Raw genomic sequence first — 42,750 nt, 5'->3', positions numbered from 1 at the left:
CCGAAAGCCAAACCCCCTGGCAGGAAATCCAGCGCGCCGTCGTCGGTCAGCTCGAAACCGGCGCCGTCCTCGAACCCGCGGTCAAATACCAGCGCATCGCCCAGACAAAGGGCCTGCCCAGAGATAACCACTAGGACCAACAGGCCGCCGGCTCCGCAAGGGGCCGACGGTTTTCGCATGATCTGCACATGGGCGGTAAAGCGCCTTATTGTACGACAAAATAACGGCTGCTATGCACGCTGCCGGTAGAGGGGCGGAGCCATAGAAGCTTCCGCGCGTAGTGGAGAGGGAATTAGATGGCGATGGCCAAGACGTTTCTAAGCGCGGCGGTGGCGCTGCTGGCGATGGCGGCGAGCGCCCAGGCGGGCGAACTTTCCGCGACGGCGACCCTGAAGGCCGACAAGCCCGGTGCGCCGATCTCGCGCTATATCTACGGCCAATTCTCGGAACATCTGGGCGCGGGCATCTATGATGGCGTCTGGGTCGGCCCCGACTCCAAGATCCCCAACGTCCGCGGCATCCGCACGGACGTCGTCACGGCGCTGAAGGACATCAAGGTCCCGGTGATCCGCTGGCCGGGCGGCTGCTTCGCCGACGAGTACCGCTGGCGCGACGGCATCGGCCCGCGCGACAAGCGGCCCTCGCGCAAGAACAACTGGTGGGGCGGCTCGCCCGAGACCAACGCCTTCGGCACGCACGAATTCATGGACTTCGCCGAGCAGGTAGGCGCGGACCCCTACGTCTCGATCAACATGGGTTCGTCCGACCCGACCGAGATGCGCGAGTGGATCGAGTACATGATTTCGCCGGGCGACGACACCCTGGCGCAAGAGCGCCGCGCCAATGGCCGCGACAAGCCGTTCAAGGTGCCGTTCATCGGCATCGGCAATGAGAGCTGGGGCTGTGGCGGCGAGATGACGCCGGAGTACTACTCCAACGAATACCGCCGCTTCTCGGCCTTCTTCCACAAGAACGCCGACAATCCCGCGATGCGCGTCGCCTCGGGCGCCAACGCCGGCGACACCAACTGGACCGATGTGGTGACCAAGAACGCCGGCCGGTTCATGGACGCCATCTCGCTGCACTACTACACCCTGCCCACCGGCGAGTGGGACAAGAAGGGCGCGGCCACCGGCTTCGACAAGGCCGCCTGGGGGCAGACCTTCTCGCGCACGCTGAAGATGGACGACATCCTTCAGAAGCACATCGCGATCATGGACAAGAACGATCCCAAGAAGCGGATCGGTCTTTATGTCGACGAATGGGGCACCTGGTACGATGTCGAGCCAGGCACCAACCCTGGCCACCTCTATCAGCTGAACACCCTGCGCGACGGCGTTCTGGCGGCGGCCAACTTCAACATCTTCCATCGCTATACGGAGCGCGTGAAGATGACGAACATCGCCCAGACGATCAACGTGCTGCAGGCGATGATCCTGACCAAGGGCGACCAGATCGTTCTGACGCCGACCTATTACGCCTACAAGATGTACGTGCCGTTCCAGGACTCCACGGCGATCCCGCTGGACGTCACCGCGCCCGAGATCGACGTGGCTGGAACCAAGATCCCGGCCTTCAACGCCTCGGCGGCGAAGGGCAAGGACGGCAAGACCTATGTGGCGGTCGCCAACATGTCGCCGGATGACAGCGTCAAGCTCTCGGTGGCGCTGGGCGGCCTGAAGGCCAAGTCGGTGTCGGGCCAGGTAATGACCGCCGACAAGATGGACGCGATGAACGCCTTCGGAGCAAAGCCGACCGTGGCGCCGGTTCCGTTCAAGGGCGGCAAGATCGCCGGCGACACCCTGACGCTGGCCATTCCGGCCAAGTCCGTGGTGGTCGTCGCGCTCGACTAAGGGGCGAAAAGCCCATCTAAAAGAAGGCCGGGCGTGACCTTAAGAAAGGCGCGTCCGGCTTTTCGCGTGTTGGGAGGCTCGCGACATGACCTTGACCCGACGGTCCACGCTCGCGGCCCTGGGCGCCGCGTCCGCCATGGCCGCCACCTCGGCCCGCGCCGGGGCGGTGGCGCCTCTCCGGCTCTGGTATCGCCAACCGGCCAAGACATGGGTCGAGGCCTTGCCGGTCGGCTCGGGCAAGCTGGGCGCGATGGTGTTCGGCGGTGTCTCCGCCGAGCGGCTTCAGCTGAACGAGGACACTCTCTGGGCGGGCGGTCCTTATGTGGCGGACAATCCAGAAGCTCGCGCCGCCTTGCCGGAAATACGCCGGCTGATCGACTCAGGCGACTACGCCAAGGCCGCCCAGATCGCGGATGCCAAGTTCGTCGGTGTTCCGCGCAAGCAGATGTCCTACCAGACGATCGGCGACCTTAAGCTGGACTTTCCGGGACTGGTCGAACCGACTCGCTATGTCCGAGAGCTCGATCTCGATGGCGCCATCGCCATTACGCGCTTCACGGCGGGCGGCGTCGATCATGTTCGCGAAGTCATCGCCAGCGCGCCTGACGGCGTGATCGCCGTACGCCTGGCGGCGAGTGGGCGCGGCGCGATCAACCTCGATCTTAGCTTCGCCTCGCCGCTGCTGTCCAAGCCGGAGGCGGCGGTCGAGGGGCGTAGCCTGGTGCTGTCCGGCGCCAACGACAGCCAGCAAGGCATAGTCGCCAAGCTCAGGTTCGAGTGCCGCGTCGATGTTCGCGCCAAGGGCGGACGGGTGAGCGGGCAGGGCGGGGTCTTGTCGATCCGCGACGCCGACGAGGTCGTTTTGCTGATCGCCGCGGCCACCAGCTACCGCCGCTATGATGACGTCTCGGGCGATCCGACCGCTCTGAACAAGACGACGCTGGCGAAGCTGTCGCGCAAACCTTGGGCGAAGATCCTCGCCGATCACCAGGCCGATCATCGCGGCCTGTTCCGGCGCGTGGACGTCGACTTCGGCCGCACACGCGCCGATCTCCTGCCGACCGACGAGCGGATCAAGGCCTCGCCGACGACCGACGACCCATCGTTGGCGGCGCTGTACTACCAGTACGGCCGCTATCTGCTGATCGCCTGTTCGCGCACCGGAAGCCAGGCCGCGAACCTGCAAGGCGTCTGGAACGACAAGCCTTCCGCGCCGTGGGGCAGCAAGTACACGATCAACATCAACACCCAGATGAACTACTGGCCGGCCGAGCCGGGGAACCTGCCGGAGACGGTCGCGCCGTTGGTCGCTCTGGTGAAGGATCTGTCGGAGACCGGCGCGCGGACCGCCCAGGCGATGTACGGCGCGCGGGGCTGGGTGGCGCACCACAATACCGACCTCTGGCGAGCGACCGCGCCCGTGGATGGCGCGCCGTGGGGCGTCTGGCCGACCGGCGGCGCGTGGTTGTGCAAGCACCTGTGGGACCACTACGACTATGGCCGCGACCGGGCCTATCTGGCGCGCGTCTATCCGCTGATGAAGGGCTCGGCGCGGTTCTTCCTCGACACCCTGGTAGTGGATCCCAAGTTCGGGGTGCTGGTCACCAATCCCTCGCTCTCGCCCGAGAACGACCATGGCCACGGCGCCTCGATCGTGGCGGGCCCGACCATGGACCAGGCGATCATCCGCGACCTGTTCGACAACTGCCTGAGGGCCGAGGCTGTCCTCGGCGCGGATCCCGCCTTCGTCGCCGAACTGAAGGCGGCGCGCGACAAGCTGGCGCCGTACAGGATCGGCAAGGACGGGCAACTCCAGGAGTGGCAGGAGGATTGGGACGCCGACGCGCCCGACATCCACCACCGGCACGTCTCTCATCTCTATGGCCTGTTCCCGTCGGACCAGATCGCGATCGACACGACGCTGAAGCTGGCAGAGGCGGCCAGGAGGACCTTGGTGACGCGGGGCGATCTCTCGACCGGCTGGGCGATCGCCTGGAGGCTGAACCTGTGGGCGCGGCTGGGCGAGGGCGATCACGCCCACGGCATACTGCGGCTGCTGCTGGGACCGGAGCGCACCTATCCCAACATGTTCGACGCCCACCCGCCGTTCCAGATCGACGGCAATTTCGGTGGGACTTCGGGCATGACGGAGATGATCCTGCAGAGCCGCAACGACCGGATCTATCTGCTGCCGGCCCTGCCGTCGGCCTGGCCTACCGGCCATATCAAGGGTCTGCGGGCGCGCGGCGCGGTCGGCGTCGATGTCCGCTGGGCGGGGGGCAAGCTGGCCGAGGCGGTGCTGACGGCCAGTGCGGACGGCCGACACACCGTGGTGCTGGCCGGGTCAAGCCTGAGCCTCGCGCTTCGTAAGGGCCAGACGGCGCGCCTGGTGCTCCGCGATGGCGTTCTGACTCGGGCCGCCTAGCCGAGCGCATGGATGGCGCGGCGGCCGAACTTTAGCTAAGACCCGCCCCATGCTGCGTATTTCGGAACTGAAGCTGCCGCTGGACCATCCGCCGGAGGCCATGGCGCCGGCCATTGTCGCTCGCCTGGGGATCGAGGCCGATGAGCTGGTGAGCTACCAGATCGCCCGCCGCGCCAACGACGCGCGTCGGAAGTCGGCGATTCTGATGGTCTATTCAGTCGATGTCGTGCTGCGGGACGAAGCGGCCGTCCTGCGCCGCTTCGAGGGCGACCACCATGTCCGCGTGACGCCCGACACGAGCTACAGGTTCGTGGCCAAGGCGCCGGAGGGCTTCGACGGTCCGCGTCCCGTTGTCATCGGCGCGGGGCCCTGCGGCCTGTTCGCCGGCCTGATCCTGGCCCAGATGGGCTTGAAGCCGATCATCGTCGATCGCGGCAAGGTCGTGCGCGAGCGGACCAAGGACACCTGGGGTCTCTGGCGGCGCAGTGAGCTGAACCCGGAGTCCAACGTCCAGTTCGGCGAGGGCGGGGCGGGGACCTTCTCGGACGGCAAGCTCTACAGCCAGATCAAGGATCCGCGCTTCCTGGGCCGCAAGGTCCTGGAAGAGTTCGTCAAGGCCGGTGCGCCGGAGGAGATCCTGACCGAGGCCCACCCGCACATCGGCACCTTCCGCCTGGTGCACATGGTCGAGAACATGCGCGCCCTGATCGAGAGCCTGGGCGGCGAATATCGCTGGCAGCACCGGGTCGAGGACTTCGACATCGCGGTCGGCGAGGACGGCGTCCGCCGGATCAGGGGACTGCATATCGCCGGTCACGGCTACCTGCCGGCGCACCACGTGGTCATGGCCCTGGGTCATAGCTCGCGCGACACCTTCCAGGTGCTGTACGATCGCGGCGTCCACATCGAGGCCAAGCCGTTCTCGATCGGCGTGCGGATCGAGCATCCGCAGTCGTGGATCGACCGCGCGCGCTTTGGCGATTGCGCCGGTCACAAGGACCTTGGCGCCGCGGCTTACGCCATCTCGCACCACGCCAAGAACGGGCGGACGGTCTACAGCTTCTGCATGTGCCCGGGCGGCACGGTGGTCGCGGCGACCTCGGAGGCGGGCCGCGTCGTGACCAACGGCATGAGCCAGTATTCGCGCAACGAGCGGAACGCCAATTCCGGCTTCGTCGTCGACATCAATCCCGAGCAGGACTATCCGGGCCATCCGCTGGCCGGGGTCGAGTTCCAGCGCAAGTGGGAGAGCCTGGCGTTCGAGGCTGGCGGCGGGACCTACAAGGCGCCGGGGCAACTGGTCGGGGACTTCCTGGCGGGCCGGCCCTCGACCGAATTCGGAGCGGTGACGCCGTCCTACAAGCCAGGCGTCCACCTGACCGATCTCGCGAGATGCCTGCCGCCGTTCGCCATCGAGGCGATGCGTGAGGCGTTGCCGGTCTTCGGCCGCCAGATCCCGGGCTACGACCATCCGGACGTGGTGCTGACCGGAGTCGAGACCCGGACGTCCTCGCCGGTGCGCATCACGCGCGGCAAGGACTTCCAGAGCCTGAACACCGCCGGCCTCTATCCCGCCGGCGAAGGCGCAGGCTATGCTGGCGGCATCCTTTCGGCGGCGGTCGACGGCATCAAGGTCGCCGAAGCGGTAGCCGGGCAGTATGTGGCTGAGGGGCTGATCCCGGCCGCCTAATCATCGTCCCGGACGCTCGGCCAGCGATCCGGGACGACGGTTTGCCGCTTAGGCGGGCTCGCCTACCTGTTGAAGCGTCGGATAGTCGGTGTAACCGCGCGAGCCGTTCTCGAAGCCGTAAAAGGTGGTCGGATCGGGCGTGTTCAGCGCGGCGCCCGCCTTTAGCCGCTCCACCAGGTCCGGATTGGCGATATAGGCCTTGCCGAAGGCTATGGCGTCTGCCTTTCCGGCTTGGATCGCGGCGTTGGCGCTGGCCAGATCGAACTTCTCGTTGGCGATGTAGACGCCGCCGAAGGCCTTCTTCAGGTCCGGCCCCAGGCTGTCGGCCGCCTCGTATTCACGGGCCGAGACGAAGCCGATCTTGCGCTCGCCCAGGGCCTTGGCGACATAGCCGAAGGTCGCGGCGAGGTTGCTGTCGCCCATCGAGTGGCTGTCGGCGCGCGGCGCCAAGTGCACGCCGACGCGACCGGCGCCGAACACCGAGATCGCCGCGTCCGTGGCTTCCAGCAACAGGCGGGCGCGGTTCTCGATAGAGCCGCCGTACTGGTCGGTGCGCTGGTTGCTGCCGTCCTGCAGGAATTGGTCGAGCAGATAGCCGTTGGCGCCGTGCAGCTGCACGCCGTCGAAGCCGGCGGCCTGGGCGTTCTGCGCGCCCTGGCGGAAGGCCTCGACCACGCCGGCGACCTCCTCGGTCGAAAGGGCGCGCGGGGTGGGGTAGTCGCGCTGCGGGCGCAGCAGGCTGACATGACCCTTGGCGGCGATGGCGCTGGGCGCGACCGGAAGCTCGCCGTTCAGCAGCTCGGGATCGGAGATCCGACCGACGTGCCAGATCTGCATGAAGATGCGGCCGCCCTTGTCGTGCACGGCCTTGGTGACCTGCTTCCAGGCTTCGGTCTGCTCTTTCGACCAGATGCCCGGAACGCCGGCGTAACCCACGCCCTGCGGCGAAACGGGGACGCCCTCGCTGATCAGCAGGCCGGCCGAAGCGCGCTGGGCGTAGTACTCGGCCATCAGGGCGTTGGGGATGTGGGTCGGACCGGCGCGCAGCCGGGTCAGCGGCGCCATGACGGCGCGATTGGGCAGGTTGAGATCGCCGACGCGCAGCGGGTCGAACAGATTGGGCATCCGAGACTGTCCCTTGGATAGGGGCGCCGACCCTCCGTCGGCGTCTGCCAGCTATCTGGGGACGCGCTCACCTATCGCAACCGGAACAGGTTCTATTTCATCTGAAGGCCGGTCGGACAAAATCTGAAGCTATGCGGGCTTGAGCTCTTGCAGCATCGTCGGGATCAGTTCCGACACCGTCGGGTGGATGTGCACCGCCCGCGAGATCACCGTGTACGGCGCCTTGGCGTACATCAGGTCGATCATGCCGTGGATCGCCTCGTCGCCGTTCAGGCCCAGGATCGCCGCGCCCAGGATCTGTTTGGTCTCGGCGTCGACGACCACCTTCATGAAGCCCTTCGTTTCGCCCTTCTCGACCGCGCGCCCCACGCGGGTCATCGGCCGCTTGCCGACCAGCAGCGGGCGACCCGTGGCCCGGGCCTCGGCCTCGGTCATGCCGACCCGGCCCAGCGGCGGATCGATGAACAGGCCGTAGCAGGCGATCCGGTCGCTGACCTTGCGCGGGTCGTCGTCCAGTAGGTTGGCGGCGACGATCTCGAAATCGTTATAGGCGGTGTGGGTGAAGGCGCCCTTGCCGTTGCAGTCGCCCATCGCCCAGATCCCCGGGACGTTGGTCCGCAACTGTTCGTCGACCACGACGTAGCCGCGCTTATCCGTCTGGACCCCGGCGGCGGCCAGGTTCAGGTCGTCGGTGTTCGGCCGGCGTCCGACCGCCAGCAGCACATGCGATCCGGTCACCTGCGGCTCGCCCACCTTGCAGGTGACATGCACGCAGACACCGTCGTCGTGCGGGGAAAAGCGGATGCATTCGGCGTTGAGCCGGACGGTGATCCCCTCGGCCTCCAGGATCTCGCGGATGGCGTCGGAAATCTCCGGATCTTCTCGGCCAATCAGCCGCGGCCCCATCTCGACGACCGTCACCTGACTGCCGAACCGGCGGAACATCTGGGCGAACTCCAACCCGATGTAGCTGCCGCCGACGATCACGAGGTGCTCGGGCAGGGCGTCGACCTGCATCATGCCGACATTGGTGAGATAGGGCACATCGTCGACGCCCGGCATCTCCGGGACGTTGGCGCGGCCGCCGACGTTCAGGAAGATCTTCGGCGCGGCGAGCAGGTCGTCGCCCACGCGGAGGGTGTCGGCGCATTCGAACCGGGCGTGGCCTTGAAACACCGTGCAGCCCGTCATGCCGCGCAGCCAGGTCTCGACCCCGCCGCGCGCGTTCTTGACCACGGCCTGCTGTCGCGCCCAGACGCGTTTCATGTCGACGCCGACGGGGCCCTCAAGCACGACGCCATAGTCCTCGGCGCGACGCGCCAGATGCGCCGCATAGGCGCTGGCGACCAGGGTCTTGGTCGGCATGCAGCCGGTGTTCACGCAGGTGCCGCCGAAGTCCTTGCGCTCGACAACGGCCACGGATTGGCCCGCGGCGGTCAAGCGACCGGCCAGCGATGGGCCGGCCTGGCCGGCGCCGATAATGATGGCGTCGAAGCGCTGCGGCGCGCTCATCGGGCCAAAGCTACAATCGCCAGGGCGCCGCCGATGGCGATGGCGTCTTCGATCAGCGCCGCCGGCCGATCATGGCCGAACCGGGCGGCCAGACGTGCGCGGACCTCGGCCCCGCCCAGGGTCCCGATCACCGCCCCCAGCGCGCCGATCGCGGCGCCGCGCAGCCAGTGACCGCTCGGCATCATCAGGGCGCCGCCGCTGAAGGCGCCCGTGGCGACGCGAGTCGCGAACTGCGGAGGGACCTTTCGGCTCGGTGTCTGGGGGAGTTGGTCACCGACCAGCTCCAGCGCCGCCAAGGCGGTGAGGATAAGGACAGGTACAAGGCCTCCCAGCCAAGCCAGCGGCCAGCCGGGGAGGGGCAGCCAGCCCAGCCGAGCCGCCCAGGCGACGGCCGCTGGCGCGGTCATCGCCCGCAAGCCCGCGACCAATCCGATCAGCAGCGCGAAGAGATAGAGCGCCATGGACAGTCCCCGAATTGCGCGCGCGATATTCACGCGACGATATCAGAGGCGAGAAGGCGATTATTGCAAGTTCTGATCGTGGCGAACGCTTCGCGGCGACGTCAGGCGCTCAAGGCTTCGAAAGCTTGGGCGAGGTCGGCCTTGAGGTCTTCGACGCCTTCCAGGCCCACATGGAACCGCAGCAGCGGCCCTTCCAGGTTCACTGGAATGGAGCGGAACGTCAGCTGCGGGTCACAGTGCAAGGCGAGGCTCTCATACCCGCCCCACGAGAAGCCCAGGCCGAACAGCTTGAGGCGATCGAGGAAAGCCTTGGCCGCGCTCTGTGTGCAGGGCTTCAGCACCACGCCGAACAGGCCGCAGGCGCCGGTGAAGTCGCGCTTCCAGATCGCATGACCCGGATCGTCGGGGAGGGCGGGGTGCAGCACGCGCGACACCTCCGGGCGCGCTTGCAGCCAGCGGGCCACCTCCAGGCCGTTTTCTTGATGGCGGGGCAGGCGCGTGGCTAGGGTCCTTAAGCCCCGCAGCATGGTGTAGGCGTCGTCGGGCGACACCGACCAGCCGATGTCCCACATGGCTTCGCCCAGCAGCGCCGCGACCGCCTTGTCCGAGGTCGCGACCGAGCCCATGAAGCAGTCCGAGTGACCGCCGACATATTTGGTCAGCGCCTGGACGCTGAGAGTCACGCCGTGCGCGAGCGGCTTAAAGTAGAAGCCGGCCGCCCAGGTGTTGTCGATCAGGGTCATGATCCCGCGCGCGTTCGCCGCCTGGGCGATGGCGGGGATGTCCTGCATCTCGAAGGTCAGAGAGCCCGGCGCCTCCAGCACGATCAGCCGCGTTCGCGGCGACGTCAGGGCCATCAGGGCGTCGGCGTCTAGGGCCGGGTCGTAATAGGTCGTGGTGACGCCGAAACGGGCGAGCAGCCGATCGCAGAAGCGTCGGGTCGGCTTGTAGGCGCTGTCGACCACCAGCACCTCGTCGCCCGCCTTCAGCACCGCCAGCAACGCCCCGGTGATCGCCGCCAGGCCGGAGGGGTACAGCGTGACGTCCTCGGCGCTTTCCAGGTCGGCCAGGGCGGCCTGCAGGGCGCTGGGGGTTGCGAGGCCTGTGATGCCGTAGGTCAGCTGATCATCGTCGTACAGCGATGCCGCATCGCGCAGCAGCACGGTCGAGCCCCGTTGGATCGGCGGATTGACCGTCTTGGCCAGGGTATGATTGGCCAGGCCCGTGCGGATCAGGCGGGTTTCTTCGTCCATCGAGATACTCTTACGCTAGGCCGCCGGACCCGTGGCGACGGGTGTGTCGGCGAGACCTCCCCACTCGGTCCAGGAGCCGTCGTAGACCGCCGAGCGCGGCCTGCCCATCCGCGCCAGGGCCAGGGCGACCACCGAGGCCGTGATGCCCGAGCCGCAGGTCGAGACGATCGGCTTGTTGATGTCCACGCCGGCCGTCTCGAAGACTGTCTTCAGCTTGTCGGCCGACAGCATCGTGCCATCGGGCGCGATCATCGCCGCGAGTGGGATGTTGCGGGCGCCGGGCATATGGCCGCCGCGCAGGCCGGCGCGGGGTTCCGGATCGCGGCCCTCGAAGCGGCCGGCGGCGCGGGCGTCGATGATCTGCTCGCGGCCGCTGGAGACGATCTCGCGCATCTGCTCCAGCGAGCGGTAGATGTCGGCCTGGTAGCGCGGCGTGAAGTGGCGCTCCTGAGGCGCGGCGGGGCCGTCCTCGATCGGGCGGCCTTCGGAAATCCATTTGGGCAAGCCGCCGTCCAGCACCACGACGTCCTCATGGCCCATGGCGCGGAAGTGCCACCAGGCGCGCGCGGCCGGCAGGATGCCGGTGGTGTCGTAGACGACGATCCGCGAGCCGTCGCCCAGGCCCAGCTTCTTGACCCGCGAGGCGAACTTCACCGGCGTCGGGATCATGTGCGGCAGGTCGCTGGTCTCGTCCGAGATGTCGTCGATGTCGAAGAACACCGCGCCCGGGATGTGGGCGGCCAGGAATTCCTTGTACGGCTCGCGCTGGGCGGCCGGCATGTGCCACGAGGCGTCGACGACCCGCACGTCCGGCGCGTCGAGATGCTCGGCCAGCCAGGCGGTGGAGACCAGCGGATCGGACGGAGTGCTCATGTCGACGCCTTTCTGGGGGATGACTCGCCCCCGCTTCGAGACGCCGGCAACATCGCCGTGCAAGCGCCTCGTCGCAAGCTACATCCAAGGCGGTGTCGGCAGACCCTTTTCCTTAAGGAAGGCGGGGTTGAACAGTTTGGATTGGTAGCGCGAGCCGTGGTCGCAGAGGATGGTCACGATCGTATGGCCGGGACCCAGTTCCTTGGCCAGCTTCACCGCGCCGGCGATGTTGATCCCGGCCGACCCGCCCAGGCACAGGCCCTCGTGCATGACGAGATCGTAAAGCACCTCGAGCATCTTCTCGTCGGAGACGCGGAAGGGATGGTCGATCGTCAGGCCTTCGAGGTTGCCGGTGACCCGACCCTGGCCGATGCCCTCGCTGATCGAATTGCCTTCGGACTTCAGCTCGCCGTCCTTGTACCAGCTGTACAGCGACGCGCCGTGCGGGTCGGCGAGGCCGATCTTCACCTCGGGCTTGCGCTCGCGCAGGGCCGCGGCGACGCCGGCCAGGGTGCCGCCTGAGCCGACAGCGCAGATGAAGCCGTCGACCTTACCGTCTGTCTGCGCGAAGATTTCCGGGCCGGTGGCCAGGTAATGCGCCTCGCGATTGGCGGTGTTGTCAAACTGGTTGGCCCAGATCACGCCGTTGGGTTCGGTCGCCGCAAGTTCCTCGGCCAAGCGCCCGGAATAGCGGACGTAGTTGCCGGGGTTCGAATAGGGGACCGCATCGACCTCGACCAGCTCGGCGCCCAGCAGGCGGATGGCGTCCTTCTTCTCCTGGCTCTGGGTGCGCGGGATGACGATGGTGGTCTTGTAGCCCAGGGCCGAGGCGACCATGGCCAGGCCAATGCCGGTGTTGCCGGCGGTGCCTTCGACGATGCGGCCGCCGGGCCTCAGCAATCCTCGCGCCTCGGCGTCGCGGATGATGCCGAGCGCGGCGCGGTCCTTGACCGACTGGCCGGGGTTCATGAACTCGGCCTTGCCGAGGATCTCGCAGCCGGTCGCCTCGCTGACGCGGCGCAGGCGGATCAGGGGCGTGTCGCCGATGGCGTCGAGGACGCTGGGGAGGACGGTCATGATTTCACCTGCGGGGTCGGGCTGGCATGGTAGATCGTGCGCGGGCCGCGCGACGCAAGCCCAGTTTTCCTGAAGACGAGAGGTTCGGGGTGAGCAATTCGCGAGGCGTTCTGCGACTGGTGTTGGGCGACCAGCTGTCGGAAGACCTGTCGGCGTTGCGCGATATCGACCCCGCGCGCGATGTCGTGCTGATGGTCGAGAGCATCGCCGAGGCCACCGCCTGGAAGCATCATAAGCAGAAGCTCGTTCTCGTTTGGTCGGCCATGCGCCAGTTCGCTGAGCGGCTGCGCGCCAAGGGGCTGAGCGTTCGCTACGTCACACTCGACGATCCCGCCAACACGCTCACTATCGCCGGCGAGGTGACCCGCGCGCTGGGCGAGGGCGCTTTCGACCGCGTGGTGCGCACCGCCTGCGGCAAATGGGGACTGGAAGAGGCCCTGCTTTCGCTGGATATCGGCGTCCCGGTCGAGACGCGCGAGGACGACCGCTTCCTCTGCTCTCGCGCTGAATTCTCCGGTTGGGCCGAGGGGCGGCGCGAACTGCGGATGGAGTTCTTCTATCGCGAGATGCGCCGCCGCACGGGTCTCTTGATGGAGGGCGACAAGCCGGCCGGCGGTCGGTGGAATTTCGATCCCGAGAACCGCAAGAAGCTGCCCAAGGGCGTGCGGCCGCCTCAGCGTCTTCGGACTCCGCCGAACGCGACGACGAAGGCTGTGATCGAGATGGTCTCGAAGGGCTTCGACGACCATTTCGGAACGCTCGACGCGTTCGGCTGGCCGACCAATCCGGAAGAGGCCGAGGCGGCTTTGGAGCATTTCCTCGCGGACATGCTGCCGGAGTTCGGCGACTGGCAGGACGCCATGGCCTGGGAGCAGCCGTTCCTGTGGCACGGCTTGATTTCGCCGGCCTTGAATATCGGCCTGCTGGATCCGCTGGACGTCTGCCGCCGCGCCGAGGCGGCCTGGCGCGAAGGGCGGGCGCCGCTGAACGCCGTCGAGGGCTTCATCCGCCAGATCATCGGCTGGCGCGAGTTCGTGCGCGGCGTCTACTGGCTGAAGATGCCGGAATACGGCCGCCGCAACGCCCTGGAGGCCGAGGGCAAGCTGCCGTGGTTCTACTGGACCGGTGAGACCGACATGGCCTGCGTCGCCGACGCGGTGCGCTCGGCCCGCGATCACGCCTACGCTCACCACATCCAGCGGCTGATGGTCACCGGCAACCTCGCCATGCTGCTGGGCGTGCATCCCGACGCGGTCGACGACTGGTACATGGTGGTGTTCGCCGACGCCTATGAGTGGGTCGAGATGCCCAACACGCGCGGCATGGCCACGTTCGCCGACGGCGGCATCGTCGGCTCCAAGCCCTACGCGGCCAGCGGCGCCTACATCGACCGGATGAGCGACTACTGCAAAGGCTGTCGCTACGACGTCAAGCAGCGGCTGGGCGATGACGCCTGTCCGTTCAACGCCCTCTACTGGGACTTCATCGATCGCCACGCCCAGCGCCTGGCTGGCAACGGCAGGATGCTGATGCCGCTGAAGACGCTGAACGGCATGGACCAGGATGAGCGCCAAGCCTTCCGACAAAAGGCCGCGGCGCTTCGAACCGCGATGGGCGTCTAGCCTCGGCTCAGCCCCAGCTGGATGACATTGGTCCGCTCGGTGCGGAAGCCTGCCTCGCAGTAGCTGAGATAGAACCGCCACAGGCGCCGGAAGCGCTCGTCGAAGCCGTCCTTGCGGATCTCGTGCCAGGCCGCCTCGAACTGGCGGCCCCATTCCGCGAGGGTATCCGCATAGTTCTGGCCGAAACGCTTGAGATCGCTCCATTCCAGGCCCGCGCGCTCGGTCTCTTCCTTAAGGCGCGCCTCGCTGGGCAGCATGCCGCCCGGGAAGATGTAGCGCTGGATGAAGTCGGTGCGGCTGCGATAGTCGCTGAACAGCTCGTCGCGGATGGTGATGATCTGCAGGCCCGCGCGGCCGCCCGGGACCAGCACCTCGCGGATCTTGCCGAAATAGGCGGGCCAGTATTCCTCGCCCACGGCCTCGAACATCTCGATGGAGGCCACCGCGTCGAAGCGGCCCTCGACGTCGCGGTAGTCTACGAGACGGATGTCGGCCTTTTCGGAAAGGCCCTGCTCGAACAGGCGCTTCCTGGCGAAATCGTACTGCGCCTGGGAGATGGTGATGCCGGTGACCTTGGCCCCGACCTCCTTAGCGGCGAACTCGGCGAAGCCGCCCCAGCCGCAGCCTATCTCCAGCACGTGCTTGCCGGGCGCCAGGCCGATGGTCTTGGCCAGGGCCGCGTACTTGGCGCGCTGGGCGTCGGGCAGCGGCTGGTCGGGATGCTCGTACAGCGCCGACGAATAGGTCATCGTCGGGTCCAGCCAGCGCGAATAGAAATTGTTGCCCAGATCGTAGTGGGCGTGGATGTTCCGCTTCGAGCCGGAGCGGCTGTTGCGATTGAACAGGTGATAGATCGCGTTCAGCGCCCGCATGATCGGGTTGCCGGAATGCAGCCCCGCCAGCCGGTCGAAGTTCAGCGAGAAGGCCTCGAGCACGGTCGACAGGTCGGGCGTGTCCCACTCGCCGGCCATGAAGCCCTCGGCGAAACCGATGTCGCCCGAAAGCAGGGCGCGGCGAACGAAATTGTAGTCGCGGATGCGAATGGTCGCGTCGGGACCGTCCTTGCGGCCCTTGACCGCCAAGGCCTTGCCGGTGGGCAGGATGAAGGTCAGCGACCCCGCCTCCCAGTTCTCGGCCGCGATGCGAACGGCGGAACGGAAGGCGGCCGGAGCGGACTTCAGATCGGGATCATTCCAGAGCGCAGTTTCCAAGGCGGGGCCTCGCTTCCGGTGACGCGTTACTTAACGCCGTTAACCACCGTCTCGTAAAGCCCTCGCTCGTCTAGAGGCTGTGATAGGCCTCCAGGGCGCGCTCGCGCGCTTTGGCGTGGTCAACGATCGGTTTGGCATAGATACGCCTCGCCGCCGGAGACAGATGGAGCGGGCGCTCCCATGGCTTGTGGATAAAATCGTCGGGAACGCCCGCGAGTTCCGGAACCCAGCGCCGAACATAGGCGCCTCGCGGGTCGAACTTCTCGCCCTGGCTGATCGGATTGAAGATCCGGAAGTAAGGGGCGGCGTCGGCGCCGCTGCCGGCGGTCCACTGCCAATTGCCGACATTGTTGGCCAGATCCGCGTCGACCAACGTGTCCCAGAACCAGGCTTCGCCCTCGCGCCAGTCGATCATCAGGTGCTTGATCAGGAACGAGGCGACGATCATCCGCACGCGATTGTGCATGAAGCCGGTGATCCAGAGTTCGCGCATGCCGGCGTCGACGATCGGATAGCCGGTTTCGCCCTTGCGCCAGGCCTCCAATGCGGCGTGGTCCTTGGCCCAGGGAAAGCCATCGAACTCCGGCTTGAAGTTGCGGCTGGGTAGGTCCGGCCAGTGGAACAGGATGGAGTGGTTGAACTCGCGCCAGCCGATCTCTGACAGGAACTTGTCGGCCTGCGCCGTCGGAATGTCGCCCGCCTCGGCGGCGTTGCGAGCCGCGAGCCAGACCTGGCGCGGGCCGATCTCGCCAAAGTGCAGGTGCGGCGACAGGCGCGAGGTCGCCGGCGCCGAGGGAATGTCGCGCTTCTCGCCATAGCCGGTGATCGGGCCGGACAGGAAGGCGTCGAGCCGCGCCTTCGCGCCCGCCTCGCCGGGCGTCCAGATATCGAAGCCCTTGGACCAGTCGGGCTTGCTCGGGTGGAGGCCCCAGTCGGCTGGTTTGTCGCTCGGCGTCGCCTTGTCCAAGCATCTCAAGACCTTCGGCGCGGCTTCTACTGTGACGTCGCTCAGATGCTCGCGCGCCGCGCGCCAGTAGGGGGTGAAGACCTTGTATGGTTGGCCCGAACCGTTCTGGACCGTCCAGGGCTCGTTCAGCAGGCCGGTGTTGAAGCTCTGGCAATCGACGCCATCGTCCTTCAGGCGCGCCTTGATCGCCGCGTCGCGATCGATGCTGGCCTTGTCATAGAGCCGGTTCCACAGCACGTAGGTGGCGCCCGTCTCGACGATCAAGGCGTCCAGGGCCTCGGCGGCGACGCCCCGACGGAGCACCAGTCTATTGCCAAGCTTCTCAAGTTCTTGGGCCAGGCTCTTAAGCGACTTGTCGAGCCACCAAAGCGAGGCCGCGCCCATCGGCCGGACACCCGGCGTCTCGTCGAGGATGTAGAGGCACACCACCGGTCGGCCGCTGTCGGCGGCATGGCGCAGCGCGGGATTGTCGGCTATGCGCAGGTCCTTGCGGAACCAAACGATGACGGCGCCGGGGTTCGCCTCGCTGTCGCCAGAGTCTTTCCGCACTTGCACCGTCCCGCCCGAAGGGTCACCTCTTGGGCGCCCAAAGCCTCTAATACGCCGGAAGTATCGCCTTGGATCAGCCGCAAGCCGTCGCCCCCAACGCCGTCGTCGAGATCAAGACCCCGACCGGCGCGCCCGTTCGTATCGGCAATGGCGAGCGGCTGTCGATCATCGCCGGGCCGTGCCAGATGGAGAGCCGTCAGCACGCCCTGGAAACCGCCCATGCGCTCAAGGAGATGGCGCAACGTCTTGGCGTGGGGATGATCTACAAGACCTCCTACGACAAGGCCAACCGCACCTCGGCCAACGCGCAGCGCGGCATCGGCCTGAAGGACAGCCTGCCGATCTTCCAGGAAATCCGCGAGGCGACCGGCCTGCCGACCCTGACCGACGTTCACGAGACCAGCCACTGTCCGATCGTGGCCGAGGCGGTCGACGTGATCCAAATCCCGGCCTTCCTGTGCCGCCAGACCGACCTGCTGCTGGCCGCCGCCGCCACCGGTCGGGCGATCAACATCAAGAAGGGCCAGTTCCTGGCGCCCTGGGACATGAAGAACGTCATCGCCAAGGTGACCGGCGCGGGCAATCCCAACGTCATGGCCTGCGAGCGCGGCGTCTCGTTCGGCTACAACACCCTGGTCAGCGACATGCGCAGCCTGCCGATCATGAAGGAGATCGGCTGCCCGGTGGTCTTCGACGCCACCCACAGCGTTCAGCAGCCGGGCGGGCAGGGAACCTCGTCGGGCGGCCAGCGCGAGTTCGTGCCGGTTCTGGCCCGCGCCGCCGTCGCCGTGGGCGTGGCCTGCGTCTTCATGGAGACCCACCCCGATCCGGACAAGGCCCCGTCGGACGGCCCCAACATGGTGCCGATGAGCCAGTTCGAGGCGCTGGTCGCCAACCTGCTCGAGTACGACGCCCTGACCAAGCGCGCGGCCTAGCCATGAGCCGGCGTATCGTTCTCGTCACCGGCGGGGCCGGCTTCATCGGCTCCAACATCGTCGCGAAGCTTTGCGAGGACCCGGCGCTGGACGTCGTGGTCTGCGATCGCCTGCGCGACGCGGCCAGCGGCAAGTGGCGCAACATCGCCAAGCACCCGATCGCCGACTTCGTCGCGCCGGAGCAGCTGTTCGACTGGCTGGCCAAGCGTGGGTCCGAGGTCGAGCTGATCGTCCACATGGGCGCGGTGTCCTCGACCACCGAGACCGACGCCGACAAGATCGTGCAGTCCAACTTCGTGCTGTCGCGCGACCTCTGGGACTGGTGCGTCGAGCATGGCAAGCGCCTGATCTACGCCTCGTCGGCGGCGACCTATGGCGACGGCGCGCTGGGCTTCGACGGCCAGGACGACCTGGCGTCGCTGAAGTCGCTGCGGCCGTTGAACGCCTATGGCTGGTCCAAGGCGCTGTTCGACATCCACGCCGTGCGTGAAGCCGCCCGCGGCCGCGCCCCGGCCCAGTGGGTGGGCCTGAAGTTCTTCAACGTCTATGGCCCCAACGAGGACCACAAGGGCGGCATGAAGTCGGTCGTCGCCCAGATCTGGCCGCGCGTCGCGGCGGGCGAGGGGGTCAAGCTCTTCAAGTCGCACAATCCCGACTACGAGGACGGCGGTCAGCTACGCGACTTCGTCTATGTCCGCGACGTGGTCGACGTGGTCGCTTGGCTTGCCAAGAGCCCGGCGGTCAACGGCGTCTTCAATCTGGGCTCGGGTCAGGCGCGTTCGTTCCGCGATCTGGCCGTGGCGACGTTCGAGGCGGTCGGTCGAACGCCAGACATTACCTATATCGACATGCCCGAGGTGCTGCGCGGCAAGTACCAGTACTACACCCAGGCCGACATGAGCCGCCTGCGCGCGGCCGGCTACAACGCGCCGATGACCTCGCTGGAGGACGGCGTGGCCGACTACGTCGCCGGCTATCTGAACACCGACGATCCCTATCGCTAGATGCGTCCCCGGTGACCCCGGGGAACACTTGTCCCTGCCTGACGCGGGCGTAAGCTGAACGTCGATAAGTCGAGATCAAACTCGACCGGCAGGGAGTGAGAAATGGTCGGCATCGCCGCCTGGGGCGCCTATGCGCCGCGTCTTCGTCTGAGCCGCAAGGCGGTGACCGAGGCCAACGCCTGGGTTGCGCCGAACCTCAAGGCCAAGGGCAAGGGCGAACGGTCCATGGTCAATTGGGACGAGGACGCCCTGACCATGGCGGTCGAGGCCGCGCGCGACGCGCTGGGTCCAGACGACGACCGCTCCCACATCGACGCCCTCTATTTCGCCTCGACCACCGCGCCGTTCGCCGATCGCCTGAACGCTGGGGTCGTCTCGGCGGCCCTGACGCTTGAGAAGTCGATCTCCGCGACCGACGTGACCGGCTCGCAGCGCTGCGGCCTGACGGCGTTGTCCCAGGCGCTGTCAGCCGTCGCAGGCGGCGGGGCCAGGGCGGCCCTGGTCGCGGCGGGCGAACATCGCAAGGCCCGCGCGGCCTCGGCCCAGGAACTGGACTTCGGCGATGGCGCGGCGGCCTTCGTGGTCGGCGAAGAACCGGGCGCGGCCGAGCTCTTGGGCCGTGGCAGCGTCACGGACGACTTCGTCGATCACTTTCGCGGCGACGACGGTGGCTTCGACTACTACTGGGAAGAGCGCTGGATCCGCGACGAGGGCATCGTCAAGCTGGTCCCGCCGGCGATCAAGAGAGCGCTCGAGGTTTCTGGCCTAAGCGCTTCAGATATCGATCATTTCTGCTTTCCATCGACCTTCGGCGGCATGGCCGCCTCTGTCGCCAAGCTCGTCGGGATCAGGCCGGAAGTCGTTCGCGACAACCTCGCCGTTGTCATGGGCGAGGCGGGCTGCGCTCACGGTCCGATCATGTTGGCGCACGCGCTTGAAAATGCTCGTGAAAACGAGGTGATCCTGGTGGCTCAGTTTGGCCAGGGGGCCGAGGCCCTGGTGTTCCGCGCCACGGGTCAGGGACAGCGCCCCGCGCGCGGCGTCACCGGTTCGCTGGCCGATCGAAAAGAAGAGACCAACTACCTGAAATTTCTGACCTTCAACGGACTGGTCGAATGGGACAAGGGCATGCGGGCCGAGAAGGACAACAAGACCGCTCTGACGACCCTCTATCGCAACGAGGACATGATCCTGGGGCTGGTCGGCGGCCGCTGCCGCGAGACCGGCGTCGTCCAGTTCCCGCGCACCCGCATCTCGGTGGCGCCGAACAATCCCGCCGTCGACACCCAGGAGCCGTACAAATTCGCCGAACGGCGCGCGAGCATTCTGAGCTACTCGGCTGATTACCTGACCTTTTCCATGGCTCCGCCGAACCACTACGGCATGGTCGTCTTCGAGGGCGGCGGTCGGATCATGATGGACATCACCGACGTCGCGCCGGGCGATGTCGAGACGGGCCTGCCGGTGCGGATGGTCTTCCGCATCAAGGAGGTCGACGAGAAGCGCGGCTTCGTCCGCTATTTCTGGAAGGCGACGCCCGACCGCGCCGCCGTGGCCAACGCGACCGCCAAGGCGGCGGAATAGGAGGCGAAGATGCCGCAAGGGATCCGGGACAAGGTCGCCATCCTCGGGATGGGCTGCAGCAAGTTCGGCGAGCGCTGGGACGCCGGCCCCGACGACCTGATGGTCGAGGCCTATCTGGAGGCCATGCAGGACGCCGGCATCGAGCCGACCCAACTCGACGCGGCCTGGTTTTCGACGCACATCGACGAGATCGGTTCGGGCAAGGGCGGCACGCCGCTGTCTATCGCGCTTCGCCTGCCCAATATCGCCGTCACGCGCGTCGAGAACTTCTGCGCCTCGGGCTCGGAAGCCTTCCGGGGCGCGGTCTACGCCGTGGCGGCGGGCGCGGCGGACATCGCCCTGGCGGTCGGCGTCGAGAAGCTGAAGGACACCGGCTATGGCGGCCTGCCGGTCGCCAATCCGGGCACGCTGAGCCCGCAGGTCATGCCGAACGGCTCGGCGCCGGGGAACTTCGCCCAGCTGGCCAGCGCCTACCGCGCCAAGCACGGGGTCTCCAAGGATGACCTGAAGCGCGCGATCGCCCACGTCTCGGTCAAGAGCCACGCCAACGGCGCCAAGAACCCCAAGGCCCATCTGCGCAAGCCGATCACCGAGGAGCAGGCGCTGAACGCCCCGCTGATCGCCGAACCCTTGGGCCTGTTCGACTGCTGCGGCGTCTCGGACGGCGCGGCGGCGGCGATCGTCACCACGCCCGAGATCGCCCGCGCGCTCGGCAAGCACGACCTCGTCACGGTCAAGGCGCTGCAGCTGTCGGTCTCGAACGGCTACGAGAGCCAGTACAACGGCTGGGACGGCAGCCACTTCCACACCGCTCGCATCGCCGCGGGCAAGGCCTACAAGGAGGCTGGTATCGAGCGCCCGCGCGAGCAGATCTCGATGATGGAGGTGCACGATTGCTTCTCGGTCACTGAGCTGGTGACCATGGAGGACCTCTTCATCTCGCCGGAGGGGCAGGGCTGGCGGGACGTGTTGGACGGCTTCTACGACGCCGATGGCGGCGTGCCGTGCCAGATCGACGGCGGCCTCAAATGCTTCGGCCACCCGATCGGCGCCTCGGGCCTGCGGATGCTGTACGAGATGTACCTGCAGCTCCAAGGGCGCGCCGGCGAGCGGCAGTTGGCCAACCCTGTCTTCGGCATGACCCATAACCTGGGCGGCGCGCCGGCCAGCAACGTCTGCTCGGTCGCGATCATCGGCCAAGAGGGGGCTTAATTCCGTCAGGCGCTTGATGTACCGAGGAGCCCATGGCTCTCAAAGGCTTCAAGCGCTGGATCTTCGCGGGCGTCGTCCTGGTCCTGGCGCTGATCCTGTCGGCGGCCTTCATCTGGCGCTATGACATTCTCAGCAACGCGCTGGACCCCAAGGTTCCATTCCTGACCTATCACCCGCCGCCCGCGCCGGATTATGGCCAGCGAGCGTCGTGGGCGCTGCTGCCGCGCAAGCCGGAGGCCGTTCCGCCGGCCGATCGACCCGTCGACATTTTCTTCGTCCACCCGACCACCTTCGATGGGGGACGCGACTGGAACGGCGGCATCGACCAGCCCAAGGCGATGCGGTTCCTCTCGCGGGTGGTGCTGCCGAACTATGCCGGCCCGTTCGACCGAGTCGGGCGATTGTTCGCTCCCCGTTATCGCCAGGCGAGCCTCTACACCTACCTGACCCTGCGTGACGACGCCCGCGAGGCGCGGCGCTTCGCCTATGGCGATGTCTTGCAGGCGTTCAGGGCCTATCGCGTCCGCTACGGCCAGGATCGGCCGTTCATCCTGGTCGGCGTGGAGCAGGGCGGCTCCCTGGCCGCGCGCCTGCTGAGCGAAGAGATCGCCGCCAAGCCCGAGCTCAAGCGCCGCCTCGTCGCGGCCTATCTGATCGAGACGCCGGTCCCGGCGGACGAATATACCCCCGCCGCGCCGCTTCCGGCCTGCGCGCGCAAGGCCCAGGCCGGGTGTGTCGCCGCCTGGATTTCCGCCCCCGAAGGCGACTTTCAACGGGTGCAGGAGCTGATTGGCCGCTCGCTGATCTGGGATCCGTCGGACCAACTGGTCAACCTCGAGGGCCGCACGCCGCTGTGCTTCAACCCGCTTTTGGGCGGGACGTCCCTGGAGCGCGCGCCGGCGCGGCTGAACCTGGGCGCGGCCAACGCCACCGGCCTCGACTGGGGCGCGCGGCCGCCGTTCCTCCAGCGCCAGGTGTCGGCGCGCTGTGAAAACGGCATCCTGCGCACCAGCAAGCCGAAGTCCGCCGCGCTGCGGGACAGCGGGTCCTGGGCCGATCAGCGCAAGGTCGACGCCTTCAACCTGTTTTACGCCGACCTCGAAGCCGACGCCCTGGAGCGCGCCAAGGTCGCGGTCTCAGCCGGCGGCCGATAGCGCCGCGAGGCCGCCGTAGGTCGGCTGGTCTATCTGCACCTGGCCGATCGCCGTGGCGCGCAGGTGGGCGAGCAGCGCCGGATCCGTCGGCGCGATCTCGCTGACCCGAAGCGCCTCGCAGAGCGCCGCGTTCAGGGCGGCGAAGTCGCCGTCGCGTCCCAGCAGCGCCCGCATCCGCTCGCTAGCCTCGGTTTCCAGAGTCGCGCCGAGCGCGGCCTCTCGCGCCACGGTGGCGCGGGCGTTGTCGGCGACGCGGGCGAGGAAGGCTTGGCGGGCGTCGCCCGGCGCGGCAGGCTCGGCGTCGAAGGCGGCGATCGCCTCGGACAGCTCGGCGGCGGTCGGATGGCTGATCATGCGGCCTCCATCAGGGCGACGAGGTCGATCTCGGTCTCGCTGGTGCGCCGGCCGATCATGGCCCGCTCGATCGAGCGGTCCGCCCCGGCCGCGAAGCTCTGGTACATCATCAGGCACATGACGCCCCATTTCAGCGAGCCCAACGCCTGCCAGAACTTCACGCGTTCGAGCGTGATGTCGCCGCCGTGGCCGGCCAGGAGATCCGCATAGCCCCCAAAGCCGCCGACGGGGTTTCGCCATTCGCCGAAGCGCCAGGAATTGACGCACATCCAGCCGAGATCCTCGGCCGGATCGCCCAGATGGGCCAGCTCCCAATCCAGCACGCCGATAAGGCCGAGCTTGGGGTGGATCATCAGATTGCCGTTTCGGAAGTCCCCATGGACCAGCACGGGCCTTTCCGGCGGCGGCGGGGCGATGGACTCCAGCCAGCGGAAGGCCGCCTCCAGGATCGGCCGCTGGGCGCCCATCTGGCGGTAGAGCGCCTCATAGCGCGCCAGTTCGCCCCGGGCGTCGGAGGTGGTCAGCGACGGAAGGCCTTCGACCGGGATGGCGTGGATACGGGCTAGAACCTCTCCGCAGCGACTGGCCAGGTCAGGACGAACGCCCGCGAAGGCCTCGTCGCGGACGATCCGTCGCCCCAGGGTCTCGCCCTCCAGGCGATGCATGACATAGGCTTCGCCGAGGGCGTCGTCCGGGGCGCAGACATGGACGACGCTGGGGACCGGCGCGCCGGCCGCGTCGGCGGCGCGGATCAGGTCGGCCTCGCTGGCCAGGGGCAGAGCCGTGTCACGCGGCAGCGCCCCGTCGGGCCGCCGACGCAGGATCAGCGGCGTCCCGTCGTCGAGGTCGAAGGCCCAGGTCTCAAGACTGGCTCCACCCGACAGGCGACGGGCGTTGCGAGCGCCCGTCGCGGCGGGCGACAGGCGCGGGGCGAGGCGGTCCAGGGCGGCGGCGACATCCATGGAGCGGCATGCTTCCAGCCTTGACCCGGCGTCACGCAAGAGGTCCTCATCTTTACGTCGAGCCCGGCGCGCCTTAGGCACGGAGGCTCCTTTCCGCTGTTCAGGATTTCTCATGCCCTCCGGTCTCGCCGCGCTGCTCGATGACGTCGCCGGCATCACCAAGCTGGCGGCCGCCTCACTGGACGACGTGACCGGCGCGGCCGGCAAGGCTGGCTCCAAGGCCGTCGGCGTGGTGGTCGACGACACCGCCGTGACTCCCGGCTACGCCATGGGCTTTTCGCCCGACCGTGAGCTGCCGATCGTCTGGAAGATCGCGCTGGGCTCGCTGCGCAACAAGCTCCTGTTTCTGCTGCCCGGCGCCATGCTGCTGTCGGCCTTCGCGCCCTGGGCGGTGACGCCGATCCTGATGTGCGGCGGGGCCTATCTGGCCTTCGAGGCGACCGAGAAGATCCTCGAGGCCTTCACGCCCGAGCACGAGGGCGAGGCGGTCGAAGAGCTGGCGCTCAGCGCTCCCGAACTCGAGAAGCAGAAGGTCGCCGGCGCGATCCGCACGGACCTGATCCTGTCGGCGGAGATCATGGCCATCGCCCTGGCCGACGTCTCGGACCAGCCGCTGGCGATCCAGGCGGCGGCTCTGGCCCTGGTCGGCGTGCTGTTGACGATCGGCGTCTATGGCGTCGTCGCCCTGATCGTGAAGATGGACGACATCGGCTTGCACCTGTCGCGCGGCAAGGTCCAGAGCCTGCGCGGCTTCGGTCGGGGTCTGGTCAAGGCGATGCCGTGGACGATGGAGGCCCTGACGGTGATCGGCACGGCCGCTATGCTGTGGGTTGGCGGCGGCATCATCGTCCATGGCCTGGAGCACTTCCACCTGACGCCCATCCCGCATTGGGTCGAGGGCTTCTCACATTGGGCGGGGCGGGCGCCGGGCGTCGGCGCTCTGACGGGCTGGCTGGCCTTTGCTCTAGGCTCGGCGGTCGTGGGCCTGGCGATCGGCGGCGTCTTGGCCGGGGTCATGCACCTCTGGCATCACCGCAAGGGCGCCGAGAGTCATTAACCGGCTTCGTTCAGCGACGAGACCGGCTTCCAGTCGAACAGTTCCTGCAGCATCCGCAGGGCCTGGCCGCGCGGCGAGCTTAGTTCGGGATCGCGCGCCAGGATCAGCCGCGCGTCGTCGGCCGCCACGGCGATCAGGTCGCGATGCGCCACCGGTTCGGCCAGGCGATAGGCGGGGAAGCCGCTCTGCTTCAGGCCCAGCGGATCACCGCCGCCGCGCAGCTCCAGGTCCTTCTCGGCGATCTCGAAGCCGTCGTCGCTGCGGCGCAGGATGTCGAGGCGCTTCTGGGCCACCTCGGACAGCGGCGGATCATAGAGCAGCACGCACGAGCTCTCCCGCGTCCCACGTCCGACCCGCCCGCGCAGCTGGTGCAGTTGGGCCAGGCCGAAGCGGTCGGCGTGCTCGATGACCATGATGCTGGCGTTAGGGACATTGACGCCGACCTCGACCACCGTCGTGGCGACCAGCACGCTCACCTCGCCGTCCACGAAGCGCTGCATGACCGCGTCCTTCTCGGCCGGCGGCATCTGGCCGTGCACGAGGCCGACGCCGGGCAGATGACGCGCGAGGTCGGCGGCGCGGTCCTCCGCGGCGCGCAGATCCACCTTGTCCGACTCCGAGACCAGAGGGCAGATCCAGAAGGCCTGGGCGCCGCCGGCGATCGCGGCGCGCAGGCGGTCGACGATCTCGGGCACGCGCGGCGTCGGCGCGGCGCGGGTGGCGACGGGCGTGCGGCCCGGCGGCTTTTCGTCGATGCGCGAGACGTCGAGATCGCCGAACACCGTCAGCTCCAGGGTGCGCGGGATCGGCGTGGCCGACATGGCCAGCAGGTGCACGCCCCAGTCGACGCCGGGCGGTCCCTTGTCCTGCAGCCGGCGGCGCTCGTTGACGCCGAAGCGGTGCTGCTCGTCGATAATGGTCAGAGCCAGCGTCTTGAAGGCCACGTCGTCCTGAAACAGGGCGTGGGTGCCGACCGCGATATGGTGGGTTCCATCGGCGAGGCCCGCTAGCTTGGCGGCGCGCCCTGCGCCCTTGTCGCGTCCGGTCAGCAGGATTACCGAGAGACCCAGGGCCTCCAGTGGTCCGGCGATGGTCTCGAAATGCTGGCGGGCCAATATTTCGGTCGGCGCCATCAGGGCTGACTGCAGGCCGGCGCTGGCCGCGTCGGCCATGGCCAGCATGGCCACCACGGTCTTGCCCGAACCGACGTCGCCTTGCAGCAGGCGGCTCATCCGTTCGCCGGAAATCAGGTCGCCCCGTATCTCGGACAGAGCCCGGATCTGGGCGCCGGTCAGCTTGAAGGGCAGGGCCTTCTCGGCGGTCTCCGACAGAGATCCTGCTGGAATGATCGGGCCCGGATGCGACCGGCGCGCCGCCTTGCGCTGGGCCAAAGCCAGTTGGTGGGCCAGAAGTTCGTCATAGGCGAGGCGGCGGCGGGGACGGGCCAGGGGAGAGAGGTCGGCCTCGCTGGCCGGCGCGTGCAGGGCCGCCAGCGCTTCACGCCAGCCGGGCAGGCGCTCACGTTCCCGCCAAGCCGCGTCCTGCCATTCCCGAAGCTCGGGCGCGCGGTCCAGCGCCTCCAGGGCGAACTTGCGGAAGGTGCGCGAGGGAAGACCCGCCGTCGCCGGATAGACCGTCTCGACCTCTGGAATGTCGCCGGCGCGCTCCTCGGCGACGATGTAGTCCGGATGGGCGATCTGGAGTTCGGAGGCGAAGCCTTCCGGCCGCTCGACCTTGCCGCTGACCGCTCGCCGTGCGCCCTTAGGGTGCTGGCGCTCTAGGTGCGGCCCGTGGCCCTTGAACCAGATCAGCGTCAGAAAGCCCGTGCCGTCCCAGGCGCGGATCTTCCAGGGCTGGCCCAGGCGGCTGGGCGGCTGGTGGGCGTCGATCGTGACGACGAAGGTCTGGACCTGGCCCTCGACCGCCTGATCCACCGTCGTGACGCCCCGACGAATCAGGCTCGCCGGCGCGGTGAACAGCACGTCGCGCACGATCGGCCCGGCCAGCTTCTCGACCAGCGGGGCGACGCGCGGGCCCACGCCCTTGAGCGTGGACACCGAGGTGAAAAGGGGAAAGAGAATCTCCGGGCGCATCGACCGCGACCTTAGCCGCGTCCGCGCCCGTCCGCAGCCGCCAGACTCAGTCGTCCTTGTTCATGACCGGTTGCAGGGCGATCACGATGTCGGAGTATTCGTCGGCGCGCGAGGCGCCCGAGACGTTCAGGCGGGTGTAGAGCCAGGTGGCGCCGTGGCGCGCGTAGGCCTCGGACCAGCGATTCTTGGCGTCGATGAGGTTGTTGGCCTCACCGGCGTAGACGACCGTACCCTTGGCGTCGAGATACACGTAGTTCCCAGCGATCGTGGTGGCCGGATCGCCGTTTTCGGCAAGCTTGTAGCGGTAGACGGCGCCCGAGGCGCCCTTCAGTTCGATGTACGGCTTCACACTGTCCTCGCCATGGGAAACACTCGGCGTAGACGCACAGGTCGTGAAGCGTCCCGGGGGCCAAATTATGGCTACCCACGCACTAACGCAGCACACCCGATCTGGCCAGAAAGCGCCGAGTCCGCTCCTCGCGCGGTGAGGCGAGAAGCTGGCTTGACGTTCCTTGCTCTACGATCACGCCGCCGTCCATGAAAATCGTACGATCCGCGACATCGCGCGCGAAATCCATTTGATGGGTGACGATGACCATCGTCCGACGCTCGGCCGCCAGGTCGCGGATCACGGCCAGGACCTCGCCGACGAGCTCGGGATCGAGGGCCGAGGTCGGCTCGTCGAACAGGATGACGTCGGGATCCATGGCCAGCGCCCGGGCGATGGCGCACCGCTGCTGCTGGCCTCCGGACAGGGCTGCGGGATAGGCGTTCGCGCGGTCGCCAAGCCCCACCTTGTCCAGCAAGGCCAAGCCCTTCAGGCGGGCGTCGGCGATCGGTGTCTTGCGAACGACCAACGGCCCTTCGATCACGTTCTCCAGCGCCGTGCGGTGCGGGAAGAGGTTGAAACCCTGGAAGACGAAGCCGACCCGGCCGTTCAGCGCCTTGGCGAGCGGCGTCTTCCCGCCCGAGGTGACTCCGGCGATGGTCAGTTCGCCACCATTGAGCGGTTCGAGGCCCGCCAGGCAGCGCAGCAGGGTGCTCTTGCCCGAGCCGCTGGGGCCGATGATCGCCACGACCTCGCCCGGGGCGACGGCCAGGTCGACACCCGCCAGAACGGGCGTGTCGCCGAAGTTTTTCTTGAGCCCCTTGGCGTCGATCGCACTCATCGGCGGCCCTCCGAGGCGCGGCGCTCCAGCCGATGCTGGCCGGCGGCGAGGATGGTCGAGACGATCCAGTAGATGGCCGCGGCGGCCAGATACATCGTGAAGATCTCGTAGGTCCGCGCGGTGATCAGCTGGGTCTGGCGGAACAGCTCCGGCACCTGAATGGTGGCGGCCAGCGAGGTGTCCTTGACCAGGCTGATGAAGCTGTTCGACAGCGGCGCCACCGCGGTGCGCGCGGCTTGGGGCAGGATCACGCGACGCAGCGCCTGGCCCCGGCTCATGCCCAGGACGGTCGCGGCCTCCCACTGGCCCTTGTCGACGGCGGCGATCGCGCTGCGCAGGATCTCGCAGGCATAGGCCGCGACGTTCAGCGAGAAGCCGATGCCGGCCGCGAAGAGGGCGGGCATCTCGATCCCGAACTGCGGCAGGCCGTAGTAGATCAGGAAGAGCTGCACCAGAAGCGGCGTGCCCCGGAACGCCGAGACATAGACGCTGGCCGGCCAGCGCAGCAGCGGTGAGCGCGACAGGCGCATGAGCGCCAAGCCAAAGCCCAGCACCACGCCCACGCCCATGCCGATGACGCTGAGCAGGACCGTATAGCCCGCGCCTTTCAGGAGCAGCGGCGCCGACTGGCGCAGGAGATCGAGCCCGGTCTCCATGCCTATCGGGTGACGTCCATGCCGAACCACTTCTGCGACAGCGCCGAGAGCTTGCCGCTGGCGCGCAGGGCGTTGATCGCCTGGTCGATGATGACCTTCAGCGCGGCGTCCTTCTTCATCGCCACGCCCGCGCCTTGCGCCGCGAAGGGCGGTCCGGAGGCGACGAACTCGGGCGAGGTTTTGATGAAGTCGGCGGCGACCAGGCGGTCGTTCAGCACAGCGTCGATGCGACCGGCCTTGAGGTCCTGGTATTTGGTCGGGTCGTCGTCATAGGTGCGAACGTCGGCCGTCGGCACATTGGCGCGCAGCCACTGCTCGTAATTGGTGCCCAGACCCACCCCGACCTTCTTTCCGGCCAGCTCGTCGGGCTTGGTCGGGCCTGGCTTGGCCTTCAGCGTGATGATCTGGATGCCCGAGATCGTATAGGGCTCGGAAAAGTCGTACTTGGCCTTGCGGTCGGGCGTGATGGTGATCTGGTTGATCACCACGTCGACGCGCCCCGACTCCAGGGCCCCCAGCAGGCCGGCGAACGGGGCGGGGCGGAACTCAGGCTTCAGGCCCAGCTGCGCGGCCAGCGCCTTGGCGAAGTCCACCTCGAATCCGGTCAGCTGTCCGTCGGAGCCTTGGAAGTTGAACGGCGGATAGGTGCCTTCTAGGCCGATGCGCAGGGTTCCGGACGCCTTGATTCGCTCCCAGCCGCTGGCGCCCGCCTCGCTCTTCTTGGCGCAGGCGGCGAGCAGGGCGAGGCCGAGGCCGGAAACGACGGCGCGGCGGGCGGGGAATCGCATCGAACGGACCCTTGGACGAAACAGTCTTGCGCAGTTCTATACGGGCGCGCGCGGTTCGCCAGTCCGAACGGACGCCGCGCCACTCGCGAGACGTCGGACGTCTAACGCTTGCGCACGAACACCGTGCCGGCCGAGTAGCCGGCGCCGAAGCTGCAGATCAGGCCCGTCTCGCCCGGCTTGAAGTCGTCATTGGCCGTGTGGAAGGCGATGATCGAGCCGGCCGAGCTGGTGTTGGCGTATTCGTCCAGGATGATGACGTTCTCGCCGGGCGCCGGATCGCGCCCCAGCACCTTGCGGCCGATCATCTCGTTCATGTTGATGTTCGCCTGGTGCAGCCACAGGCGCTTCAGGGTCGAGGGATCCAGGCCCAGGTCCTGTGCGTGCTCGACGATCATCTCGCTGACCATCGGCACCACCTCGCGGAACACCTTGCGGCCTTCCTGGACGAACAGCTTGTCCTTGGCGCCGATGCCTTCCGGCGCGGCGTTGTTGAGGAAGCCGAAGTTGTTGCGGATATTGTTCGAGAACTGGGTCTTCAGCCGCGTGCCGAGAATCTCCCAGCCGTCCTTGGCCTGGTCGGCGTCCTCCACGATCACCGCGGTCGCCACGTCGCCGAAGATGAAGTGGCTGTCGCGGTCCTTGAAGTTCAGGTGGCCCGAGCAGATTTCCGGATTGACCATCAGCACCGCCTTGGCGCTGCCCGTGGTGACGAAGTCGGCGGCGGTCTTGATGCCGAAGGTGGCCGACGAGCAGGCGACGTTCATGTCGAAGGCGAAGCCCTCGATGCCCAGGGCCTGCTGGATCTCGATCGCCATGGCGGGGTAGGGGCGCTGCATGTTCGAGGCGGCGCAGATCACCGCGCCGATTTCGCTGACCGGCTTGCCCCAGCGTTCGATCGCCTGCTTGGCCGCCTCGACAGCCATTTCCGCCAGGATCGAGATCTCGTCGTTCGGGCGCTCGGGGAGGATCGGGCGCATGACTTCGGGATCGATGATCCCGGCCTTGTTCATCACGAACCGCGATTTGATGCCCGAGGCCTTCTCGATGAATTCGGGCGAGGAGGGGGCGAGGGCGACGACCTCGCCGGCCGCGATGGCCTCGGCGTGGGCGGCGTTGAAGCGCTCGACGTAGGTGTTGAAGGCCTCGACCAGTTCGGCGTTGGAAATGCTGTGGGGCGGGGTGAACAGCCCCGTGGCGGCGATGACGGCTTGCGGCAAGACGACGGTCCCGATGATACGCGCGGTCCTCTTCCTGTCTCCAGGATGGCCCGCGTTCTGACAGTTGTTTGACGCCGTAGATAGCACGGAAGCCAGCCTCGTCATCCAGCGCCTTTTTGGCCCCGCCACGCAATGGCCCCAAACGCGGCCGTGAACCGCCGCATGCCCGCCGCGTTATCCGCTTAGCTCTAGGCTGGCTGAGGGAGCAAAGAGTACGCGTAGAATAGGAGAACAACAATGAAGACTCTCATCGCCACTACCCTGGTCGCTGGTTCGGTTCTCGCGATCCCCATGTTCGCTCAAGCTCAGAATTCGACGGACGTCTATGGCTCGGTAAACTATGGCCAAACTCGGACGCGTGGCGCCGACACTGGCGCTATTCAAGGGCGCGTCGGCGCCAAGTTTACGCCTAATTTCGGCGTCGAGGGCGAGTTGGCCGGCGGCGTCGATGGCGACACCGTCTACACGCCGGGCGGCGCGGCCAAGGTGAAGATGCAGCATCAGGCCGCCGCCTATGCGGTGGGCTACCTGCCCGTGACTCCCAATCTCGACCTTCTGGCCCGCGTCGGCTACGGCACGACCAAGTTCGAGACCAAGAACCCAGCCGCCACAAACTTCGACGGCAGCCGTGAGAGCTGGAACTACGGCGTCGGCGCCGAATACAAGCTGGATGGCAAGAACGGCGTCCGCGCCGACTGGACGAAGTCCGAATACACCAAGAGCGACCTGAGTTCGAAGACGGTGTCGGTCGGCTACGTCCGCCACTTCTAAACGCTGATCGTAAGATCGCTGAAGAGCGGCGCGTCCTTTGGGGCGCGCCGTTTTCTTTGTGGCGATACGCTTGACGACGGCCCAAGACGCCCGTCAATCTGAACAGCAATAAGATAAGGGGAGGCGTGTCGGGCTTGGACAAGGCGCTGTTGATTCAGCTGGGCGGATCGGTCGTCGCCGTCGCCTTGCTGGTGGCGATCGCCGCCTGGCTGGGCGTGGCCAGGCCCACGCCGCCGCTCGACGCCGAGGCGGCCGGGACGCTTCTGGCCCTCGAGTTTCCCGACCACCGGCCGGAGGCCGTCTGGATTTCAGCAGATGGGTCGGGCTTGATCGCGCGGGCGAACGACGAGGCCCTGCTGATCTGGCGGCGCGGCGACGGCTACGTGGCCCGTGAGGCGGCTTGGAGCGCCGTCTCCGCGCTTCGCCCCAGCCATGGGCGCCTTTCCGTCAGGGTGGGCGATGGCGCCCCCGTCTTCGCCGTCGCCGACGATGTCTGGCCGCCCAAGGACCTCGCCTGATGCTGCACGCGCCCTTTGATCCGGTTCAGCTGGCGATCCCGTTCTTCGTGCTGGCCATCATCCTGGAGATTCTGCTTGGCCGTTTCGGAAAGGCGAGGGCCAATTACGAAGCGCGCGACACGGCCATGTCGCTGTCCCTGGGGCTTGGAAGCACGGTCGCTGGCATTCTCTTCGGCGGCGTGGTCTTCGCCGCGACGGTCTGGGTCTGGAACCATCGGGTCTTCACCATCCCAATGACGGCGATCTGGGCCTGGTTCGCCGTCTTCCTGCTGGAGGACCTGACCTACTACTGGTTCCATCGCATCGCCCACGAGCGGCGCTTCTGGTGGGCCAGCCACGTCAACCACCACACCTCGACCCATTACAACCTGTCGACGGCCCTGCGGCAGACCTGGACGGGTGGCGTCGCCGGAACCTGGCTGCTATGGCTGCCGCTGTCGCTCGTCGGCTTCCCGCCAGCCATGGTGGCGATCCAGAAGGGCGTCAGCCTCGTCTACCAGTTCTGGATCCACACGGAGGCCATCAAGCGCATGCCGCGCTGGTTCGAGGTGGTATTCAACACGCCGTCGCACCACCGGGTGCACCACGCCCGCAACGCCCGCTATCTGGACGCCAACTACGCCGGCATCCTGATTATCTGGGACCGCCTGTTCGGCACGTTCATCCCCGAGGTCGAGGAGGAGCCCTGCCGCTATGGCACGGTGAAGAATCTGGGCAACTTCAACCTCCTGCACAACGTCTTCCACGAGTGGGTGGGGATCGGTCGTGACGTCGCCGGGGCGAAGTCCGCGCGCGAGGTGATTGGCTACGTGTTCGGTCCCCCGGGCTGGAGCCCTGACGGCTCACGCGACACCTCGCATACGCTGAAGGCCAAGTGGCGGGCGCGGGAAGACGCGGCTAGTCGCGCAGCAGAGGCAGCGAGAGCCCCGTTGCCTGACGCGTCGCCAGCATCTCGCGGCGGAACCTGAACAGCTCGGCGGGCCGCCCGCCGGTCTCGGCGTCGAGACGCCCTAGGCCCTCGACCAGTTCCTCGCGTTCGACGACGCGGCGGAAGTTCTGCTTGTGGAGGGGCACGCCGGCGATCGCCTCGACCGTGCGCTGCAGGGTCGAGAGGGTGAACTCCTCGGGCGTCAGCTCAAACACCACCGGGCGGTATTTGATCTTGCCGCGCAGGCGCGAGAGGCCCGTGGCCAGGATGCGCCGGTGGTCGGAAATCATCGGCTCGCCCAAGGCCGCAGACAGTGCCTCGGGCTCGGCGGGGTCGTGGCCGTCGGCGCGGTCGCGGTCACGGGCGGCTTCGGGCGCCAGGCCGGCCTCGTAGAGGAGCTCGTAGCGCTCCAGCACCCGCTCTTCGTTCCACGGCGCGCCGTCCAGCGCGAAGGCCAGACGCGCGCGCGACCATTTGCCGGCGTCGTCGCCCGCCCAGCGGCGCAGGGCGGGGGCGATGGCCTCGTCGAGTAGGGCGGGGCGGCCGGCGCGCCAGTCTTCCCACGGAAAGAACCGGCTCCAAGGGGCCCAGGCGGTGTCCGGCGCGTCGGTGTCGACGGCCTTGGGCGTCAGGCCCAGGTAGCCGACCGAGACGACCCGCGCGGCGCCGGCGCCCACCTCGGCGCGCGGGGCGTCACGGCCCTTGTCGCCGAATGTGTAGAGCTGCTCGACATAGCCGAGCTGGAACCGCGTCTGGGCGGTCACGAAGGCCCGCAGGCCCAGCTCGAACGTACGGTGCGCCTCGGGATCGAAGGGACCGAAGGGCAGGCCGGACAGCGGCGAAGCGATGTCGGTGACGGCGTCGTGCGGTCGTACGGTCAGGACCACGGCTTCCCCGTCGCGGATCGCGACGACCACCGCCGACAGACCGATGACGACCGAGCTGCTCATTCCGTCTCGAACGCCTCGCCTGGAGCCGATTCATAACCCGCCGCTCGCGACAGCACATGGAACCGCTGGACATAGCGGGCCTGCGCCTCGAACGGCGGCTGTGGCGTGATGCGAAGGTCGTAGCCGGGGGGCGGCGCGCCGAAGATCGCCAGCGACTCCTCGTGATTGAAGCCGGCCAGCTGGGTCGCCTCGAAGAAGGCGCAGGCGCGGTCGGCCTGCTTGATCAGCTTCTTGATCGGCGCGGGGGTCTTGGCCGGCAGGCCGAACCGGATGTGGATCGCGTCCTCGAGCCTGGCCTCGAAATCCTTGTAGCTGACGCCCAGCGCCGCCTTGAACGGGCTGATCATGTCGCCGATCACATATTCGCTCGCGTCGTGCAGCAGGGCGGCCAGCCGCCAGCGCGGCTCCAGGTCCGGCTTGATGTGGGCGGCGATCTCCTCGACGACGAGGCTGTGCTGGGCCACCGAGAAGCCGTGGTCGCCGATCGTCTGGCCGTTCCAGCGCGCGACGCGGGCCAGGCCATGGGCGATGTCCTCGATCTCGATGTCCATCGGCGACGGATCGAGCAGGTCGAGCCGACGTCCAGACAGCATCCTCTGCCATGCGCGGGGCTGTTTGCCCTTGTGCAGCCCTTTGGCCACGAGATCGTTCCTCACGGTGAAGGTGGTTGACTGACCCATCGGTTGAGAAAGATCAATGTGGCGGTCGCCGTCATCTGTGGAAATGCCCCTAAAGGGAGTTCGATCATGAGCTGGGCGAGAATTATGGTTCCCCTCGCGGGAACTTCGCACGACGAGGCCGTCGTGCAATCGGCCGCCAAGCTGGCGGGCGCTTTCCAGGCCGAACTGGCCTGCGTCCATGCGCCGGCCGACATGGCCGACCTGATGCCCTGGATGGGCGAGGGGTTCATGGGCGGGGTGCAGGTCACCGCGCTGGAAAGCCTGAAGGAGGCCGCTCAGGAAGGCGCCAAGGCCTGCACGAAGGTCGCCGCCGAGGTCGCCTATCCCCGCACCAAGGTCATCAGCCTGGAGTCGCCGGTCTGGGCCGGCTTGGCCATGGAAGGCCGGCTGTCGGACGTCGTGGTCTTCGACGACGCCGCCGCGCGCGGACGGGGTCCACTGGCCGAGGCCTTCCAGCAACTGGTCGCCGACGAGCAGCGCCCGACCCTGGTGGCCCGTCCGGGCTTCAAGGTCGATGGTGTCGCCATGATCGCCTGGGACGGCGGCAAGGAAGCCAGCCGCGCCATGCGGACGGCGCTGCCGCTGCTGCAGAAGGCGTCGTCCGTCGTGGTGGTCGGCGCGCCGGCCGCCTCGTCGCGCGCCTTCGACCTGGAGCATCTGGCAGCCTTCCTGGCCGCCCGGGGCGTGAAGGCGACGGCCAAGGTGCTTGAGGGCTCCGGCGACGCCGGCGGCCTGTTGCTGAACGCCGCGCGGGATGTGGGCGCGAACCTGCTGGTGGCCGGCGCGTTTGGTCATCCCAGGCTGCAGGAGTTCATCTTCGGCGGGACGACGCGGACGCTGCTCAACAGCGATGGTCCGTCGCTGTTCCTGTCGCACTGATCTCGCCGCAACCTAAGAACAGAGAGAAAGGGGAGACGCCCGCATGTCTCTTTCGCGCATCGTTATGCGTCTGGCGCGCAATCCCGGCACCGAGTTTTCGGGCGGCGACGACCATCGCGGCTACGCCCTGACCGCGCCGCTGACCGAAGACGGCCACATCGACGAGCACGCCTATTCGAAGGTGAAGGCAGAGTGCAGCGTCCGCCGCTTCGCCCCCGACGAGGACGCCGTCGACGGCCGCCTCAACCGCCGCGGCGCCCGCTGGTTCTTCGACTACGACAACGCCGAAGACACGGACGACGAACCGCTGCACCGCCTGGGCGAGCATCGCTTCGCGCTGGGCGAATACGTCACCGTCACCGACGAGGACGGCCGCCCGCTGACCTACAAGGTGATGGAAGTCACGCCGCTACAGTAGCGGGTCTCAACCGCCCACGTTGTGGCGGACGAGGGCCTTCATGTCCTTGAACAGGTCGTGGTCGTCGGTGTCGCGGGTCTTGGCCTTGACGACGGCGACGGCCAGCGGCCCGCCCTTGGGGCCGCGCGCTTCATAGCCCGCCAGGCGGAAGCCCTTCGGGGCCTTGTCGTTGGCGAGGATCAGGGTGGATCGCACCGCGTCGCCGGCCTTGCGGGCGCGGATCTCCGCGCCGTTGTCGTTGGCCCGGATCGAGACGTCGCCATCGTCATTGACGTTGACCTCGCCCTTGCTGTCGTCGCTCTTGACGCTGACGTTCTTGTTGACCTTCACCTCGGCCGCGCCGCCGTCGCTGTTGATGGTCAGGTGGCCAATCCGAATATCGGCGGCCTCGCCATTGGTGTCGATCGAGAGGCCTGGCAGATGAATGCTGCTGGCGTGGTTCTTGTCGCCCTTCATCTGGTGCGGTGGCTTGGGCGTCGGGGGAGGCGGGGGCATGACGCCCCGCAGCTCGGTCTCAATCGGCGCCAGCGCGGCCTCGGCGTCGCCGCCATTCAGGCGCACCAGACGCAGATCCACCGAGGCGGTGGCGGACTCATAGACGCAGGACTGGCCGTCATTGGCGACCGAAACGCGGCGAAGCGCGCCCTGGTGCTCGGGGCAGTCCAGGCGATCGATGACACGCAGCGGTTCGTGCAAGCCCAAGCGGTGCTCGCGCGGCGGCTCCTCGGCGCGATGACAGGCGGACAGAAGCGCGGCCCCCGCGCCGATCATCAGCGTGGCCGCGAGCCATTTCGAATGACGCATAGTTACCCCCGGGGCCTTTCCCTCGTGGCGCGGAAGGTGGTCGTCCGCCCGCCGCGCGTCCAGTGAAATCCGAGTAACCCGGCGGGGACGCAGGCGAGGGGCGACTACTGGCCCGGCCGGGCGCCCGATCCCTCGCGACGCGCCAGGAAGGCCAGACGCTCGAACAGGTGCACGTCCTGCTCGTTCTTCAGCAGGGCGCCGTGCAGCGGCGGGATCAGCTTGGTCGGGTCCTTTTCGCGCAGGACTTGCTCGTCGATGTCCTCGACCAGCAAGAGCTTCAGCCAGTCTAGAAGCTCCGAGGTCGAGGGCTTCTTCTTCAAGCCCGGCACCTTGCGCATGTCGTAGAAGATCCGCAGAGCCTCGGCGACCAGCTTCTGCTTGATGCCCGGGAAGTGGACGTCGACGATGGCCTGCATCGTCTCTTCCTCGGGGAAGCGGATATAGTGGAAGAAGCAGCGGCGCAGGAAGGCGTCCGGCAGCTCCTTTTCGTTGTTCGAGGTGATGATCATCACCGGCCGGACCTTGGCCTTGATCGTCTCGCCGGTCTCGTAGACGAAGAACTCCATGCGATCGAGCTCCTGCAGGAGGTCGTTCGGGAATTCGATGTCGGCCTTGTCGATCTCGTCGATCAGCAGCACGGGGCGCGCCTCGCTCTCGAAGGCCTCCCAGAGCTTGCCCTTCTTGATGTAGTTCTTGACGTCCTTGACCCGCTCGTCGCCCAGCTGGCTGTCGCGCAGGCGGGTGACCGCGTCGTATTCGTAGAGGCCCTGCTGAGCCTTGGTCGTCGACTTGATGTGCCAGGTGATCAGCGGCGCGCCCATGGCCTTGGCGACTTCGTAGGCCAGGACGGTCTTGCCGGTGCCGGGTTCGCCCTTGATCAGCAGGGGACGTTCAAGGGCCACCGCGGCGTTGACCGCGACCTTCAGGTCCTCGGTGGCCACGTAGTCGGAAGTGCCTTCAAAGCGCTGGCTCATGCCCATCTCCGCCGGATCCGCTCCGGTTCGAACAGTTGTTCAAATCGAGCCGTTCAAACTACCGGCGCTCGCGCGCTTGGCAAGGGGCGGCGTGCGCGGCCTCAGCCGTCCAGCGTATAGCCCTTGCCACGGAGCCTGGCGATCATGGCCGCCCGCTGGTCAGCCCAGTCGCGGGCGAGAAGTCCCAGGCCGACGACGTCCACCGGCTGGCCGTTCTTGATCACGTGGTCGCGGAAAAGCGCCTCGCGCTGGAAGCCGTAGGTCTCGTGCAGCTTCCAAACCGCCTCGTTGGACAGCAGCACCTCGCACCACAGCTTGTTGAAGCCCATGGTCCGGAAGACCTGCTCTATGACCCAGAACTCGACATAGGAGCCCACGCCCAGCCCGCGCACGCTGGGGCTGGCCAGGTAATAGGCCCAGGCGCAACGGCGGTGGGTCGGGTCGATGTCCGCCAGATTGGCGAGGCCGACGGGCTCGCCGTTCACCTCGATGATCCAGTACCGGCGATCGCGGCGCGTCGGTATCGCGTCGAACCATCGGTCGTGCTCATCGCGCGCGATCGGGTGGTCCGAGTACATATAGGCGGACACCTCAGGGCTGTTGCGCCAGGCCAGCAGCCGGTCCCGGTCCTCTTCCCCGACGTCGCGCATGCGAACGGTGGTGCTCACGAGTGACGCTCCTCAGCCTTGGCGCGCGGCCATTTCGCGCAGGGCCTGGGCCACCGCGTCCATCGCGGGGTTCCAGTTGGCCAGGCTGTTCGGAGAGAAGATCCGCGCCTGGGGATACCAGGGATAATGATCGCTTCCGAGCAGCGTCCAGGCCGCCGGCGCGGTCAGCATCCAGATCGGCGCGCCGGCGGCGCCGGCCAGGTTGGTGGTCGCATTTGAGAAGCCGATGATCAGGTCGACCGAAGCGCACAGCGCGGTGACGTCGTCGAGATCCTGCTTCAGGTCGATGCCCGGCGGTTGCCAGATGTCGACGCCGAACTCGGACTTGGCGTAGGCGATCTCGGCCTCGCAGTCCCCGTATTGCAGGTTCACGAAGCTGACGCCGGGAGTCTCCAGCACCGGCCGCCAGGCGCCGAACGGCGAAAACTGCCGGGCGCGTTCCGCGTCGAGCTTCAGGCTCTTCCAAAGCAGGCCCACCTTGGGGGCGTCGCCGAGCTTCGCCAGCTCCGACTTCCAGTGGGCCACGCGGGCGGGGTCGGCCTTGAGATAGCCGGCGGTCTTAGGGAAGGCGTCGATCGAGCCGCGAAGCTGGCGCAGGAAAGCGCCCAGCGGCGACCAGTAGTCGAAGCGGCTCCAGTCCTCGATCTCCGGTGCGGCGCGATAGACGCGCCCCTCGTACTTGACGGTCCGGTGAACGGTCACCTCGACGTTGGGGAACGACCTCTGGAACAGCGGGATCAGCCGCCGCTCGACGGCCAGGGTCAGGGAGCCGTCCGGGCCGAGCAGCTCCAGGATGTCGGGCAGCATGTTGGCGAACATCACCTCGTCGCCCAGGCCCTGCTCGGTGCAGATCATCAGCGACTTGCCCTTGAGGTCCTCGCCGGTCCAGGGCTTGCCGGGGATGTTGAAGTTGGGCGCCTCGGTGAGGTCCGACGAGAAGCGGGCGTCGTATTCCTTCCAGCCCTCGGCCAGTCGCCCGAGGGACAGCGACATCGTCGACCGGGCGAAGCGCATGATCGCCTCGTCGGCGGCGGTGTCGGGGCGCTTCAGCGCCTGATCGATGTCCGAAAGCGCGCCCTCGATGTCGCCCATGTCGGAGCGGGCGAAGGCGCGGTTGTGCCAGGCCTTGCTGTAGGCGGGCTCGAGGCGCAGGGCCTCGTCGAAGAAGACGATCGAGCCCTCGGCGTCGCCCCTGTTGCAGACGACCGTTCCGAGCGTGTTCCACAGCGCCGGCGATTCCGGGTGGTCGGCGATCGCCGTCTTCAGCACGTCGATCGCCTCGGATTCGCGGTTCAGCTCGCGAAGGGCGCAGGCCAGGTTGTTCGACGCCTCGATATTGTCGGGCTGGGCCAGCCGGAAGTGCGCGAAGAAGCCGACGGCGAACTCGGGCATGTTCATGCGGAACGCCAGTCGGCCAAGATCGCCGGCCACCGGGCCGTGATCGGCGAGCAGTTTCAGGGCCGCGTCATAAGCACGCAGCGAGGACCCATAATCGCCGAGCTTTTCGCTGGCGATGCCCAGGATGTGCCAGGCCAGGCCCAGCATCTCGTCTTTCTTGAGCAGCTTCAGGGCCAGCTTCTGGGCCAGCTTGAAGTCGTGCGCGTGGACGGCGTTGATCGCCCGCGACAGCAGCTTGGCGTTTTCGACGTTCTTGACGTGCTGGGTGGCGCGCTTGAGGCGCTCGATCGCCTCCGTCGAGGCCGAATCGCCGAGCGCGTCCGCGATCTGGCCTGCGTGGACAGGCGCCGCGACCACGTCTGGCTGCGCGAGGGCGCTGGCGGACGCTTCCAGAGCGCTTTTTCGGGACATGCGGCTTACCTCGGACCAGGGTGTTAACCATGTTTTGAGGCGTTATGCTTAATTGAGTCCTAAATGGCCGTTACACGCCGCAAGAATAGCGGCAAGAACACGTTAACCGGTCCGCGCCTACCTTTACCTCGTTCCGTCGTTCGCGGCGGATCGGGCGAGGCGGCGCTAACGAAGGAGCGATCTTAGGTGCCTTTGAAGCTGTCGCTGAAGCCCGGCGAGAAGTTTGTGCTGAACGGCGCCGTGGTCCAGAACGGAGATCGGCGCGGTGTTCTGGTTCTCCAGAACAAGGCCTCCGTCCTTCGCGAAAAGGACATCATGCAACCGGATCAAGTGACGACGCCGTCGCGTCGGATCTATTTCCCGGTGATGATGATGTACCTGGACGAGAGCGGTGCGGAGAAATTCTATGATGAATTCGCCGCTCGTCTGACTGAATTCATGGGGGTTGTTCGCAATCCCGGGGTTCTTCAGGACTGCATCGCCATCTCGAAACACGTCATGGCGCGTGAATACTACAAGGCTCTGATGCTGAGCCGAAAGTTGATTGAATACGAAGACGAGAGGTTGGGGCATGTCTCTTCGGGCGTATCAGCAGGCGGCGACGCGGGCTGAGAATCCCCGTGAAATGGAGTACCGCCTGTTCGGGCAGGTGACGCGCGCCCTGATGGAAGCGTCACAAGCCCCGGCGGACGATTTCGCGAGGCGGATCGACGCGCTGGATTGGAATCGCAAGGTCTGGTCGGCCTTGGCGACGGACTGCTCCTTGCCGGACAATCAGCTGCCGATGGATCTTCGCGCCAGCATCATTTCGCTCAGCCTCTGGGTCAGCCGCCACTCCAGCGCCGTGATGCGCAAGGAGGAGGATTTCGAGCCCCTGATCGAGATCAACCGCATCATCATGCAGGGCCTGGCCGGGCGCGCCGACGCCGCCTGATTCTGCCTTTTTCGCAAGACTGAACGTCTTGCCTACTTCATCCGGAAAAACCTGCCGCCCGGCGAATCCTGCATTCGCTGGGCGGTTTCGTTTTGCGCTCAGCCAGGCGACTTAATCCTTATACTTCAAACATTTAGGTGCCCGCCGAAGCTTGGCTGCGGGTGGCCCGCCGTTTGCGATGGTTCGCGCGGGCAAAACGCCCGCCCGGCGCACGCCGGAGAAATCCGACCAAAACGGTAGGTAGCCAATGCTGAACTCTATCAACACCAATCCTGGTGCGCTTCTGGCGCTCCAAAACCTGAACGCCACTAACACGGAGCTCTCCACCACTCAGGGCCGTATCAACACCGGCAAGAAGATCGCTAACGCCAAGGACAATGGTGCGATCTGGTCGATGGCTAAGATGCAGAGCGCGAGCTCTCAATCGCTGAACGCCGTGAAGGATTCGCTCCAGCGCGGCCAGTCGACGATTGATGTTGCTCTCGCGGCAGGCGACACCGTCACCGATCTGCTCATGAAGATGAAGGAAAAGGCCCTGGCCGCTTCCGACACTTCGCTGAACACCGCTTCGCTCAAGGCCCTCAAGTCGGACTTTGAGTCGCTCCGCGACCAGATCCAAAAGGCTGCGGACAACGCGACGTTCAACGGCATTAGCCTCGCCAACGGCAAGACTGCGAAGCTCGTCTTCCTCGCCAACGCGGACGGCGGCAGCTTCACGGTCAACGCCCAGACCCTCGGTCTCGCGGGTTTGGGTCTGTCGTTGACGGCGACCTTCAGCACCGCCAGCGACGCCAAGACCATGATCGCCAAGATCACCGACGCGTTGCAAACGGCCACGAACAAACTGTCTTCCCTGGGTACGTCCTCGGTCGGTCTGGATACGCACCTGACCTTCGTGGGCAAGCTGCAGGACAGCCTGGACGCCGGCGTGGGCAACCTCGTCGACGCGGACCTGGCGAAGGAAAGCGCCAAGCTTCAGTCGCTGCAAACCAAGCAGCAGCTCGGGGTGCAGGCTCTCTCGATCGCCAATCAGAGCCCGCAGACGATCCTGTCGCTGTTCAAGGGGTGATCTCCGATACGCCGGGCGGCCTCGAAAACCGCCCGGCGCCTCTTTCCTCCGGTGCGCAACATGTGCCCGGCAATAATTACCTATGGCGAAAGGCTCTCGGCAGAAATTGCCGGGAGCCTTCGTCGTTAATGAAGCTATAACTCAATAAAATCAGCAACTTGATGTGGCGGCGCCGGGCGGCAGTTTTGGCCCGGCAATTGCTTCACACCTTTTCGAGCAAAACGCTCCCGGCAGCCAAAATGGCGTCGGAGACCTTGAAAAGGACCCTATTCGTATGCCGCTGAATAGCATCAATACGAACGCAGGCGCTCTCATCGCCCTGCAAAACCTGAATGGCACCAACAGCGAGCTGCAGTCCGTCCAGCAGCGCATCAACACGGGCAAGAAGATCGCCAGCGCCAAGGACAACGGCGCGATCTGGGCGATGTCCAAGACCCAATCCGCCAACGCCCAGTCGCTGAACGCCGTGAAGGACTCGCTGCAACGCGGTCAGTCCACCATCGACGTCGCCCTGGCCGCCGGCGACACGATCACCGATCTGCTCG

Annotated in this window: 42 protein-coding genes; 20 read left to right on the top strand and 22 right to left on the bottom strand. The window is 67.0% G+C overall.

Annotated features, from left to right (window positions below):
• From DI526_RS13230 to DI526_RS13215, 4 genes are all read left to right on the top strand, one after another.
• On the top strand, positions 1–134 hold a 134-nt coding region (locus DI526_RS13230; protein WP_304278640.1), incomplete at its 5' end, for a hypothetical protein.
• 168 nt (positions 135–302) lie between these two features.
• A complete protein-coding gene (locus DI526_RS13225; RefSeq protein WP_304278637.1) occupies positions 303–1,853 on the top strand; it encodes an alpha-N-arabinofuranosidase in 1,551 nt (516 codons plus the stop codon).
• 85 nt (positions 1,854–1,938) lie between these two features.
• Positions 1,939–4,278, top strand: a complete 2,340-nt coding sequence (locus DI526_RS13220; protein WP_304278628.1) for a glycoside hydrolase family 95 protein — start codon at positions 1,939–1,941, stop codon at positions 4,276–4,278.
• 49 nt (positions 4,279–4,327) lie between these two features.
• Positions 4,328–5,968 (top strand): NAD(P)/FAD-dependent oxidoreductase, encoded by a 1,641-nt coding sequence (locus DI526_RS13215; RefSeq protein ID WP_304278626.1) that lies wholly within the window; start codon positions 4,328–4,330, stop codon positions 5,966–5,968.
• Between the two features lie 48 nt (positions 5,969–6,016).
• Here the strand turns inward: DI526_RS13215 and DI526_RS13210 are convergent, their stop codons facing one another.
• The 6 genes from DI526_RS13210 to DI526_RS13185 form a co-directional block, all read right to left on the bottom strand.
• Complete coding sequence (locus tag DI526_RS13210) at positions 6,017–7,093, bottom strand: alkene reductase (RefSeq protein ID WP_304278623.1); 1,077 nt, start codon at positions 7,091–7,093, stop codon at positions 6,017–6,019.
• Between the two features lie 129 nt (positions 7,094–7,222).
• Complete coding sequence (locus tag DI526_RS13205) at positions 7,223–8,605, bottom strand: FAD-containing oxidoreductase (RefSeq protein WP_304278620.1); 1,383 nt, start codon at positions 8,603–8,605, stop codon at positions 7,223–7,225.
• Positions 8,602–9,066, bottom strand: coding sequence for a DUF4126 family protein (locus DI526_RS13200; protein ID WP_304278617.1), 465 nt, complete (start codon positions 9,064–9,066; stop codon positions 8,602–8,604). The genes DI526_RS13205 and DI526_RS13200 overlap by 4 nt, the downstream gene beginning before the upstream one ends.
• 101 nt (positions 9,067–9,167) lie before the next feature.
• Positions 9,168–10,319, bottom strand: coding sequence for a cystathionine beta-lyase (metC, locus tag DI526_RS13195; protein ID WP_304278615.1), 1,152 nt, complete (start codon positions 10,317–10,319; stop codon positions 9,168–9,170).
• Between the two features lie 15 nt (positions 10,320–10,334).
• Entirely contained in the window at positions 10,335–11,192 is an 858-nt protein-coding gene (sseA, locus tag DI526_RS13190; protein ID WP_304278612.1) for a 3-mercaptopyruvate sulfurtransferase, read from the bottom strand.
• Between the two features lie 78 nt (positions 11,193–11,270).
• A complete protein-coding gene (locus DI526_RS13185; RefSeq protein ID WP_304278609.1) occupies positions 11,271–12,269 on the bottom strand; it encodes a cysteine synthase A in 999 nt (332 codons plus the stop codon).
• Positions 12,270–12,358: 89 nt separating this feature from the next.
• Here DI526_RS13185 and DI526_RS13180 point away from each other — a divergent pair, with 89 nt between their 5' ends.
• The gene (locus DI526_RS13180) at positions 12,359–13,891 is read left to right on the top strand and encodes a cryptochrome/photolyase family protein (protein ID WP_304278607.1); all 1,533 of its coding nucleotides are present in this window, start codon (positions 12,359–12,361) and stop codon (positions 13,889–13,891) included.
• Here the strand turns inward: DI526_RS13180 and DI526_RS13175 are convergent.
• Together DI526_RS13175 and DI526_RS13170 are read right to left on the bottom strand one after the other, a co-directional pair.
• Positions 13,888–15,102, bottom strand: a complete 1,215-nt coding sequence (locus DI526_RS13175) for a cyclopropane-fatty-acyl-phospholipid synthase family protein (RefSeq protein WP_304278604.1) — start codon at positions 15,100–15,102, stop codon at positions 13,888–13,890. The two genes, DI526_RS13180 and DI526_RS13175, sit on opposite strands and share 4 nt — an antisense overlap.
• Before the next feature lie 70 nt (positions 15,103–15,172).
• On the bottom strand, positions 15,173–16,624 hold the full coding sequence (locus DI526_RS13170; RefSeq protein ID WP_304278602.1) for a deoxyribodipyrimidine photo-lyase: 1,452 nt from the start codon (positions 16,622–16,624) through the stop codon (positions 15,173–15,175).
• Between the two features lie 62 nt (positions 16,625–16,686).
• On the opposite strand from DI526_RS13170, the gene kdsA reads away from it, so the two are divergent.
• The 5 genes from kdsA to DI526_RS13145 all read left to right on the top strand — a co-directional run bounded on the left by kdsA (position 16,687) and on the right by DI526_RS13145 (position 22,507).
• On the top strand, positions 16,687–17,553 hold the full coding sequence (gene kdsA / locus DI526_RS13165; RefSeq protein WP_099535332.1) for a 3-deoxy-8-phosphooctulonate synthase: 867 nt from the start codon (positions 16,687–16,689) through the stop codon (positions 17,551–17,553).
• Positions 17,554–17,555: 2 nt separating this feature from the next.
• Positions 17,556–18,557: an ADP-glyceromanno-heptose 6-epimerase gene (gene rfaD / locus DI526_RS13160; RefSeq protein WP_304278596.1), complete on the top strand. Its 1,002-nt coding sequence runs from the start codon at positions 17,556–17,558 to the stop codon at positions 18,555–18,557.
• Between the two features lie 102 nt (positions 18,558–18,659).
• Positions 18,660–20,141, top strand: coding sequence for a hydroxymethylglutaryl-CoA synthase family protein (locus DI526_RS13155; RefSeq protein WP_304278595.1), 1,482 nt, complete (start codon positions 18,660–18,662; stop codon positions 20,139–20,141).
• A gap of 9 nt (positions 20,142–20,150) precedes the next feature.
• Positions 20,151–21,353, top strand: a complete 1,203-nt coding sequence (locus DI526_RS13150; protein ID WP_304278592.1) for an acetyl-CoA acetyltransferase — start codon at positions 20,151–20,153, stop codon at positions 21,351–21,353.
• Between the two features lie 32 nt (positions 21,354–21,385).
• A complete protein-coding gene (locus tag DI526_RS13145) occupies positions 21,386–22,507 on the top strand; it encodes a DUF3089 domain-containing protein (protein WP_304278589.1) in 1,122 nt (373 codons plus the stop codon).
• On the opposite strand, the gene DI526_RS13140 is transcribed toward DI526_RS13145, so the two are convergent.
• A complete protein-coding gene (locus tag DI526_RS13140) occupies positions 22,490–22,861 on the bottom strand; it encodes a DUF6285 domain-containing protein (RefSeq protein WP_304278586.1) in 372 nt (123 codons plus the stop codon). The two genes, DI526_RS13145 and DI526_RS13140, sit on opposite strands and share 18 nt — an antisense overlap.
• Positions 22,858–23,823, bottom strand: a complete 966-nt coding sequence (locus DI526_RS13135) for a phosphotransferase family protein (protein WP_369692011.1) — start codon at positions 23,821–23,823, stop codon at positions 22,858–22,860. The genes DI526_RS13140 and DI526_RS13135 overlap by 4 nt, the downstream gene beginning before the upstream one ends.
• A 112-nt stretch (positions 23,824–23,935) precedes the next feature.
• Between DI526_RS13135 and DI526_RS13130 the strand changes: the two genes are divergently transcribed.
• The gene (locus DI526_RS13130; RefSeq protein ID WP_304278584.1) at positions 23,936–24,880 is read left to right on the top strand and encodes a DUF808 domain-containing protein; all 945 of its coding nucleotides are present in this window, start codon (positions 23,936–23,938) and stop codon (positions 24,878–24,880) included.
• On the opposite strand, the gene recG is transcribed toward DI526_RS13130, so the two are convergent.
• The 6 genes from recG to DI526_RS13100 all read right to left on the bottom strand — a co-directional run bounded on the left by recG (position 24,877) and on the right by DI526_RS13100 (position 30,803).
• The gene (gene recG, locus DI526_RS13125; protein WP_304278580.1) at positions 24,877–26,973 is read right to left on the bottom strand and encodes an ATP-dependent DNA helicase RecG; all 2,097 of its coding nucleotides are present in this window, start codon (positions 26,971–26,973) and stop codon (positions 24,877–24,879) included. The genes DI526_RS13130 and recG overlap by 4 nt on opposite strands.
• A gap of 46 nt (positions 26,974–27,019) precedes the next feature.
• Complete coding sequence (locus DI526_RS13120; RefSeq protein ID WP_304278578.1) at positions 27,020–27,322, bottom strand: hypothetical protein; 303 nt, start codon at positions 27,320–27,322, stop codon at positions 27,020–27,022.
• A gap of 82 nt (positions 27,323–27,404) precedes the next feature.
• Positions 27,405–28,142, bottom strand: a complete 738-nt coding sequence (locus DI526_RS13115) for an amino acid ABC transporter ATP-binding protein (RefSeq protein ID WP_304278576.1) — start codon at positions 28,140–28,142, stop codon at positions 27,405–27,407.
• Entirely contained in the window at positions 28,139–28,798 is a 660-nt protein-coding gene (tcyL, locus tag DI526_RS13110; protein ID WP_304278573.1) for a cystine ABC transporter permease, read from the bottom strand. The genes DI526_RS13115 and tcyL overlap by 4 nt, the downstream gene beginning before the upstream one ends.
• Before the next feature lie 2 nt (positions 28,799–28,800).
• The gene (tcyJ, locus tag DI526_RS13105; protein ID WP_304278570.1) at positions 28,801–29,586 is read right to left on the bottom strand and encodes a cystine ABC transporter substrate-binding protein; all 786 of its coding nucleotides are present in this window, start codon (positions 29,584–29,586) and stop codon (positions 28,801–28,803) included.
• Between the two features lie 101 nt (positions 29,587–29,687).
• Positions 29,688–30,803 carry a beta-ketoacyl-ACP synthase III gene (locus DI526_RS13100; protein ID WP_304278567.1) on the bottom strand — a complete coding sequence of 372 codons (1,116 nt, stop codon included), beginning with the start codon at positions 30,801–30,803 and terminating at the stop codon, positions 29,688–29,690.
• 237 nt (positions 30,804–31,040) lie between these two features.
• On the opposite strand from DI526_RS13100, the gene DI526_RS13095 reads away from it, so the two are divergent.
• The 3 genes from DI526_RS13095 (at position 31,041) to DI526_RS13085 (ending at position 33,060) form a co-directional block, all read left to right on the top strand.
• Entirely contained in the window at positions 31,041–31,574 is a 534-nt protein-coding gene (locus DI526_RS13095; RefSeq protein WP_304278565.1) for a porin family protein, read from the top strand.
• 125 nt (positions 31,575–31,699) lie between these two features.
• Entirely contained in the window at positions 31,700–32,092 is a 393-nt protein-coding gene (locus DI526_RS13090; RefSeq protein ID WP_369692010.1) for a hypothetical protein, read from the top strand.
• Positions 32,092–33,060: a sterol desaturase family protein gene (locus tag DI526_RS13085; protein ID WP_304278562.1), complete on the top strand. Its 969-nt coding sequence runs from the start codon at positions 32,092–32,094 to the stop codon at positions 33,058–33,060. The genes DI526_RS13090 and DI526_RS13085 overlap by 1 nt, the downstream gene beginning before the upstream one ends.
• Here DI526_RS13085 and DI526_RS13080 read toward each other — a convergent pair.
• Positions 32,990–33,970, bottom strand: a complete 981-nt coding sequence (locus tag DI526_RS13080; RefSeq protein WP_304278559.1) for an NAD regulator — start codon at positions 33,968–33,970, stop codon at positions 32,990–32,992. The genes DI526_RS13085 and DI526_RS13080 overlap by 71 nt on opposite strands.
• The gene (locus tag DI526_RS13075; RefSeq protein ID WP_304278556.1) at positions 33,967–34,611 is read right to left on the bottom strand and encodes an HD family hydrolase; all 645 of its coding nucleotides are present in this window, start codon (positions 34,609–34,611) and stop codon (positions 33,967–33,969) included. The genes DI526_RS13080 and DI526_RS13075 overlap by 4 nt, the downstream gene beginning before the upstream one ends.
• Before the next feature lie 105 nt (positions 34,612–34,716).
• On the opposite strand from DI526_RS13075, the gene DI526_RS13070 reads away from it, so the two are divergent.
• Both DI526_RS13070 and DI526_RS13065 read left to right on the top strand, forming a co-directional pair.
• Positions 34,717–35,529, top strand: a complete 813-nt coding sequence (locus DI526_RS13070; protein WP_304278554.1) for a universal stress protein — start codon at positions 34,717–34,719, stop codon at positions 35,527–35,529.
• A 43-nt stretch (positions 35,530–35,572) separates the two neighbouring features.
• Entirely contained in the window at positions 35,573–35,947 is a 375-nt protein-coding gene (locus DI526_RS13065; RefSeq protein ID WP_304278553.1) for a hypothetical protein, read from the top strand.
• Positions 35,948–35,953: 6 nt separating this feature from the next.
• Here DI526_RS13065 and DI526_RS13060 read toward each other — a convergent pair whose 3' ends face one another.
• The 4 genes from DI526_RS13060 to DI526_RS13045 form a co-directional block, all read right to left on the bottom strand.
• On the bottom strand, positions 35,954–36,751 hold the full coding sequence (locus DI526_RS13060) for a hypothetical protein (protein WP_304278551.1): 798 nt from the start codon (positions 36,749–36,751) through the stop codon (positions 35,954–35,956).
• A gap of 104 nt (positions 36,752–36,855) precedes the next feature.
• On the bottom strand, positions 36,856–37,725 hold the full coding sequence (locus DI526_RS13055; protein ID WP_304278548.1) for a MoxR family ATPase: 870 nt from the start codon (positions 37,723–37,725) through the stop codon (positions 36,856–36,858).
• A gap of 101 nt (positions 37,726–37,826) precedes the next feature.
• Complete coding sequence (pseH, locus tag DI526_RS13050) at positions 37,827–38,375, bottom strand: UDP-4-amino-4,6-dideoxy-N-acetyl-beta-L-altrosamine N-acetyltransferase (protein WP_304278631.1); 549 nt, start codon at positions 38,373–38,375, stop codon at positions 37,827–37,829.
• 30 nt (positions 38,376–38,405) lie between these two features.
• A complete protein-coding gene (locus DI526_RS13045; RefSeq protein ID WP_304278547.1) occupies positions 38,406–40,202 on the bottom strand; it encodes a tetratricopeptide repeat protein in 1,797 nt (598 codons plus the stop codon).
• A 186-nt stretch (positions 40,203–40,388) separates the two neighbouring features.
• Between DI526_RS13045 and flbT the strand changes: the two genes are divergently transcribed.
• The 4 genes from flbT to DI526_RS13025 all read left to right on the top strand — a co-directional run.
• Entirely contained in the window at positions 40,389–40,814 is a 426-nt protein-coding gene (gene flbT / locus DI526_RS13040; RefSeq protein WP_304278544.1) for a flagellar biosynthesis repressor FlbT, read from the top strand.
• Complete coding sequence (flaF, locus tag DI526_RS13035) at positions 40,774–41,136, top strand: flagellar biosynthesis regulator FlaF (protein WP_304278541.1); 363 nt, start codon at positions 40,774–40,776, stop codon at positions 41,134–41,136. Before flbT ends, flaF begins: the two co-directional genes overlap by 41 nt.
• Before the next feature lie 247 nt (positions 41,137–41,383).
• The gene (locus tag DI526_RS13030) at positions 41,384–42,205 is read left to right on the top strand and encodes a flagellin (RefSeq protein WP_304278539.1); all 822 of its coding nucleotides are present in this window, start codon (positions 41,384–41,386) and stop codon (positions 42,203–42,205) included.
• A 274-nt stretch (positions 42,206–42,479) separates the two neighbouring features.
• A partial coding sequence (locus DI526_RS13025; protein WP_369692008.1) for a flagellin occupies positions 42,480–42,750 on the top strand: 271 nt, incomplete at its 3' end.

This window comes from Caulobacter segnis (assembly GCF_003243465.1).
GTDB classification, from domain to species: domain Bacteria; phylum Pseudomonadota; class Alphaproteobacteria; order Caulobacterales; family Caulobacteraceae; genus Caulobacter; species Caulobacter segnis_A.
The sequence above is the reverse complement of the archived record's forward strand: the minus strand, read 5'-3'. Positions and strand labels throughout refer to the sequence as shown.

Coding starts and splice junctions, on each gene's coding strand:
- DI526_RS13155 (WP_304278595.1), top strand. CDS start 18,660: ATGGTCGGCATCGCCGCCTGGGGCGCCTATGCGCCGCGTCTTCGTCTG.
- DI526_RS13220 (WP_304278628.1), top strand. CDS start 1,939: ATGACCTTGACCCGACGGTCCACGCTCGCGGCCCTGGGCGCCGCGTCC.
- DI526_RS13055 (WP_304278548.1), bottom strand. CDS start 37,725: ATGAGCCAGCGCTTTGAAGGCACTTCCGACTACGTGGCCACCGAGGAC.
- DI526_RS13200 (WP_304278617.1), bottom strand. CDS start 9,066: ATGGCGCTCTATCTCTTCGCGCTGCTGATCGGATTGGTCGCGGGCTTG.
- DI526_RS13225 (WP_304278637.1), top strand. CDS start 303: ATGGCCAAGACGTTTCTAAGCGCGGCGGTGGCGCTGCTGGCGATGGCG.
- DI526_RS13150 (WP_304278592.1), top strand. CDS start 20,151: ATGCCGCAAGGGATCCGGGACAAGGTCGCCATCCTCGGGATGGGCTGC.
- DI526_RS13130 (WP_304278584.1), top strand. CDS start 23,936: ATGCCCTCCGGTCTCGCCGCGCTGCTCGATGACGTCGCCGGCATCACC.
- tcyJ (WP_304278570.1), bottom strand. CDS start 29,586: ATGCGATTCCCCGCCCGCCGCGCCGTCGTTTCCGGCCTCGGCCTCGCC.
- sseA (WP_304278612.1), bottom strand. CDS start 11,192: ATGAGCACTCCGTCCGATCCGCTGGTCTCCACCGCCTGGCTGGCCGAG.
- DI526_RS13210 (WP_304278623.1), bottom strand. CDS start 7,093: ATGCCCAATCTGTTCGACCCGCTGCGCGTCGGCGATCTCAACCTGCCC.
- DI526_RS13085 (WP_304278562.1), top strand. CDS start 32,092: ATGCTGCACGCGCCCTTTGATCCGGTTCAGCTGGCGATCCCGTTCTTC.
- flaF (WP_304278541.1), top strand. CDS start 40,774: ATGTCTCTTCGGGCGTATCAGCAGGCGGCGACGCGGGCTGAGAATCCC.
- metC (WP_304278615.1), bottom strand. CDS start 10,319: ATGGACGAAGAAACCCGCCTGATCCGCACGGGCCTGGCCAATCATACC.
- DI526_RS13215 (WP_304278626.1), top strand. CDS start 4,328: ATGCTGCGTATTTCGGAACTGAAGCTGCCGCTGGACCATCCGCCGGAG.
- recG (WP_304278580.1), bottom strand. CDS start 26,973: ATGCGCCCGGAGATTCTCTTTCCCCTTTTCACCTCGGTGTCCACGCTC.
- DI526_RS13205 (WP_304278620.1), bottom strand. CDS start 8,605: ATGAGCGCGCCGCAGCGCTTCGACGCCATCATTATCGGCGCCGGCCAG.
- DI526_RS13070 (WP_304278554.1), top strand. CDS start 34,717: ATGAGCTGGGCGAGAATTATGGTTCCCCTCGCGGGAACTTCGCACGAC.
- DI526_RS13140 (WP_304278586.1), bottom strand. CDS start 22,861: ATGATCAGCCATCCGACCGCCGCCGAGCTGTCCGAGGCGATCGCCGCC.
- pseH (WP_304278631.1), bottom strand. CDS start 38,375: ATGCGCGACGTCGGGGAAGAGGACCGGGACCGGCTGCTGGCCTGGCGC.
- DI526_RS13060 (WP_304278551.1), bottom strand. CDS start 36,751: ATGCGTCATTCGAAATGGCTCGCGGCCACGCTGATGATCGGCGCGGGG.
- rfaD (WP_304278596.1), top strand. CDS start 17,556: ATGAGCCGGCGTATCGTTCTCGTCACCGGCGGGGCCGGCTTCATCGGC.
- DI526_RS13030 (WP_304278539.1), top strand. CDS start 41,384: ATGCTGAACTCTATCAACACCAATCCTGGTGCGCTTCTGGCGCTCCAA.
- DI526_RS13115 (WP_304278576.1), bottom strand. CDS start 28,142: ATGAGTGCGATCGACGCCAAGGGGCTCAAGAAAAACTTCGGCGACACG.
- DI526_RS13065 (WP_304278553.1), top strand. CDS start 35,573: ATGTCTCTTTCGCGCATCGTTATGCGTCTGGCGCGCAATCCCGGCACC.
- DI526_RS13185 (WP_304278609.1), bottom strand. CDS start 12,269: ATGACCGTCCTCCCCAGCGTCCTCGACGCCATCGGCGACACGCCCCTG.
- DI526_RS13095 (WP_304278565.1), top strand. CDS start 31,041: ATGAAGACTCTCATCGCCACTACCCTGGTCGCTGGTTCGGTTCTCGCG.
- DI526_RS13080 (WP_304278559.1), bottom strand. CDS start 33,970: ATGAGCAGCTCGGTCGTCATCGGTCTGTCGGCGGTGGTCGTCGCGATC.
- DI526_RS13045 (WP_304278547.1), bottom strand. CDS start 40,202: ATGTCCCGAAAAAGCGCTCTGGAAGCGTCCGCCAGCGCCCTCGCGCAG.
- tcyL (WP_304278573.1), bottom strand. CDS start 28,798: ATGGAGACCGGGCTCGATCTCCTGCGCCAGTCGGCGCCGCTGCTCCTG.
- DI526_RS13145 (WP_304278589.1), top strand. CDS start 21,386: ATGGCTCTCAAAGGCTTCAAGCGCTGGATCTTCGCGGGCGTCGTCCTG.
- DI526_RS13135 (WP_369692011.1), bottom strand. CDS start 23,823: ATGGATGTCGCCGCCGCCCTGGACCGCCTCGCCCCGCGCCTGTCGCCC.